Origin of the sequence: Kitasatospora sp. NPDC057940 (genome assembly GCF_042887425.1) — a bacterium.
Classification (GTDB): Bacteria; Actinomycetota; Actinomycetes; order Streptomycetales; family Streptomycetaceae; genus Kitasatospora.
The window spans coordinates 57,672-115,342 of sequence record NZ_JBHVPH010000027.1 but is presented as its reverse complement, the minus strand read 5'-3'; the positions used below and the strand labels follow the sequence as shown (position 1 = coordinate 115,342).

The following is a 57,671-nucleotide window of genomic DNA, read 5'->3' as shown; positions in this document are numbered from 1 at the left end:
CGGCGCCGTCGTCCTCGTCGACACCCGCCGCCTCGCCGACTGCTTCCCCGCCCTCGACTACTTCGAGAACAGCGGACTGCCCTTCGTCGTCGCCCTCAACGGCTTCGACGGACACCAGCCCCACACCGCCGACGAGGTCCGCGAAGCGCTCCAGCTCAGCGCCGAGACCCCGGTCGTCACGCTCGACGCGCGCCGCCGCGACAGCGCCAAGAGCGCCCTCATCACCCTCGTCGAGCACGCCCTCCTCGCCCGACTCCGATGACGGGCCGGACTTCCGGACTCCGGGGGCCGTCGGCGTGACGGCCCCCGGGGCGGAGCCGCTACCGGCCGATGTCCTCCAGGGGCATCGCGCAAGACCCGCTGTATAAGCAGCGGATAACAGTTCGGTAGGCATTTTGTGATCAACAGTGACTCTGCGTGGTGAACTAGCGTCACTCAGCGCCAGAAGACCACGGTTTTGCTCCGTCATGTCGGTGAATGTCCCTATTGCACCGACGCGGGGGCCATCCTGCGGCTGTTTGTCCCCCATCCCTGCACGTGCTGAAATTCCAGCTACCCCTGAAACCCTCGCGCCGGCCCACCGGTGACGGGCCAGGGCCCGGGGGTAGCGCTGGATTGATCCATGGCCGACAGTCGGCCGAGAGGTAGTTGTCGAGTGAGGCGTAAGCAGCAACCCGCCCCGCAGCGGCGCTCCGAGCCCCGCCGGAGCGAGCCGAACGGTACCGCAGCGGACCCGGCCGGATTCTCCGCTTTCACCCCCACCGAGGAGCGCTCGCAGGCCTCCCCGGCCCCGCAGCCCCCGGCCGCGTCCACGGAACCCCGCAGCGGCGGTCCGGACGGCGACGCCTCCAAGCGGTACGACTTCCTCCGCCCGCGCAACTGGCGCGTGCCGACCCGTCTGATCGCGATCCTGCTGATCCCCGTGATCATCAGTCTCGTCTTCGGCGGCCTCCGCGTGAACACCTCGGTCGACGGCTACATCAAGGCCTCCCGCGCCGAGAAGACCGCCGAACTCGCCAAGGCGGCCACCGAGCTCGCCGAAGCGCTGGAGATCGAGCGCGACACCACGCTGATACCCCTGCTCACCAAGCAGGACCCGGACGGCAAGGTCGCCAAGATCCGCGCCAGCACGGACGCCGCGCTGAAGGCGTACGAGGCGGCCTACGCGGCCTCCGACAAGTCCGGCGAACTGCCGCGCCGCCACGAGGCCTTCCAGGCCCTGGTGGTCGACCTGCCGCACCTGCGGTCCAGCGCGTACGGCGCCGAGCTGTTCGCCGGCGCCACCGTCAACGCCTACTCGGTGATGTTCGCCCCGCTGCTGTCCTACGACAACTCGGTCGGCATCGGCTCCAGCAACGCCGCCAGCAAGGGCCGCGCGATCTACGCGATGTCCCTCGCCAAGGCCTCCGCCTCGACCCAGCGCGCGCTCATGCTGCACCTGCTGGTCGGCATCTCCCAGAACGCCACCACCCGGTTCGAGAACGCCGACGTGATCCAGCAGATCCTGGTGGCGGAGCGGCTGGAGCAGGTCTCGCTGACCGAGTTCAACACCGGCAGCGCCCCCGAGGACGCCCGCAAGTACGCCAACGCGCAGGTCGCCCAGGCCGCCGCGCAGGAGCGCTCGGCCTACAAGATGCCGAACGGCACCGCGCCCTCCATGCAGACCCTGCTCTCCCTCGGCGCCGCCTACAGCCAGGCCGCCGCCGAGGGCCAGAGCAAGGGCAAGGCCGCCGCCGACCAGGCCTACAAGGAGGCCAAGGACTCCGGTCTCACCCCGGAGAACTGGAACCAGGCCGCCAACACCCACATCCAGGCCCTGCGTGACACCGAGGTCCAGCTGCTGGACGACGTCCTCACGGACTCCCGCGGCCTCAAGGACAACGCGCTCTACGACGCCATCCTCAACACGATCATCGTCGTCGCGGCGCTCATCCTGGCCGGTCTGCTCACCGGCTACGTCGCCCGCTCGATGATCCTCGGCATGCGCACCCTGCGCAGCGCCGCCCTGGAGATCGCCGACCACCGCCTGCCGGACCTGGTCGAGAAGCTCTCCAAGACCGACCCCGACCGGGTCGACACCTCCGTCACCCCGATCCCGTTGCACGGCAAGGACGAGATCGGCGAGGTCGCCCGGGCGTTCGACCAGGTCCACCAGCAGGCCGTGGCGCTCGCCGCCGAGCAGGCCCTGCTGCGAGGGAACGTCAACGCGATCTTCACCAACCTGTCGCGTCGCAGCCAGGGCCTGATCCAGCGCCAGCTGGCGCTGATCACCGACCTGGAGAACAACGAGGCCGACCCGGACCAGCTGGAGAACCTCTTCAAGCTGGACCACCTCGCGACCCGTATGCGCCGCAACGGTGAGAACCTGCTCGTCCTCGCGGGCGAGGAGGCCGGCCGCCGCTGGAACACCCCGGTCCCGCTGGTCGACGTGCTCCGCGCCGCCTCCTCCGAGGTGGAGCAGTACGAGCGCGTCGAGCTGTCCGGCATCCCGGAGGTCGAGGTCGTCGGCGCCGCCGTGACCGACCTCGTCCACCTGCTCGCCGAGCTGCTGGAGAACGCCACCTCGTTCTCCAGCCCGCAGACCCGGGTCCTGGTCAACGCGACCCGCCTGCCGGACGGCCGGGTGCTGGTCGAGATCCACGACAAGGGCATCGGCCTCACCGCCGACGACTTCGCCGAGATCAACGAGAAGCTGGCCGAGCCGCCCACCGTCGACGCCACCATCTCCCGCCGCATGGGCCTGTTCGTGGTCGGCCGGCTGTCCCAGCGGCACGACGTCCGCGTCCAGCTCCGCCCCTCCGGCGAGTCCGCGGGCACCACCTCGCTGGTCATGATCCCGCCGTTCATCACCCGGTCGGGCGCCGCGCCGGAGCCCGAGGAGCAGTTCACCGTCTCCCGGATCTTCGCCGAGCAGGAGCCGACCTCCCAGTGGGCGCCCAACGGCCAGCCGCGCAGCGCCGCCGAGCTGGGCTTCGACGACCACCTCACCGGCACCGGCAACGCCGGATCCAGCGGCTTCAGCCCGGCCCTGGAGTCCGTCCAGCGCTCGCAGCGCCTCGACCAGGTCCGCCGCGCGGCCCTGGAGAGCGGCCCGCACGACGGCGAGCCGCCGGTGCTGGACGCCGAGGTCGAGGAGGAGTACCAGCAGGGCTACGACCAGTACGCCCCCCAGGGCTACGAGCAGCAGTCCGGCTACGCCGACGACCAGTACGGCTACCAGCAGGACGGCTACCAGCAGGACGAGTACGGCCAGGACCAGTACGGCCAGTACCCGCAGCAGGGCTACGACCAGTCCGGCTACACCGACGACCAGTACGGCCGCCAGGACTACCAGGGCGACGGCTACCAGGGCTACCAGGACGGCTACGCCGACCAGTACGGCCAGCAGGCCGAGGAGGCCCCGGCCGGGCACCCGTACACCCCGGAGCCGCCCGCGCTGCCCGCCGCCGAGCCCACCCCCACCCTGCCGTCCGGGCTGCCGCAGCGCCGCCCCGGCCAGCAGCTGGCGGGTGGCGGCTTCGGCGCCCCGACCGCTCCGGCGGACGGCGGCTCCGGCGGCGAGACCCCGAACTGGTTCGCCGGCGCCAAGGACACCTCGGCGGTCGACGAGCCGCGCGGCCACGACGTGTCGGCGCTGGGCGGCTACGGCCCGACCGGCCCGACCAACTCGCCCTGGCAGTCGCCCAACGACGGCGCCTGGCAGCAGGCCGAGCAGACCCGCGAGCCCGCCTCCGGCGGCACCACCGGGGCAGGCCTGCCGCGGCGCGTGCCCAAGCAGAACCTGGTGGCCGGGAACGCCAAGCCCACTCCGCAGGAAGGGCCGCAGGTCTCCCGCAGCCCCGAGGAGGTCCGCGGCCGGCTCACCAACCTGCGCCGCGGCGTGGAGCAGGGCCGCAGTGCCGGTAACACCGGAAGCTTCCGGATCGACCCCGATCAGGTAGACCCGTCCGGCAACGGACAGAACCGAAGCACCGATCTCTTCGGCGGCTCGAACCACCAGGAGCGTTGAGTTGACTCAGATGAGCCAGGCCGCACAGAACCTGAACTGGCTGATCACCAATTTCGTGGACAACACCCCCGGGGTGTCCCACACCGTGGTGGTCTCCGCCGACGGCCTCCTGCTGTGCATGTCCGAGGGCTTCCCCCGCGACCGCGCCGACCAGCTCGCAGCCGTCGCCTCCGGCCTCACCTCCCTCACCTCCGGCGCCAGCCGGATCTTCGAAGGAGGCGAGGTCAACCAGACCGTCGTCGAGATGGAACGAGGCTTCCTCTTCCTCATGGCCATCAGCGACGGCTCCGCCCTCGCCGTACTCGCCTCCCCCGACTCCGACATCGGCCTCGTCGGCTACGAGATGGCCCTCCTCGTCGACCGCGCCGGCGCCGTCCTCACCCCCGCACTCCGCGCGGAACTCCAGGGCAGTCTCCTGCACTGACGGTCCGTCGGATACCGTCCAGGTATTCGAAGTACCTCCGCGTCCTTCCCGGGCCCGCTTCGGCGGGCTCGGGTTCGGACGTTGTACGGCCTTCGCACCACCGGCTCCGGACCTGCGCCGAAGCTCGCACCGCACCGCCGCACCCTGTGAGGAGAGGAACCGTGACACCGCCCGACGACCGCAGCGGCCAGTACGGCGTTCCGTACCCTGGCACAGGCCATGACGCCTTCGGAGCACCCGGCGTCGGCCACGGTCAGCAGTACGGCCAGCCTCAGCACGGCCAGCAGCACGGACAGCAGTACGGCCAGCACCAGTACGGGCAGCCCCAGCACCCGTACGGGCAGCCGCAGCAGGAGCAGTACGACCAGCAGGGCCGGCCCGGCCGGTACCGACAGCCGCAGCCCGCCTTCGACACGCCGCCGCCCGGATACCCGGCGCCCGCCCCCGACCACCGGCCGGCCCACGAGCCCGGGCACGTCGAGGAGTTCGAGGACGAGCCCGACTCCGGCCCGCTGATCCGGCCGTTCGCGATGACCGGTGGACGCACCCGGCCGCGCTACGAGCTCGCGCTGGAGGCCCTCGTCTCCGCCGACGTCGACCCGCAGCGCCTGGCCACCCTGCTTCCCGAGCACCAGCGGATCTGCACCCTGTGCAGGGAGGTCAAATCCGTCGCGGAGGTGTCGGCGCTGCTCTCCCTTCCCCTGGGAGTGGCCCGCATCCTCGTGGCCGACCTGGCCGAGGCCGGCCTCGTCGCCATCCACCAGCCCGCTTCCGGCGGCGAATCCGGAAACCAGCCCGACGTCACGCTGCTCGAAAGGGTCCTCAGTGGACTTCGCAAGCTCTAACGCGGCCGCCCCCACCCGCGCCACCACCTCCGCGAAGATCGTCGTCGCGGGCGGCTTCGGCGTCGGCAAGACCACGCTCGTCGGCGCCGTCTCCGAGATCAACCCCCTGCGCACCGAAGCCGTCATGACCTCGGCCTCCGCCGGCATCGACGACCTCAGCCACGTCTCCGGCAAGACCACCACCACCGTCGCCATGGACTTCGGCCGCATCACCCTCGACGAAGACCTCATCCTCTACCTCTTCGGCACCCCCGGACAGGACCGCTTCTGGTTCATGTGGGACGACCTCGTCCGCGGCGCCATCGGCGCCGTCGTCCTCGTCGACACCCGCCGCCTCGCCGACTGCTTCCCCGCCCTCGACTACTTCGAGAACAGCGGACTGCCCTTCGTCGTCGCCCTCAACGGCTTCGACGGACACCAGCCCCACACCGCCGACGAGGTCCGCGAAGCGCTCCAGCTCAGCGCCGAGACCCCCGTCATCACGCTCGACGCGCGCCGCCGCGACAGCGCCAAGAGCGCCCTCATCACCCTCGTCGAGCACGCCCTCCTCGCCCGACTCCGATGACGGACACGGCTGCGGCCGCGGCCCACGGACCTTCGTTCGGAGGTCCGCGGGCCGCGGCCGCGGCGGGTCGCCCGGCGGGCTGCCCGGTGAGTTGCTCGGCGGGCTACTCGGTGGGCTCCAGGCCGGCCCGGATCAGCCCGTAGGTGTAGGCGTCCTCCAGCGCCAGCCAGGAGGCGGCCACCACGTTGTCGGCCACCCCGACGGTCGACCAGGTGGACGTGCCGTCGGTGGACTCGATCAGCACCCGGGTCTTGGAGCCGGTGCCGTGCTGGCCCTCCAGGATGCGGACCTTGTAGTCCACCAGCTCGAACCGGGCCAGCGGCGGGTAGATCCCCTCCAGCGCGGTGCGCAGCGCCTGGTCCAGCGCGTTCACCGGGCCGTTGCCCTCGCCGGTGGCGATCCGGCGCTCCCCCTTCGCCCACAGCTTCACCGTCGCCTCGTTGCCGGTGAAGCCGTTCGGGCCCTGCTCGCTGATGGTCCGCCAGGACTCCAGGGTGTAGAAGCGCTCCCGGCCGCCGCGCACCTCGTCGCGCAGCAGCAGCTCGAAGGAGGCGTCGGCGGACTCGTAGGTGTAGCCGAGGTTCTCCTGCTCCTTCACCTTGGCCACCACCCGGCCGGCCAGGTCCCGGTCGGTGGACAGGTCGTAGCCGAGCTCCTTGCCCTTGAGCTCGACCGAGGCGCGGCCCGCCATGTCGGAGACCAGCATCCGCATGGTGTTGCCGACCCGCTCCGGGTCGATGTGCTGATACAGGTCCGGGTCGACCTTGATCGCGGAGGCGTGCAGGCCCGCCTTGTGCGCGAAGGCCGAGTAGCCGACGTACGGCTGGTGGGTGGAGGGGGTCAGGTTGACCACCTCGGCGATCGCGTGCGACAGCCTGGTCATCTCGGCGAGCCGGCCCTCGGGGAGCACCCGCCGGTCGTACTTGATCTCCAGCGCGCCGACCACCGGGAACAGGTTGGCGTTGCCGACCCGCTCGCCGTAGCCGTTGGCGGTGCACTGGACGTGGGTGGCGCCGGCGTCCACCGCGGCCAGCGTGTTGGCCACCGCGCAGCCGGTGTCGTCCTGGGCGTGGATGCCCAGCCGGGCGCCGGTGACGGCGAGGACGTCGGCGACGGTCTCCCGCACGCCGGCCGGCAGCATCCCGCCGTTGGTGTCGCACAGCACCACCACGTCCGCGCCCGCCTGGTGCGCGGTGCGGACCACGGCCAGCGCGTACTCGCGGTTCGCCCGGTAGCCGTCGAAGAAGTGCTCGCAGTCGATGAACACCCGCCGCCCCTGCGCGCGCAGGAACTCGACGCTGTCCCGGACCATCTCCAGGTTCTCGTCCAGGGTGGTGCGCAGCGCCAGCTCCACGTGCCGGTCGTGCGCCTTGGCGACGAGGGTGACGACCGGGGCGCCCGAGGCGACCAGCGCGGCCAGCTGCGGGTCCTCCGCGGCCTTGCCGCCGGCCCGGCGGGTGGCGCCGAAGGCGACCAGCCGGGCGTGCCGGAGGTCCAGTTCGGCGGCGGCCCGGGCGAAGAACTCGGTGTCGCGCGGGTTGGCCCCCGGCCAACCGCCCTCGATGAAGCCCACCCCGAACTCGTCCAGGTACCGCGCGATGGCCAGCTTGTCCGCCACCGTCAGGTTGATGCCCTCCCGCTGCGCGCCGTCGCGCAGGGTGGTGTCGAACACGTGGAAACTGTCGTCGGTACGGCTGACCTCGGTCATGACCCCTGGTTCTCCGTTCGGGGAGGTTCGTACTGCTCTGCCGGATTGTGAGTCCCGGCTCCACTGTCCAGCATCCCGCGCGCGGCTCCGGTGTCCCCGAGCCCCTTGTGGGGGCTCCCGGCCGGTCCGGAGGCTGTGTTGATCGGGGCGGTGCCCGAAAAACGAAAAAACCCCTCGCGGGTGCGAGAGGTCTGCGCGCGGGTCTGGACGCTGGTGGTCGCTCCGCATCGGGTCCTGCGGGAGCGGTCACTGCGGACCGGCGCGCCTGCTGTTAATAATCAGCGACAGCGAGGACACGTTCGCAGTCTGGCACACGTCCCGGCATCCGGCCCGCCCGTCTCGCGATGCGAAACGGAGCAGGCCGGAGCGGGTGCCGCCTCAGACGATCTTGTGCAGCCAGCCGTGGGTGTCGGGGGTCTGGCCGCCCTGGATGGCCAGCAGGGCCCGGCGCAGCTCCATGGTGGTCGGGCCGGGCTCGCCGGTGCCGACCGTCCAGTCGGCGGCGGCCGACTTGACCGAGCCGACCGGGGTGATGACGGCGGCGGTGCCGCAGGCGAACACCTCGGTGAGGGTGCCGTCCGCGTTGCCCTGCTGCCACTCGTCGGTGGAGATCTTCCGCTCCTCGACGGCGTAGCCGAGGTCGGTGGCGAGCTGGAGCAGCGAGTCGCGGGTGATGCCGGGCAGCAGGGCGCCGGACAGCTCGGGGGTGACGATCTTCGCGTCCTTGCCCTCGCCGAAGACGAAGTACAGGTTCATGCCGCCCATCTCCTCGATCCACCGGTGCTCGGCGGCGTCGAGCCAGACGACCTGGTCGCAGCCCTTCTCGGCGGCCTGGGCCTGGGCGATCAGCGAAGCGGCGTAGTTGCCGGCGCACTTGGCGGCGCCGGTGCCGCCGGGCGCGGCCCGGACGTACTCCTTGGACAGCCACACCGAGACCGGCTTGACGCCGCCCGGGAAGTAGGCGCCGGCCGGCGAGGCGATGATCATGAACAGGTAGGAGTTCGCCGGGCGGACACCCAGACCGACCTCGGTGGCGAACATGAACGGACGCAGGTACAGGCTCTGCTCGGGCTCGTTCGGCACCCACGCCTGGTCCTGCTGGACCAGCAGCTCGACGGCCTCGACGAAGGTCTCCACCGGCAGCTCCGGCATCGCCAGGCGGCGGGCCGAGGCCTGGAAGCGGGCCGCGTTGGCCTCCGGGCGGAAGGTCGCGATGGAGCCGTCGGCCTGGCGGTAGGCCTTGAGGCCCTCGAAGATCGACTGGCCGTAGTGCAGGGTCATGTTCGCCGGGTCGACCTCCAGCGGCGCGTATGGCGCCAGCTGGGCGTCGTGCCAGCCCACGCCCTCGGTCCAGCGGATGGTGACCATGTGGTCGGTGAAGACCCGGCCGAAGCCGGGGTTGATCAGCCGGGCCTCGCGCTCCGCGGTGGGCAGCGGGTGGGCGGAAGGCTTGAGGTCGAACGTGATGGGCGCCTGGGTGGGCGTGCTCATGGCTGTTTCCTTCACCGTGGGGTAGGTCCGGGCCGCCACCGCCGGGTGCCCGCCCCGGCCAACCATCACCGGAACGAACGCACAACGGCACGACCCACTGTCGATACTCGCATCCAGAGGGCCGTGCCGAACAGCTGCCCGCTCCTTGGGGAGCTGCAAGCTGCGGTTATGTGGTGCGGCCCGCCGGGCCGCGACCGTTGTCGGCCCCGGCCCGTGGGCCGGAGTCCGTCAAGCGGATCCGGCCCGTCAGCCGGCTACTCGGGTGACCAGCGCGTCGCCGACCTCGGAGGTGCTGCGGGTGCCGGCGCGCTCGGCCAGGTCCGCCGCGACGGCGGCCTCCACCCGGGCGGCCTCGGCGGCGAAGCCCAGGTGCTCCAGCAGCATGGCGACCGACAGCACGGTGGCCGTCGGGTCGGCCTTGCCCTGGCCCGCGATGTCCGGCGCCGAACCGTGCACCGGCTCGAACATCGACGGGAACTCGCCGCCCGGGTTGATGTTGCCGCTCGCGGCCAGGCCGATCCCGCCGGTGACGGCGGCGGCCAGGTCGGTCAGGATGTCGCCGAACAGGTTGTCGGTGACGATGACGTCGAAACGCTCCGGCTGGGTGACGAAGAAGATCGTCGCCGCGTCGACGTGCAGGTAGTCGGTGGTGACCTCCGGGAACTCCCGGCCGACCTCCGCGAAGATCCGCGACCACAGGTGCCCGGCGTGCACCAGCACGTTGTTCTTGTGCACCAGCGTCAGCTTCTTGCGCGGACGCGCCTGGGCCCGGCGGTAGGCGTCGCGCACCACGCGCTCGATGCCGAACGCGGTGTTCAGGCTGACCTCGGTGGCCACCTCCTGCGGCGTCCCGGTGCGCAGCGAGCCGCCGTTGCCGACGTACGGGCCCTCGGTGCCCTCGCGGACCACCACGAAGTCGATGGCCGGCTCACCGGCCAGCGGGGACTTCACCCCGGGGAACAGGCGGCCCGGACGCAGGTTGATGTGGTGGTCGAAGGCGAACCGCAGCTTCAGCAGCAGCCCCCGCTCCAGCACGCCCGACGGCACGCTCGGGTCGCCGATGGCGCCCAGGAGGATCGCGTCGTGCGACTTCAGCTCGGCCAGCACGCTGTCCGGCAGGGTCTCCCCGGTCCGGTGGTAGCGCCGGGCGCCGAGGTCGTACTCGGTGGTCTCCAGCTTCACGTCGGCGGGAAGCACGGCACCCAGGACCTTGAGACCTTCGGCCACCACTTCCTGGCCGATGCCGTCACCCGGGACAACTGCGAGACGAATCGTGCGAGACATGCTCGGACCCTACTCCGGTGTCCCAGGGGCTGACACCAGGCGTCCACCATCCGGACGGGTCAGGTCAGGTCGATCTCGACGGGGAACGGCCGATCGACCTTCAACTGCTTGTGGTAGATCCCGGCCAGTCCGTAGGACCTGGTCGCCGGGTCCAGCTCGTAGACGTGCACCACCGGGCGCCCCTCATCGCACTCGACGCGCCAGAAGTGACGGATGCCGGCGGTCGCGTACTTTCGCGGCTTGACCTCGCGGTCCCGCTCCGCCGATGCCTCCTCGACCACTTCCACGGCCAACAGAACGTCCCGGGCCAGCCAGAACGTCTGATCGGGTCCGGTGTCCGCTCGGGCGTCGACCACCATGACATCGGGCTCCGGCCGGTTACGGGTGTCGAGCTTCAACCCCATCCGGCAGCAGACCTCCCAACCGTCCGGCACCTGGTCGGCCAGTTGCTGATCCAGCCTGCTGGTCGTCCGGGCATGGAACGTTGTCTGCCGGGCGGAGAAGACCAGGCCACCGAAGAGCACCTCGGTGTGGGGCGGGAGATCCCGTAGCCGATCCAGGTCGTCCGCGGTGTAGCCGGTGGCCGGAGGGCGCAGCCACTCCGGCATCGCAAGGTCGAGTTCCCTTTCCACGGGGGCACCGTCGCAGGCCGATCCGCCGGGCTGCCACCTCATCACCCCTTCGAGGGAGCGCTGGGGGCCTGATCCGCGCGGGGGGCGCGCTTAGGGTGGCGGGGTCCGGCAGTTCCTCGCGGAAACGGGGTCGAGCAGCAATGGGCGTGCGGCGGCGGGAGGTGCTGGTCTGCGGGAGCGCGGCCGGGCTGGCGGTGGGCGGGTACGCGCTCGCGGTGGGGCTGCGCGGGGCGTGGCCGACGGGGGCGGGCGAGGCCGCCCTGCCGTACCACGCCCACCTGTGGGACCTGCTGCACGGGCGGGCGGCCGGGGACCTCCTGTTCAACTGGAACAGCGGCTACGGCGTCCCGTTCCTCGCCGACTTCTTCGCCTACCTGATGAACCCGTTCTCCTGGGCGACCGCCCTCCTCCCCCGCGACCAGGGCCGGCTCGCGCTCCTCCTGGTCACCCTCGCCACCATCGGCCTCGGCACCGCCCTGATGGCCCACCTGCTCGGCCGGCTGCACGCCGGCCCGCACCGGCTGCGGGCGCTCGCCGCCGTCGGGTACGGGCTCTGCGCCTGGGTGCTCGACGTCGGCGGGGCGGCGCCGATGTGGCTCTGGGGCCTGGTCTCGCTGCCGCTGCTCGGCCTGGCCGCCGACTGGTGCCTGCGCGAGCGGCGCTGGGTGGCCGGCTCGCTGTGCGTCACCCTCGCCTGGGCCGGCAACCTGTACACCGCCGCGCTGGCCACCCTGATGGCCGGGCTGCTGCTGGCCGTCCGCCTGTTCGCCACCCCCCGGCCGTTGCGCCACCGGGTCCGGGTCACCGGGCGGGCCTTCACGATGGCCACCACCGGCGTCCTGCTCGCCTCGCCCGTGCTGTTCGTCGCCGTCCGGGCCGCGCACGGCGCCCAGCCGGAGTCCCCGGTGCAGCCGCTCGGCCCGTCCGGGCTCGGCGGGCACCTCGCGCAGTTGCTGCCCGCCACCCACGGCGGGCGGCCGCTGCCGGACGTCGCGATCGGCCTGCTGGGGCTGCTGCTGGTGTGCGGGCTGCCGTTCAACCGGCGGGTGCGGGTCCGGGAGCGGGCGGTCTGGTGCGGGGCGCTGGTGCTGGTGGTGCTCAGCTTCGTCTGGACCCCGACCGTGCTGGTCTGGCACGGTCTGGCGATCCCGGCCGGCGGGCCGTACCGGGTCGCGTTCGTGCTCAGCGGCCTGCTGGTGCTGGCCGGCTGGGTGTCGCTGGCGCACCGGCCGGACCGGCTCACCCTGCTGGGCGGCGCCGCCGTGGTCGCCGTGATCGCCGCACTGGCGGCGGGCCGGCACTCGGTCCGTGCCTCCACCTGGGCACTGCTGGCCGTCGGCGGGGTCGTCCTGCTCGCCGCGCTCTGGGCCCTCGACCGCCGGCACACCGACCGCCGGGCCACCGCCCTGGCGACCTGGGTGCTGGCCGGCACGGTGCTCGGCAACGCCGTCTGGTCCGGGTACGCCGCGCTCGCCGCCGCCCCGGCCGGCACCGCCTCCGCCACCGCCGTCCGGGCCGGGTACGCGGCGGTGCGCGACGGCGCCACGTGGCCCCTCGGCCGCAGCGACCCCGGCCCGCACGCCTTCACCACCAACGATCCGCTGCTGCTCGACGGCCAGGGCGGCGGCTACTTCAGCGGCTACCTGCCGACCGTCGCCGCCCTGCTGCTGCACGACCTCGGCGCGGGCTGGACGGCGGGCGGGCGGCAGACCGCCAGCGTCACCGATCCGGTCGGGCAGGCCCTGTTCGCCGTCCGCGCCCACCTCGACGACGGGCCGCCCCCGGACGGCTTCACCCCCGGACGGGCCGCCGCACCGCCGCTGGTCACCGTGCTGCCGCCCGGCGCCCGGCCGGACACCTCCTCGGTCTGGTCCCGGCAGGAGTCACTGCTCGGCAGCCGGGTGTACGAGGCCCCGCTGCCCGTCCCGGCCGGCGGCCCGGCGCCCACCCTGCACGGCACCAGCGGCTGGTCGCTGCCCGGCGGCGCCGAGGGCACCGTCCTCACCGCGGCCTGCACCCCCGGCGGCACGGCCTACTTCCACGGCGTCTGGTACCGGGGCACGGTCAGCGGTCTCGGCACCACCTACCGCAGCGACGGCGAACAGCCCACCACCGCCGTCGCGATCCACCGGCTGGGGCCGGTCCCGGCCGACGGGACGGTCCGGGTGACCCTGCGCTCCGACACGGTCGGCCAGATCCCGGCCCGCCCGATCGGCTGCCTGCGGCCCGGCGCCCTGGACGACGCCGTCGCCCGTCTCACCGCCACCGGCGCGACCGGCGTGGCGGCCGGCGGGCACAGCCTCGCCGCGACCCTCCCGGCAGGCTCCACCGGCACCGCGCTGCTGTCCGTCCCGGCCGCCGAGGGCTGGACCTGCGCGGCGGGCGGCGGCCGGTACGTCCCGCCGACGCCCGTCCTGGGCATGATCGGCGTACCGCTCGGCGCCGGCGCCGACCGCATCGCCTGCTCCTTCCGGCCGCCCGGTCTCACCGAGGGCCTCACCGTCAGCTCCGCCACCGCCGCCGCCCTCGCCCTGGTCGCCGTCTTCACCCGCTTCTCCCGCCGCCCGGCCCGCGCGCCCCGCCGCACCCGCCGGCTCGCCGCCCAGGCCGCTCAGACCACTGACCGGGGCTGAGGCGGCCGGGCACGGCCGTCGGCACCGCGGCGAGGCGGGCCGCAACGCGCGAGGGGCGGCCCGCCAGGTCGGCGGGCCGCCCCTCGGGCAGGTGCGGTCAGGGAAGGGTGATCACCTGGCTCCGGCGGGCGGCGGGGTTGAGGTGGTGGAGCAGGAGCAGGCGGGAGGTGTCGCCGGGCGTGCGGTGGATGTCGAGGACGGTCCCGGGCCGGACCGGGGTGGCGAGGGCCGCGGGGCCGCCGAGGCCGGCCCGGATGTCGACGGCTGGGTGCAGGACGTCGAGGGCCAGGACGGGGCGGGTGCCGCGCAGACCGATGGCGGAGTAGGACTCGGCCGGGTCGGGTGTGCCGGGGGCGACGGTGCTGGTCCAGACGCCGTAGTGGACGGTGCTGTGGCCTTCCCGGACGCCCGGGAGGGCGCTCAGCCGGACGGGGAGGACGAGGGCGTCGCCGTCCAGCAGGGCGGTGTCGGTGTCGCCCCAGTGGCCGTTGAGCGGCTGGACGTCGAGTTCGGCGCCGGTTCGGGCGTCGAGGGCGCGGGAGACGAGGACGTCGCTGCCGCGCAGCCGGTCGGCTTCGAGGATGACGTCGGTGGTGCCGTCGCCGTCGGTGTCCAGGGAGACCCGGACGCCGTAGAGCCCGACCGGGGTGGCGGCCGGGGCCCAGAGCTGGGCTCCCACGTAGAGCAGGTCGGAGCTGGTGGCGGCACCGACGACCCGCAGGTTGGCGGCCCGGTCGCCGGGCTGCTGGACGCAGACGTCCTGCGGGGGGTCGGTCGGCTCGGTGCCGTCGTCGGGCCGGATGCCGGCCCCGGGCCCGACGGCGGCTTCGCTGTCCGGCGGGCAGTCGGCCCAGCGGGTGCCTTCGCCGCCGAGGGTGAGGGCGGTGACGAGTCCGGGCCGGTTGCCGGGGGCGGCGCTGCCGCCGAGCATCAGGACGGTGCCGTCCCGGGTGGTGCGGGCGGCGGCGGTGGCGGTGAGGTCGGTGGCCGGGCGCGGGGCGGCGAGGACGGGGACGCGCAGTTGGGGCAGGTCCGGGTCGGTGACGGGGGTGAGCAGGACGCGGCCGGAGAGTTCGGCGCGGTAGCTGCGGGCCTTGCCGTCCTGCACGGTGTCGATGGTGGGGTCGGGGGCGCGGCCCAGCTCCCCGGGGACGGCGAGGGTGACGTGCACCCGCGCGGTGCCGCCGGCCGGGACGTCGACCTGGTCCGGCGTCACCTCGAAGGTGGCGCCGGGCAGTTCGGTGGCGGCCGCGTAGCCGGTGCGGTAGCTCAGCGGCCGGTCCGCGTGGTTGCGCACCTCGATGTCGCGGCCGAGGGCGGTCGGCCCGGCGATCTCGACCGGCCCGTAGGAGACGCCGACGCTGCCTTCGGCCGCTCCGTCGCCGGCCGCGTAGGCGACGACGGGGGTGTGGACGGCCCGGTCGACCTGGGCGCGGCCGGCGCCGGTGCGCTCGGGGCCGTAGACCGGTCCGCCGTGGTCGTCGCCGAGCCAGGTGTCGACGGCGGTGTTCATGAGCGCGGCCTTGAGCTGTTCGACCGGCCAGTCGCGGTGGGCGGCGCGGACGAGGGCGGCGAGGCCGGTGATGTGCGGGGTGGCCATCGAGGTGCCGTCCTCGCGCTGGCCGCCGCTGCCGCTGCCGACGAGGGCGGACCAGACGGTCTCGCCGGGGGCGGCGAGGTCGGGCTTGACGATGCCGGGGACGCCGATGCCGCGGGAGGAGAAGTCGGTGAGGGTGTCGGTGCGGGCGGGCTGGTTCTGGGAGACGGAGCCGTGCAGCGGGTTGCCGGGGGCGGCGAGGCGGACCTCGACCGGCCCGGCCGCGGCGGCCTGCCGGAGCCGTTCGCCGTCGGCGTGGGCGAGCAGGGCGGCCGGGATGCGGTCGTTGCCGGAGATCTCGGCGAGGTGGTCGGTGTCGGCGGCGTAGAGGGCGCCGATCGCACCGGCGTCGGCGGCGTGGTCGGCGCGGGGGCCGGAGTTGCAGGCCCGTTCGGAGTCGCGGGTGCGCCAGGTGAGGACGGCGATCTTTCCGGCGAGCCGCTGCCGGTCGGCTTCGCTGTAGGCGGCGCAGCCGTCGGACTGGTCGGCGGGCAGCACGAGTCGGCCGCTGACGTCGGCGCTGGACCAGCCCTTGTAGCGCTCGCTCCAGTGGGCCGGGACGACGCCGGCCAGGTCGGCGGGGGCGAGCACGGTGAGGCCGTCGGTGTCGCTGTGCGGGTCGACGGAGGCGGCGACGGCGATGGCCCGGGCGGCGGTGCCGGGGCTGCCGCCGATGCCGTAGACGTCGCCGTCGTTGCCGGCGGCGGCGACCACGACGGTGCCGAGGGCGGCGAGCCGGTCGACGGCGAGGGCGTCGGTGTCGTCGGGGCTGCCGAAGCGGCTGCCGAGGGAGAGGTTGACGACGTCGAGGCGGTCGCCGAGGTCGCCGTCGCCGTTGGGGTCGGCGGCGAGGTCGAGGGCCTGGGCGAGCCGGTCGGTGGAGCCGTCGCAGCCGAAGACCCGGATCGCGTACAGCTGGGCGCCGGGGGCGGCGCCGGGGCCGACCTTGAACCCGGCGGGGTCGAGTCCGGGCCGGTAGGGGCCGGTGTACGGGTGGCCGTCGGCGGTGACGCCGTAGCCGGCGGCGGTGCCGGCGACGTGGGTGCCGTGCCCGTTGCGGTCGCAGTCGATCGGGTTGTCGCTGGGGTGCGGGACGGGCTGGTGGTGCGGGGAGGACGGGTCGGGGTTGTAGTCGTCGCCGACCAGGTCCTTGCCGCCGATCACCTTGGCGTTGGGGAACAGGTCGGGCGGGGCGGGCTTGCCGCGTTCGACGGAGCGGAAGGCGGCCTCGGTGCCGGGGCCGCCGAAGTCGGCGTGGGTGTAGTCGATGCCGCTGTCGATGATGCCGATCCGCACCCCCTGGCCGGTGTTGCCGTCGCCGGTGGCACCGGCCCAGACCTGCGGGGCGCCGAGCAGCGGGACGGAGTAGGCGTTGTCCCGCTGCTTGCGGACGATCGGGTGGACGGCCCGGACGCCGGGCAGCGCGCGCAGGGCGGGCAGCCGGTCGGCGGGCGCGTCGACGGCGAGGCCGGTGATCAGGGTGCGGGTGCGGTAGAGCTCGCCGGCGGTGGGCGCCGCCCGGTGGACGGCCGCGGCGAGCCGGTCGAGGGCTTCGCCGGCCCTGGCCCGCTGGGCGGCGCCGGCGTCGGCGGCCTCCCGGCGGGCGGCCTCCGGGGAGCGCTGGGCCCGCCGGGCCCCGTCGGCGGCGCGCCGCCAGGCGGGGCCGGCCGGCTCGGTGCCGAGTTCGAGCAGGACGGAGGCCGTTCGGCCGGCCCTCGACGGCTCCGCCGGGGGCCCGCCGGAGGCCGGGGTGGCGGCGAGCGCCGCGCTCCCGGCCAGCAGGGCCAGGGTGAGGCCGATCCGGGTGACGGGTCGGCGGACGGATGGCAGACGCACTGGGCCCTCTTCCCCCGGCAGGGGGACTGATCCGCACACCGTGTCGCTGACGCCCGCCCGCGCGAACGTCGATCACCCTTCCGGGGGCCCCAAATTAGGATGATCGCGCTGGGGAGCGCGAGCAACTTCCCTCGGACGGACGCCGGTTGCACTCGACCGGGTGACCTGGCGGCAGCCCGAGCGGCCTATTCGGCGGATGAACGGCCGGGCCGGCGAAGCCGCCGGGGGCGCCGCCCGACAGCACCTGACGGACGGTCCCGCCGGCGGTCCCCGTCAGAGGTGCCCGGTCGAGCCGCCGTTGTCGCGGCGGTCCAGCGCCCGCTGCAGGGCGGCGGCGGCGAAGGGGTTCCGCTCGGCGGCCCGGCGGCGGCGCGGGGCGCGGACGGGGGTGGCGGCGGGGGTGGGGGTGGCGTGGCGGTCGGCGGTGAGGGGCATACCGGGCTCCTTGGAAGCGGCGCCCCGAAGAGGGCGCGGGAAGGGGAGGGGTACGCGCGGGGGCAGGGATCGCCTGCCCGTGAAGGCGCACGCGGACACGGGCCGAACGCCCTGTCTACAGGGTCGGCACGCCGTATCGCCCTTCCACGGTACGACCGGGCCCGGGCCGTGTCTGCACGAATACTTGGATTTCCTAGTATCTGAGACGGGAGCCACCCGGGGGGCGTCGGGCTCAGGCGCCCAGGTCGACCGAGCGGGCGAAGCGGGCGCCGATCTCGGCGGCGATCGCCGACAGCACGTCCTGCGGGATCTGGCTGTCCACGGTGATGGAGGCGAGCGCGCCGCCGCCGTCGCGGGCGACCTGCATGCCGGCGATGTTGATGCCGGCGTCGCCGAGGTGGCGGCCGAGCACGCCGACCACGCCGGGGCGGTCCTCGTACTTGAAGAAGGCCATGTGGTCGGTGAGCGCGACGTCCACGTCGAAGGCGTCCACGCCGACGATCTTCTGGGTCTGCTTCGGGCCGGCCAGGGTGCCGGAGATGGCGATCTCCTCGCCGTTCGCGAGCGTGCCGCGGACGGTGATCACGTTGCGGTGCTCGACGCTCTCGCTGGAGGTGGTCAGGCGGACCTCGACGCCGCGCTCCTGGGCGAACAGCGGGGCGTTGACGTAGGACACCGTCTCCGCCACCACGTCCTCGAACACGCCCTTCAGCGCGGACAGTTCGAGCACCTTCACGTCGTGCTGGGTGATCTCGCCGCGGACCTCGACGTCGAGCCGGACGGCGACCTCGCCGGCCAGCGCGGTGAAGATCCGGCCGAGCTTCTCGGCCAGCGGCAGGCCCGGGCGCACGTCCTCGGCGATCACGCCGCCCTGGACGTTGACGGCGTCCGGCACCAGCTCGCCGGCCAGCGCCAGGCGCACCGACTTGGCGACGGCGATGCCGGCCTTCTCCTGCGCCTCGTCGGTGGAGGCGCCCAGGTGCGGGGTGGCGACCACGTTGTCGAAGCCGAACAGCGGGGAGTCGGTGCAGGGCTCCTTGGCGTACACGTCCAGGCCGGCGCCGGCCACCCGGCCGTCGCGCAGGGCGTTGGCGAGCGCCTCCTCGTCCACGATGCCGCCGCGGGCGGCGTTGACGATGCGCACGGTCGGCTTGACCTTGTGCAGCGCCTCGTCGCCGATCAGGCCGATGGTCTCGGGGGTCTTGGGGAGGTGGACGGTGATGAAGTCCGAGACCTCCAGCAGCTCCTCCAGGGTGACCAGCTTGACGCCCATCTGGGCGGCGCGGGCGGCCTGGATGTAGGGGTCGTACGCGACGATCTTCATGCCGAACGCGGACATCCGCTGGGCGACCAGGACGCCGATCCGGCCGAGGCCGACGACGCCGAGGGTCTTCTCGCTCAGCTCGACGCCGGTGTACTTGTTGCGCTTCCACTCGCCCTGCTTGAGTGCGGCGTTGGCCGGCGCGATGTTGCGGGCGACGGAGATCAGCAGGCCGCAGGCGAGTTCGGCGGCGGTGACGATGTTGGAGGTCGGCGCGTTCACGACCATCACGCCGGCCTTGGTGGCGGCGGCGACGTCCACGTTGTCCAGGCCGACCCCGGCCCGGGCCACCACCTTGAGCTTGCGGGCGACGGCCAGCGCCTCCGCGTCGACCTTGGTGGCGGAGCGGATCAGGATCGCGTCGACGTCGGCGATCGCGCCGAGCAGCTCGGTGCGGTCGGCGCCGTTGCAGTGGCGGATCTCGAAGTCGGGGCCGAGGGCGTCGACGGTGGCGGGCGACAGCTCTTCGGCGATCAGGACGACGGCGGTTTTGGATGTCACAGTGCTCACGACAGTGTGTCCTTAACTCTGCGGTTCCCCCCGGCACGTGGGTGGCGTGGACGGCGGGGGGAAGGTGGCATGCCGCGTAGGTAGACGCACGACGCTGTGGGCCTGACGCGCACTCGGAGTGTATCGACGGGCTGGGTACCAGGCTGCTCCCGTCCGGCGAAATCACCCGGACGGGAGCAGCCTACTTGTACAAGGAAGTTACAAAATCGGACAGAGCCCGAGGCCGGTTCAGGCCTTGTCGTCGACCCAGCTCATCAGCGAGCGCAGCTTCTTGCCGGTGGTCTCCAGCAGGTGGTCCTCGTCCGCCTTCTTGTACTCGTTGTACTTGGGCAGACCGGCCTTGTACTCGGCGATCCAGGTGTTGGCGAAGGTGCCGTCCTGGATCTCGGCGAGGACCTTGCGCATCTCGGCCTTGGTGGCGTCGGTGATGATCCGCGGGCCGGTGACGTAGTCGCCCCACTCGGCGGTCTCGGAGACCGACCAGCGCATCTTCTCCAGGCCGCCCTCGTACATCAGGTCGACGATGAGCTTCAGCTCGTGCAGGCACTCGAAGTAGGCGATCTCCGGCTGGTAGCCGGCCTCGACCAGGGTCTCGAAACCGGCCTTCACCAGGGCGGCGGTGCCACCGCAGAGGACGGCCTGCTCACCGAACAGGTCGGTCTCGGTCTCCTCGGTGAAGGTGGTCTTGATGACGCCGGCCTTGGTGGCGCCCAGGCCCTTGGCGTAGGACAGCGCCAGGTCGAAGGCCTTGCCGGAGGCGTCCTGCTCGACGGCGACGATCGCGGGGACGCCGCGGCCCTCCTCGTACTGGCGGCGGACCAGGTGGCCCGGGCCCTTCGGGGCGACCATGCAGACGTCGACGTCCGCCGGGGGCTTGATGAAGCCGAAGCGGATGTTCAGGCCGTGGCCGAAGAACAGGGCGTCGCCGGCCTTCAGGTGCGGGGCGATGTCGGCCTCGTACACGTCGGCCTGGATCGGGTCCGGCACCAGGATCATGATGACGTCGGCCTCGGCCGCGGCCTCGGCCGGGGTGACGACGCGCAGGCCGGCCTCCTCCGCCTTGGCACGGGACTTGGACTCCGGCTTCAGGCCGACCCGGACGTCGGCGCCGGAGTCGCGCAGGGACAGCGCGTGGGCGTGGCCCTGGCTGCCGTAGCCGATGACCGCGACCTTGCGGCCCTGGATGATGGACAGGTCGGCGTCGTCTTCGTAGAACAGCTCGGCCACGGGGGCACATCTCCTTGCGTGGTGGTTGCCGGGTACGCGCTCTCTACGGTAGGCGTACCGGCGGTGGGTGTGGGGCGGTGCTTCAGGGTGTGAGACGGCCGGCGTCTCGGGGGTGCTCAGGCGCTGCGGTCGAGGGCGCGCAACGAGCGGTCCGTGATCGAACGGGCGCCGCGCCCGATGGCGACCAGGCCGGACTGGACCAACTCCTTGATGCCGTAAGGCTCCAGCATCCGGAGCATGGCCTCCAGCTTGTCCGAGCTTCCGGTGGCCTCGATGGTCACCGCGTCCGGGGACACGTCGACCGTCTTGGCACGGAACAGCTGGACGATCTCGACGATCTGCGACCGGGTCTCGTTGTCGGCGCGGACCTTCACCAGGACCAGTTCCCGCTGGATCGCAGCGGACTGGTCGAGTTCGACGATCTTTATCACGTTCACGAGCTTGTTGAGCTGCTTGGTGACCTGTTCCAGCGGGAGGTCCTCGACGTTGACCACGATGGTCATCCGGGACACGTCCGGATGCTCGGTCGGGCCGACGGCGAGGGAGTCGATGTTGAAGCCCCGACGGGAGAACAGGGCGGCGATGCGGGCGAGCACGCCGGGCTTGTTCTCGACCAGGACGGAGAGGGTGTGCTTGGACATGGGGTTCCTCAGGCGCTCTGGAGTTGGAGGGGGGCGTTAGTCGAGGTCGTCGCCGAAGTCGGGGCGGACGCCCTTGGCGAACTGGATCTCGTCGTTGCTGGTGCCGGCCGCGACCATCGGCCAGACCATGGCGTCCTGGTGGACGATGAAGTCGATGACGACCGGGCGGTCGTTGATCTCCATCGCCTGCTTGATGACGGCGTCCAGGTCCTCGGGGCGCTCGCAGCGCAGGCCGACGCAGCCCATCGCCTCGGACAGCAGGACGAAGTCGGGGATCCGGGTGCCCTGGGCCGGCGGCGCGATGCCGTCGTGGTCGGGGCCCGCGTGCAGCACGGTGTTGGAGTAGCGCTGGTTGTAGAACAGCGTCTGCCACTGGCGGACCATGCCGAGCGAGCCGTTGTTGATGACCGCGACCTTGATCGGGATGTCGTTCAGGGCGCAGGTGGCGAGTTCCTGGTTGGTCATCTGGAAGCAGCCGTCGCCGTCGATGGCCCAGACCGCGGTGTCCGGCCGGCCGGCCTTGGCGCCCATCGCGGCCGGGACGGCGTAGCCCATGGTGCCCGCGCCGCCCGAGTTGAGCCAGGTGCCCGGCTTCTCGAAGCGGATGAACTGCGAGCTCCACATCTGGTGCTGGCCGACGCCCGCGGCGTAGATGGCTTCCGGGCCGACGAGCCGGCCGATGCGCTCGATGACCTGCTGCGGGGAGAGCCGGCCGGCCGGGGCCGGCTCGTAGCCCAGCGGGTAGGTCTTCTTCCACGCGTCGAGCTTCTCCCACCAGTCCGAGTAGTCGCCCTTGTGGCCGGCGTCGAACTCGGCCTGGACGGCCACGATCAGGTCGGCCAGCACCTCGCGGGCGTCCCCGACGATCGGCACGTCGGCCGGGCGGTTCTTGCCGATCTCGGCCGGGTCGATGTCCGCGTGGACGACCTTGGCGTACGGGGCGAAACCGTCCAGCTTGCCGGTGACGCGGTCGTCGAAGCGGGCGCCGAGGGTGAAGAGCAGGTCCGCCTTCTGCAGCGCGGTCACGGCCGGGACGGAGCCGTGCATGCCGGGCATGCCCAGGTGCTGCGGGTGGCTGTCGGGGAAGGCGCCGAGCGCCATCAGGGTGGTGACCACCGGGGCACCGGTCAGCTCGGCCAGGATCCGCAGCTCGGCGGTGGCCTGCGCCTTGATCACGCCGCCGCCGACGTACAGCACCGGGCGCTTGGCGCCCACCAGCATCTTCGCGGCCTCGCGGATCTGCTTGGCGTGCGGCTTGGTGACCGGACGGTAGCCGGGCAGCGAGAGCTCGACCGGCCACCGGAAGGTGGTGGTGGCCTGGAGGGCGTCCTTGGCGATGTCAACCAGGACGGGGCCGGGGCGGCCGGTGGCGGCGATGTGGAACGCCTCGGCGATCACCCGGGGGATCTCGTCGGGGTCGGTGACCAGGTAGTTGTGCTTGGTGATCGGCATCGTGATGCCGCAGATGTCCGCCTCCTGGAAGGCGTCGGTGCCGATCGCCTTGGAGGAGACCTGGCCGGTGATCGCGACGATCGGCACGGAGTCCATGTAGGCGTCGGCGATCGGGGTCACCAGGTTGGTCGCGCCCGGGCCGGAGGTGGCCATGCAGACCCCGACCCGGCCGGTGGCCTGGGCGTAGCCGGTGGCGGCGTGGCCTGCGCCCTGCTCGTGCCGGACCAGGATGTGGCGCACCTTGGCCGAGTCCATCAGCGGGTCGTACGCGGGAAGGATGGCCCCGCCCGGGATGCCGAAGACGGTGTCCGCGCCCACGGCCTCCAGCGAGCGGATGAGCGACTGGGCGCCGGTCATGGTTTCGACGACGTGCTGGGGAGCGGGAGCGTGGGCGGCCGTGGCGTCCCCGCGGCGGGGGGATGCGGCGTGCTCAGTCATCTGCCTGTCTCTTCTCGGAATGTGCCGGCCCGGTGGTTGCGGGCCCCGGTGGTGCGAGGGTGGGGTCCCGGTTTCGGGCCGATCGCCGGCTCTGCCCCAATCGTCCCGCTTCCTCCCCGGGAAACGGAGCGGATCGGGCGGTCGGAGCCAGGGGTCTTGCGGTGGTGGAACAGCGTCAGTGCAACAAAAAACCCCTCGTGCCAAGGGCATGCGAGGGGTGGCGCGTCGGTCTGTTACGAGCGGGGCGTGTGAGCCCGCTCAGCCGACGCGCCCGCCAAGTACGAGAATTCGGGTGCGCATGGCAACGACCCTCCTCCTGTCCGGGGGCGCGTGTCAAGCAGGTGGGATGACCGTCTCGCCATGCGGACCCTGCCCTGGACCGGTCACCGCGCGGCGTTCGGGCAGGTCGGGGGCACCGTGGTGATGCACGACACGTCCCCCGCCGCCCTCCCCGCGGCCACCCGTCCGGGCCTCCGCGGCCAGGTACGCGCGCCGGGCCGAGACCGAGCCGAGCGGCCTGGGCAGCGGGTAGCCCCGGCGCACCAGCGCCCGGCGCAGCCGGGTCTCGTCCAGCGGCGGCGCGAAGGCCGAACCCTGGCCCTGCCGGCAGCCCAGCTCCTGGAGCGCGGCGACCTGGCGGGGCAGGTCCACCCCCTCGGCGCCGGTGACCAGGCCGAGGTCGTGGCCGAGCCGCAGGGCGTGCCCGGCGAGCGTGCGGCTGAGCGCGGACTCCCCGAGGTCCTGCACCAGCGTGCGGTCCAGTTTGAGGCCGTCCAGGGGCAGCCGGGCCAGCTCGCCGAGCGAGCCGCTGCCGGCGCCGTAGCCGGCCAGCACGGTGGTCACCCCGAGCCGGCGCAAGGCCGCCAGCCGGCGGCCGAGTTCGTCGGCGAGCGAGTCCGGGCCCATCCGGGCCACCTCGATCACCAGTTCGCCGGCCGGCAGTCGGCTGTCGCGCAGCGCCGCGGCCACCGTCTCGTACAGGCCGGGCGAGCACAGCCGCTCGGTGGAGAGCCGGACCGCGACCGGGACGGGCGCGGGGCCGCTGCGGCTGCGGCCGGACTGGCCGCGCCGGTTGGCCGCGGCCATCACCGCCTCCTGGACCAGCCAGCGGGAGAACCGGGTGGCCGCGTCGCCGTGGTCGGCCGAGCGCAGGAACTCGGCCGGGGTGAGCAGCAGGCCGCCCGCCGAGCGCCAGCGGGCCTGCGCCTCGACGCCGGTCACCGCGCCGCTGGCGAGGTCCACCACGGGCTGGTGGAGCAGCGTGAAGCCGCCCTCGCGGACGGCGGCCCGCAGCCGCTCCTCCAGTTCGGTGCGGCGCTCCAGATCGGCCCGCATCGCGGGGTTGTAGAGCACCACCCGGCCCTTGCCCTCGGACTTGGCCCGGTACATCGCGAGGTCGGCGTTGCGCATCAGCTCGTCGGTGGCCGCCCTCGGGTCGGCGGCCGGGCCGCGTTCGGGGGTGCCGAAGGCGATGCCGATGCTGGCGGCGACACCGAGTTCGGCGCCGCCGATCCAGTACGGCTCGGAGAGCGCGACCCGCAGCCGCTCGGCGAGCTCCTGGACCTGGAGCCGGCCGAGCGGGCCGCAGACCAGCGCGGCGAACTCGTCGCCGCCGAACCGGGCGACGGTGTCCCCGCAGCGGACGGCCCCCTGGAGCCGGCGGGCCGCCTGCACCAGCAGTTCGTCGCCCACCTGGTGGCCGGCCGTGTCGTTGACCGCCTTGAAGCCGTCCAGGTCGAGGAAGAGCACCGCGACCCCGGCGCCGCCCTCGCCCTGCTGGCCGCGGGCGCCGAGGGCGGCCCGCAGCCGCTGGGCGAACAGCGCCCGGTTGGGCAGGTCGGTGAGCGGGTCGTGGAAGGCGTTGTGCTGCAACTGGGCCTGGAGTATCACGCGTTCGGTCACGTCCCGGCTGTTGAGGATCAGGCCGTCGCGGTGCCGGCTGACCGTCGACTCGACGTGCAGCCACTCGCCGCCGCCGGAGCTGATCCGGCACTCCACCCGGGCGGACGGCTCGGCGGTGCCCGGGGAGCGGTGGGCGGTGAGCCGGACCCTCGCCAGGTAGCGGCGGACCTCGGCGAGCACCCGGTCCACGTCCTCCGGGTGGACCAGGTCCAGCAGGTTGCCGCCGACCAGTTCCTCCGGGTCCCGCCCGTAGACGCCGAGCGCGGCCGGGGAGACGTAGGAGAGCACGCCGTTGGCACCGGCGATCATGATGACGTCGCTGGAGCCCTGCACCAGGGAGCGGAAGTGCGCCTCCTTGTGGGCGAGTTCCTGGGCGAGCGAGAGGTTGTCGAGCAGCATCACGCCCTGGCGCAGGATGAGCGCCAGGCCGACGGTGCAGGCCGCCGCGGCCACCACCCGGTCCAACTCCCGCCCGCCGAGGGCGTTGTAGAGGATCCCGGCGGTGCACACCGCGGCGGCCGCGTACGGGGTGAGCGCGCTGAAGGTGGTGGCCACCCGGCGGCGCGGCAGGCCTCCGGCCGAGGGGTGCTCGCGCAGCGGGCGGCGCCAGCGCGGCGACCACGGCGCCCAGGCCAGCAGCAGGCTGCCGGAGAACCAGCCGGCGTCCAGCAGTTCACCCGAGCGGTAGCTGCTGCGCAGTTCCGGGGAGGTGAACAGGGCGTCGCACAGGACGGTGACGGCCAGCGCCACCATCGCGGTGTGCACGGCCGCCCGGTTGCCGTCCCGGCCGCCGAAGCGCAGCCCGACGACCAGGCTGACCAGCAGGATGTCCAGGACCGGGTAGGCCAGGTTGAGGGCCAGCCGCAGCGGCGAGCCGGCCTCGCCGGCGGCGATCCGGCCGAGCGCCAGGCTCCAGCTGAGGGTGAACAGCGAGCCGGCGATCAGCCAGCCGTCGAGCAGCAGGCAGAGCCAGCCGGCGGCCGAGCGCGGGCGCTGGGCGAGCACCAGCACGCCGGTGATGGCGAGCGGGGAGAACAGCAGGAAGGCGTACTCGGCGAGCGAGTCCTGCGGCAGCGGGCTGCGGGCGACCAGTTCGTACCAGCCCCAGGTGCCGTTGCCGCAGGCCACCATGAGCGAGGAGAGGCCGAACAGCAGCCAGGCCGGGCGGGCGCGCCCGCCGGCCGTGCAGCCGTACACCAGGCAGGACAGCGCGGCCGCGAGCGCCGCCGCGGCCAGGCCGAAGTCGCCCATGAAGATGGAGAGTTGGTAGGAGCCCCAGCCGGTGGCGGCGCCCAGGGCGTAGGCCAGGCAGAGCGCGCCGAGGACGAGGCCGGGCAGCGTCCGGCTCTCCCGGAGCCGGCACAGCGGGCCGCGCCGACCGGGGGCGGACGCGCCGGCCGCGGCCGCGCCGGGCGTGGACGTGTCGGGCTCGGACGCGTCGGCGGGTGGCACGCCCGGCCGTCCGGCCCCGGGCAGCACCGTATCGGTGGAGCTCACTCGGCCTCTCCCCCTCCGGCCCGGGGCCTGGCGCCCCGGCCACGGGCCACCGGCCGCGCGCCTCTTGCCCGTACGCGGTGGCCTGGCGCCCCGTCAGGACGGAGGCCCAGGGGGTGGGCGGCCTTCCGGTCACCACACCGCACCGATGTTCCCGATCGGGACCCTACACCAAATCCGTCACTCAATGACACATGCACTCAACTTAGAGTAATGGCGAGGGAGTGGGGAAATACACCCGATTCCGGCGGATCGGCCCGGTTGGCGGCGGCGCGCGGCCGGGGGCTCACGCGGCGCGCACGGGAGCACGCAACGGCGCCCGGCCCCGGGCCACCCGGTCCGGAGACGGTCGGGGGCCCGGCGCCGGGCGCACGGGTCAGCGGGAGGCCCGGGCCGGACAGGGCCCGGGTCCGGTCCGGCCTACGCCGGATCGTCCGGGAACAGCCGCAACCGGTGCGCCAGCGCCGCCGCCTCACCCCGGCCGGCGACCGCGAGCTTGCCCAGGATGTTGGAAACGTGCACGCTCGCGGTCTTCGGAGAGATGTACAGCTCCTCCGCGATCTGCCGGTTGCTCCAGCCGCGCGCCAGCAACCGGAGCACGTCCCGCTCACGGGGGGTGAGGCCGAAGGACTCCCCGGCGGGCGGGATCGCGGCCGGCCCGGCGGCCGGGCGCGCGGCCGCCACCGGGGTCAGCGTCAGCCCGGCCCGGTCGGCCAGGCCCGCGACCTCCGCCAGCAGCGGACGGTCGCCCCGGACGGTGGCCAGTTCCCGGGCCTCGCGCAGCAGTTCGGCCCCGGCCTCGCGCCGCCCGGCCAGCACCTCGGCCTCGCCGGCCCGCAGCAGGGCGACCGCCAGCGGGTACGGCAGCCCGGTCGGGCGCAGCGCGGCGACCGCGGCCGCCCACTGCTCCGGGGTGTCGGCGGCCTCGGCGCGGGCCAGTTCGCCCTCCAGCAGCCGGGCCCAGCCGTGGTGCACCGGCGCCCGCGGCCGCAGCCGGGCCGCCCGCGCGGCGATCGCGGCCAGCGCCTCGGCCCGGCCCGCCGCGGCCTCCGGCAGGCCCCGGTTGTCGGCCTCCACCGTGGCGGCCTCGACCAGCAGCGGGTACACGTCGGACTCGTGGCCGAGCCGCCCCTCCTCCGCCAGCGCGGCGAGCAGTTCCTCCCGGGCCTCCAGCGGCCGCCCGGCGAGCGCGGCGATCCGCACCGCCAGCCGGCTGATCGGCACGCTGTGCTGGAGCTGGCCGACCCGGTTGGCCGACCGGGCCTGCGCCAGCATGGTCGCCGCGCCGGCCAGGTCCCCGCGCAGCAGCGCGAGGTCGCCGCGCATCCGGTCCAGGAACTCGGCGTGGGTGCCGGTCAGGCTGGTCAGCTCGCAGGCGTCGAGCACCTCGGCGGCCTCCCGGATCCGCCCCAGGTCGGTCAGCGCCTCGGCCAGGTTGCCGGTCAGGATGGTGCCGATGTTGCGCAGCAGGCCGTTGCCGTCCGCGTAGACCAGGCCCTCGCGGGCCAGCACCACCGCCTCCTCGGCCCGGCCCACCCCGCGCTGCATGCTGGCCAGGTTGTTGACGCCGCGCAGCAGCAGGTCGGGCACGCCCAGCCGGCGGGCCGCCTCGACCGCCCCGGCCAGTTCGGCCAGCCCGCCGTCGGCGTCGCCGTGCACGTCGTAGCGCAGGCCGCCGAGCGTCATCCGGGCGTGCACCTCGACGGAGTGCGCGCCGACCTCCTGGGCGATCCGGATCGCCCGTTCGGCCAGCTCGATGTGCTCGGGGCCGGGCTTCTTGAGCATCGCCACCCCGGCGCCGAGCGCGAACACCTCGGCCTGGACGGCGGACGGCGGCAGGTGGTCGACCAGCCGGTGCGCGTGCAGGATCTCCTCGTCGTCGCCGGAGCGGCGCAGATTGCCCAGCATCCGGGCCCGGTTGATCCGGAACCAGGCCGCGCGCACCGGGTGCACGGCCTCGTCGACCAGCCGCAGTCCCCGCCTGGCGAGGCTCAGGCCGCGCTCGCGGTCGCCGCAGCGCCGGGCCGCGACCACCGCCTCGGCCAGCACGTCGACCAACTGGATCCGGTCGCAGTCCCCGTCGGCGGTGCTGTGGTCGCAGGAGCCGGGCGGGTAGGTCTCGGCCCAGTCGTACGGGCGCAGGGTGTGCGCCAGCACCTCCTCGGAGACCATGTCCCACAGCTCCAGGGCCCGTTCCAGCATGCCCAGTTGCTCGGCGAAGGCGTTGCGGCGCCGGGCCGCCCGGGCGGCGTCCAGGGCGGTCGGCAGGGCGCGGGCCGGGTCGTGCGCGTGGTACCAGTAGTTGGCCAGCCGGGCGGGCAGGGCGTCGCAGGAGACCAGTTGCGGCTTCGCCTCCACGGCGAGCGCGAACTTGCGGTTGATCCGGTGCCGTTCACCGGGCAGCAGGTCGTCGGAGACCGCCTCGCGGACCAGCGCGTGCCGGAAGCGGTAGCCCTCGCCCTCGCCGTCCGGGCGCAGGATGTTGGCGCCGACGGCCGCCCGCAGCGCCTCGATCAGCGCCTCCTCGTCGTCGTGCAGGACGGCCGCCAGCAGGGCGTGCTCGACGTGCGAGCCGCCCTCGGCGGCGATCCGCACCACCCGCTGGGCCTCCTCGTCCAGGCTCTCCACCCGGACCAGCAGGATGTCGCGCAGCGAGTCGGTGAGCCCGGCGCCGCAGCCGTCCTCGAAGGCGGTGGCCAGCTCCTCGACGAAGAACGGGTTGCCCTCGGAGCGGCGGTGGATGCGGTCCACCAGCTTCCGGTCGGGGTCGGCGGTGCCGAGGATGCCGGCCAGCTGGGCGGCGACCTCGCCGCGGCCGAACCGCTCCAGCTCCAGCCGCTGGACGGTGCGCAGCCGTTCGAGCTCGGCCAGGAAGGGGCGCAGCGGGTGGCGGCGGTGCAGGTCGTCGGAGCGGTAGGTGGCGACCAGCAGCACCCGGGACCGGTGCAGGGTGCGGACCAGGAAGGCGAGCAGTTCGCGGGTGGAGCGGTCGGACCAGTGCAGGTCCTCGACGGCGAACACGAGGGTACGCTCCGCGCCGAGCCGTTCGAACAGCCTCGCGGTGTGCTCGAACAGCCGGGCCCGGCCGTACTCGTCGTTGGGTTCGCCGTCGGCCTCGCCGAACTCGGGCAGCAGCCGGGCCAGGTGCCCCTCGCTGCCGGCCGCCGCGGCCTCCAGCTCGGCGCCCAGCGAGCGGTGCAGCCGGCGCAGCGCCGCGGCCAGCGGGGCGTACGGCAGGCCCTCGGCGCCGATCTCCAGGCAGCCGCCGAGCGTGGTGACCGCCCCCCCGGCGGCGGCCCGCTGCAGGAACTCCTCCAGCAGCCGGGTCTTGCCGACGCCCGCCTCGCCGCCGATCAGTACGGCCTGCGGGCTGCCGGAGCCGGCCCGGCGCAGCGCGTCGGTCAGTTCGGTGATCTCGCTGCCGCGGCCGACGAAGACGGGACTCACCGATATCTGCTGCATGGAGGCGAGCATGCCATAGCCGGAGGTGGCGGGCCGAGGGGTTATCTCCCCTGGCGAACGCCCGGAGGGGGAGGCGCTCCCCTGCTGCGCCTCCCCCTCCGAAACTCCCTCGGCACCGTCGTGGTGCCGGTCCGTCAGCATTCGCGCTGGCGCGCGGGGCGCCGCTGGAAGCGGGCGGCCACCGGACGCTGCCGCAGGCGGCGTCCCTCCTTGGCCTCCCGGACCAGGCGCTCGTGCTCGGCGCGGACGGCCAGCTCGTGGGCGTGCTGCTGGATGAGCTCGTACTCGATCACTTTCGGTTCCCCCTGTGGGTTTCACTGCGTTTCGCTGTCGAGTAAGAGCTTCCTCTCCCAGCGGGGGGTGCCGCATCGGAAGCCCTACCGATCTTCCGGGCCCCGGATGCCTTAGATCGGGGCCCGGGGAACGACAAAGGCCCGGTCTTACCTCGTTTTAGAGGTGAGACCGGGCCTTAGGCCTTACTTAGAGGGCCTTAGGCGCCTTAGACGCCTTAGGACCTCAGGCAAAGATGCCCAGATTCCCTGGGTTGTGCTTACTGCCCCTCGACGGCGAGCCGCTCCAGGATCAGGTCCTTGACGCGGGCCGCGTCGGCCTGGCCGCGGGTGGCCTTCATGACCGCACCGACCAGCGCGCCGACCGCGGCGACCTTGCCGTCGCGGATCTTGGCGGCGATCGCCTCGTTCTCGGCGATGGCCTGGTCGACGGCCGCACCGAGCGCGGAGTCGTCCGAGACGACGGCCAGGCCGCGCTTCTCGACGACCTCGTCCGGCTCGCCCTCGCCGGCCAGCACGGCCTCGATGACCTGACGGGCCAGCTTGTCGTTCAGCTTGCCCTCGGCGACCAGCGCGGTGACCCGGGCGACCTGCGCCGGGGTGATCGGCTGCTCGCTCAGCTCGGTGCCGGTCTCGTTGGCCCGGCGGGCCAGCTCGCCCATCCACCACTTGCGGGCCTGGTCGGCCGGGGCACCGGCGGCGATGGTCTCCTGGATCGGCTCGACGGCGCCGGCGTTCAGCACCGACTGCATGTCCTTGTCGGACAGGCCCCACTCGGCCTGCAGCCGGGCCCGGCGCACCCGCGGCAGCTCGGGCAGGCCCGCGCGCAGCTCCTCGACCCAGGCGCGGGCGGGGGCGATCGGCACCAGGTCCGGCTCGGGGAAGTAGCGGTAGTCCTCGGCGTTGTCCTTGATCCGGCCCGAGGTGGTGCTGCCGTCCTCCTCGTGGAAGTGCCGGGTCTCCTGGATGATCGTGCCGCCGTCGGTCAGCACCGTGGCGTGCCGCTGGATCTCGAACCGGGCGGCCCGCTCCACGCTGCGCAGCGAGTTGACGTTCTTGGTCTCCGAACGGGTGCCGAAGGTCTCGGTGCCGTTGGGGCGCAGCGACAGGTTGACGTCGCAGCGCATCTGGCCCTTGTCCATCCGCGCCTCGGAGACGCCCAGCGCCTTGATCAGCTCGCGCAGCTCGGCGACGTACGCCTTGGCGACCTCGGGGGCGCGCTCGCCGGCCCCGACGATCGGCTTGGTGACGATCTCGATCAGCGGGATGCCGGCCCGGTTGTAGTCGAGCAGCGAGTGGGTGGCGCCGTGGATGCGGCCGGTGGCGCCACCGACGTGGCTGGACTTGCCGGTGTCCTCCTCCATGTGGGCGCGCTCGATCTCCACGCGGAAGGTCGAGCCGTCCTCCAGCTGCACGTCGAGGTAGCCGTTGAAGGCGATCGGCTCGTCGTACTGCGAGGTCTGGAAGTTCTTGGGCATGTCCGGGTAGAAGTAGTTCTTCCGCGCGAACCGGCACCACTCGGCGATCTCGCAGTTCAGCGCCAGGCCGATCTTGACGGCCGACTCCACGCCGATCGCGTTGACCACCGGCAGCGAGCCGGGCAGGCCCAGGCAGGTCGGGCAGGTCTGGCTGTTCGGCTCGGCGCCCAGCTCGGTCGAGCAACCGCAGAACATCTTGGTCTTGGTGCCCAGCTCGACGTGGACCTCAAGGCCCATCACCGGGTCGTACGACGCGAGAGCGTCCTCGTAGGAGACCAGGTTCATGACGCTCACAGCGTCCCCTTCACTAAAAGACTTGGGAGGTACGGGCCCGGCCGCCGCTCGCGCGGGGCCGGGCCGGGGCGCTCAGCTCAGCCCAGCAGGACGTCGTCGGAGCCGAGCTGGCGCAGCTCGCGCACCAGCAGGGCGGTACCGGTGATCAGCGCGGCGGCGCCGACCAGGGCGTTGACCAGCTTGAGGGTGTCGCTCTCCTCGCGGGCCTTCCGGACGTCCTTGACGACCGAGACCGCGCCGAAGGCGCTGGTGCCGATGGACAGCCACAGGCCCGGCTTGCTGTGCTTGAAGCCCTTCAGGGACGACGGTGCCTTGAGGGACGACGGGGCCTTGGCCTTCTCGATCTTGCTCACAGTGCCGGTGCCTCCTCCAGCAGGGTGTGCCCCCACTTGTCGTTGAGTGCGGCCTCGACGGCGCCGCCCACCCGGTACAGGCGGTCGTCCGCCATCGCGGGTGCGATGATCTGCAGGCCGACCGGGAGATTGTCCTCCGGGGCCAGACCGCAGGGCAGCGACATGGCCGCGTTGCCCGCGAGGTTCGACGGAATCGTGCAGAGGTCGGCCAGGTACATCGCCATCGGGTCGTCGGCGCGCTCGCCGATCGGGAAGGCGGTGGTCGGCGTGGTCGGCGAGACCAGCACGTCCACGCCGGCGAAGGCGGCGTCGAAGTCGCGCGAGATGAGCGTGCGGACCTTCTGGGCCGAGCCGTAGTAGGCGTCGTAGTAGCCCGAGGAGAGGGCGTAGGTGCCGAGGATGATGCGGCGCTTGACCTCGGGGCCGAAGCCGGCCTCGCGGGTCAGGGCGGTGACGTCCTCGGCCGAGCGGGAGCCGTCGTCGCCGACCCGCAGGCCGTAGCGCATCGCGTCGAAGCGGGCCAGGTTGGACGAGGCCTCGCTGGGCGCGATCAGGTAGTACGCGGGCAACGCCAGGGTGAAGGACGGGCAGGAGACCTCGACGACCTCGGCGCCCAGCTCGCGCAGCAGCTCCACCGACTCGTTGAAGCGCTCCATCACGCCGGCCTGGTAGCCCTCGCCGGCGAACTCCTTGACCACGCCGATCCGCATGCCGCGCACGTCGCGCAGCTTGGCGGCCTCGACCACGGCCGGGACGGGCGCGTCGATCGAGGTGGAGTCCAGCGGGTCGTGCCCGGCGATGGCCTCGTGCAGCAGCGCCGCGTCCAGCACGGTGCGGGCGCACGGGCCGCCCTGGTCCAGCGAGGACGAGAAGGCGACCAGGCCGTAGCGGGAGACCGAACCGTAGGTCGGCTTGACGCCGACGGTGCCGGTGACGGCGCCGGGCTGGCGGATCGAGCCGCCGGTGTCGGTGCCGATCGCCAGCGGGGCCTCGAAGGCGGCCAGCGCGGCGGCCGAACCGCCGCCGGAGCCGCCGGGGATGCGGGAGAGGTCCCACGGGTTGCCGGTGGTGCCGTAGGCGGAGTTCTCGGTGGAGGAGCCCATCGCGAACTCGTCCATGTTGGTCTTGCCGAGGATGACCACGCCGGCGTCCTTGAGACGGGTGGTCAGCGTGGCGTCGTACGGCGGGATCCAGCCTTCGAGGATCTTGGAGCCGCAGGTGGTCGGCACGCCCTTGGTGGTGAAGACGTCCTTCAGCGCGAGCGGGACGCCGGCCAGCGGGCCCAGCTCCTCGCCCTTGGCGCGCTTCTCGTCGACGGCCCTGGCGGCGTTCAGCGCGCCCTCGGTGTCGACGTGCAGGAAGGCGTTGACCTTCTTGTCGACGGCGCCGATGCGGTCCAGGTGCGCCTGCGCCACCTCGACGGCGGACACCTCGCCCTTGGCGATGGCGGAGGCCGTCTCAGCGGCGGTGTACTTGATCAACTCGGTCATCTCGGTCAGTCCTCCCCGAGGATCTGCGGCACACGGAAACGCTGCTCCTCGGCGGCGGGGGCGCCGGACAGCGCCTGCTCCGGGGTGAGCGACGGCCGCACCTCGTCCGCGCGCATCACGTTGGTCAGCGGGAGCGGGTGGGAGGTCGGCGGGACGTCCTGTCCGGCGACCTCGGAAACGCGGGCGACCGCGCCGATGATCACGTCGAGCTGCTCGGCGAAGTGGTCCAGCTCTTCGGGCTTCAGCTCAAGACGCGACAGCCGGGCGAGGTGGGCGACCTCCTCGCGCGTGATGCCAGGCATGCAGCGATCCTCAGGGTGAGTTCTGGTGAGGCCCGGCGCCGCGCGCAGGCGGTGCCGGGCCCGGGCAGGAGCAACCGGTCCGGTGCTCCGTCCTCGTGGTCTTTGGACCCATCCTATGGGGCCCGGCCCGGCCACCGGCCAACGAGTAAGCGTGCGCGCCCGTCACTGCGGCCTGGTACGGGCCCAACTCTGCGTGCCCGGCGCCTTGATCTCGATCTGCGCGGCCGACACGGGCTGGGGCGCGGGCACGGCCTGGACCGTCTGAACGGCCTGCACGGACTGCGGGAGGGTCGGAGGCAGCACGGAGGGCAGCACCGACGGGAGGGTCGGGGGCAGCACCGGCGCGATGGCCTGCTGGACCACCTGCTGAACCGCCGGTTGAACGGCCGGCTGGACGGCCGGCGGCAGCACCGGCTGGACCGGCAGGCCCTGGCCCCCCTGCACCGCGTGGAGGGCCGACGGCAGCCGGCCCGGCGGGGGGACCAGCCGCTCCGCCGGCGGGGCGCCGGTGCGGTGCACCCGCAGCCAGGCGGTGGCCTGCTCGGCCGGCAGCGCCGCCGACACCAGCCAGCCCTGGACGGCGTCCACGCCCATGCAGTGCAGCCGCTCCCAGGTCTCGTCGTCCTCGACGCCCTCGGCGACCACGGTCAGCCCCAGCGAGTGGGCGAGCTCCACCGAGCAGCGCACCACCGCCGCGTCGTGGTCGTCGGCGACCATCCGGGAGACGAAGGAGCGGTCGATCTTCAGCTCGCCGACCGGCAGGCTGCGCAGCCGCACCAGCGAGGAGTGGCCGGTGCCGAAGTCGTCCAGGGACATCCCGACGCCGTAGCCGCGCAGTTCGGCGAGGGTGTCGGCGGCCCGGCGGGAGTCGTCCAGCAGCAGCCGTTCGGTGATCTCCAGCTGGAGCGCGTGGGCCGGCACCTGGTGGCGGACGAGGTGGCCGGCGACGCGCTGGGCGAAACCGGGGTTGAGCACGTCGCGCGGGGAGACGTTGACCGCGACCTGCACCTGGAGGCCCTGTTCCCGCCAGGAGGCGAGCTGCCCGACGGCGGCCTCCAGCACGTAGTCGGTGAGCCGGGGCATCAGGCCGCTGGACTCGGCGAGCCCGACGAACTCGTCCGGCGAGACCCGGCCCTGGCCGGGGCGCTCCCAGCGCAGCAGCGCCTCCAGGCCGACCACCCGGCCGTCGAAGGCCACCTTGGGCTGGTAGTGCAGCTGCACCTCGCCGGTCTCCAGGGCCCGCCGCAGGTCGCCGAGCAGCCCTATCCGGTATGGCGTGTCGGCGTCCTGGGTCTCGTCGTACTGCGCGACGCCGCTGCAACCGCGCTGGGCGTGGCCCATCGCCACGTCAGCGCGGCGCAGCAGCGCCTCGGCGTCCTGGGCGTGCTGCGGGTAGACGCAGACGCCGGCGCTGGCCTCCAGCACGAGCAGCAGCCCGTCCAGCCGGATCGGCGCGGCGAGTTCGGCGATCAGCGCCTTGGCGACCCGCTCCAGGCTGTCCGGGCAGTTGATGCCGGGCAGCAGCACGGCGAACTCGTCGCCGCCCATCCGGGCCACCATCGGGCGGCCGCGCCGGTAGTTCCGGGGCAGGCCGGCGAAGACGTCGTCGATGGACTCCCGGGTGGCGCTGCCGGCCGGGCCTCCGGAGCGCAGCGCGCGGTGCAGCCGGCGGGCGATGTGCACGAGCAGCCGGTCGCCGGCGGTGTGACCGAGGGTGTCGTTGAGCGATCGGAAGCGATCGAGATCGAGCAGGATGAGACCGACGCTGTAACCTTCCGCGCGCTCCGCGATCGCCTCCTGGGCGGCCATCAACAGGGCCTGACGGTTGGGCAGATCCGTCAGCGGGTCGGTCAGCTGGTCACGGGCGCGGTCGCGGGCGATCCGCCAGGCGGCGACCAGCACCGCCAGCGGCACCGCGAACAGCGGCAGCAGTTCGGGCTCGTACCGGTAGACCAGGACGGCCAGCGGGATGAGCGGCGCGGCACCGGCCAGCAGCACGCCGAGCAGCAGGACCGCACCTGCCACCCCCTGCGGCGGGCGTGTGGGCGCACCGCCGGTCGTACGATCCATAAGCCCTGTCCTCCGTCGGGCCCGCCCCGTCAGGCCGCCTTACGGTGAGGCACCGTGCCGGTACCGACAGCTGCCGGGCATGGAGCGACCCCGCGGAGCACCGGCTCAGCCGGTGCCCCCACCCCTGCTGACACTCTGTTGCGCTCCAGGGTATGCCGGGGTCCACCCGGTGGGCAGACTTTCGGACAACCGGAAACGCGCCACCGCGCCCGGGTGTCGCACAGTGACACAATGCCCGCTTCCACGGCGCGACACCCGGTGACGTTGCATCAGGACGATAACAAGACGGGCTCGGTCACGCTCCGCTCGGGTCGGCCTCCGGAGCGGCCTCGACGGGAGCCTTCCCGACCTCGGGCAGGCCGAGGTGGGCACGGGCCGCGGCCGCTCCGTCGGCGAGCAGCACGGCGAAGCCGGCGTCGTCCAGGACCGGCAGTCCGAGCTGAACGGCCTTGTCGTACTTGGACCCGGGGTTGTCACCGGCCACGACAAAATCTGTCTTCTTCGATACCGAACCGGTCACCTTCGCACCGCGCGAGGTCAGCGCCTCCTTGGCCCCGTCCCGGGTGTGCCCGGCCAGGGTGCCGGTGACCACGACGGTCAGGCCCTCCAGCGGGCGCTCCGCCTCCTCCTCGTCGGCGGGCTCCTCGGTGAAGCGGACACCGGCCGCGCGCCACTTCTCCAGGATCTCCCGGTGCCACTCCTCCTGGTACCACTCGACGACGGAGCGGGCGATGATCGGCCCGACCCCCTCGACGGCGGCCAGCTCCTCCTCGGTGGCCGAGAAGATCCGGTCGAGGTCCCGGAACTCCCGCGCCAGCTCCTGCGCCGCGACCGGCCCGACGTGCCGGATCGAGAGGCCGTTGAGGAAGCGCCACAGCGGACGTTCCTTCACCCTCTCCAGATTCTCCAGCAGCACGCCCGCCGTCTTCTTGGGCTCGCCCTTCTGGTTCGCGAAGAAGGTGGCCTTCTTCTCCTTGCCGGTGCGGTCGTCCAGCTTGGGCATGCCCGTCTTCTGGTCGCGGACCAGCACCTCGATCGGCAGCAACTGCTCCATCGTCAGGCCGAAGATGTCGCCCTCGTCCCGCACCGGCGCCTCGGCCGGCTCCAGCGGCTGGGTCAGCGCGGTCGCCGCGACGTAGCCCAGGCCCTCGATGTCCAGCGAGGAACGGCCGCCCAGGAAGGCGATCCGCTCGCGGATCTGCGCCGGGCAGAACTGCGCGTTGGGGCAGCGCAGATCGATGTCCCCCTCGGACATCGGGCGCAGCTCGGCCCCGCACTCGTGGCAGTGCGAGGGCATCACGAACTCCTGCTCGGTGCCGTCCCGCAGGCTCTCCACCGGGCCGAGGATCTCCGGGATGACGTCACCGGCCTTGCGCAGCACGATGGTGTCGCCGAGCAGCACGCCCTTGGCCTTGACGACCTGCTGGTTGTGCAGCGTCGCGTACTGCACCATCGAGCCGGCCACCTTCACCGGCTCGGCCAGCACCGCGTACGGGGTGGCCCGGCCGGTGCGGCCGATGCCGACCTTGATCGCGGCCAGCCTGCCGGTGACCTCCTCCGGCGGGTACTTCCAGGCGATCGCCCAGCGCGGGGACTTGGAGGTGGAACCGAGCCGCCCCTGCAGGGCGATCTCGTCCACCTTGACCACGACGCCGTCGATCTCGTGCTCGACCGAGTGCCGCTGCTCGCCGAAGTGCCCGATGAACGCCCGCACCTCGTCGAGCGTCCCGACCACCTTGTTGTGCCGGGCCGTCGGCAGGCCCCACGCGCGCAGCAGGTCGTAGGCGTGCGACTGGCAGTCGATGTCGAAGCCGACCCGGGCGCCGATGCCGTGCACCACCATGTGCAGCGGACGGGACGCGGTGACCAGCGGGTCCTTCTGGCGCAGCGAACCGGCGGCGGCGTTGCGGGGGTTGGCGAACAGGTGGACCAGCGCCTGCGGACGCCTGCCCTCCTTGGCGCGCTCCTCGTTCTCCGCCCGGCGGCGCTCGTTCTCCGCCGCCAGCGAGGCGTTCAGCTCCTCGAAGGCCTCGGTCGGCAGGTAGACCTCGCCGCGGATCTCGACCAGCTCGGGCAGGTCGTCGCCGGTGAGCTGCTGCGGGATCTCCTTGATGGTGCGGACGTTGGCGGTGATGTCCTCGCCGACCCGGCCGGTGCCCCGGGTCGCGGCGAGGACCAACTGGCCGCGCTCGTAGGTGAGGTTGACGGCCAGGCCGTCCACCTTGAGCTCGCACAGGTAGTGGTAGTCGATGCCGTCCAGCTCGCGGGCGACCCGGTCCGCCCAGGCCGCCAGCTCCTCGTCGTCCATGGCGTTGTCGAGGCTGAGCAGCCGCTCGCGGTGCTCGACCTTGGTGAAGCCCTCCGCGACGTCGCCGCCGACCTCCTGCGTCGGCGAGTCCGGCGTCACCAGGGCCGGGTGCGCGGCCTCGATCGCCTCCAGCTCGCGCATCAGGACGTCGAACTCGGCGTCGCTGACGACCGGGGCGTCCTGCACGTAGTACCGGGCGCGGTGCTCGGTGATCTCCACGACCAGCTCGGCGTGCCGCCTGCGCACCTCCGCAGGGACGTCCTCCCAGCCCTCGACAGCCACCACCGCAAGCCCTCCTACGTTCTCATTCCGGGTTGTCCACCAGGCTCTGCGCCGCCCGCGCCGCAAGCGACAGCGCCTTGCGCGCGTACGCCGGGGACGCCCCGGCCAGCCCGCAGGTCGGCGTCACCAGCACGCGGCGGCCCAGCAGCTCCGGGGCGAACCCGAGCCTGCGCCACAAGGTCCTGACACCCTGGACACTACCGGCCGGGTCGGACACCTCCTGGTCAGTGGAGGGCACGACACCAGCGAGGATCGCCGTGCCCGCCTCGACCGCCTCGCCGAGGTCGTCGTCCTCCCGCTCGGTGAGGAGGGAGAAGTCGAGGGAGACCCCGGCCGCCCCGGCCCGGCGCAGCAGCGGCAGCGGGACCTGCGGGGCGCAGCAGTGCACCACGACCGGCACGTCCAGGCCGCGGATCGTCTCGCGCAGCACCTCCTCGGCGACCTGCCGGTCCACCGAGCGCAGCCGCTGGAAGCCGCTGGCGGTCTTCACCGAACCGGCCAGCACGGCGGGCAGCGAGGGCTCGTCGAGCTGGAGGACCAGCTGCGCGCCGGGCACCCGTCGGCGGACGTCCGCCAGGTGGCGGCGCAGTCCCTCGGTGAGCGAGCCGGCGATGTCCCGGCAGGCGCCGTGGTCGGAGAGCGCCTTCTCGCCGTGCCTGAGCTCGATGCTCGCCGCCAGCGTCCACGGGCCCACGGCCTGGAGCTTGAGCGCGCCCTGGTAGCCCTGGGTGAACTCCTCCAGCGCGTCCAGGTCCTCGCCCAGCCAGGAGTGCGCGCGCCGGGTGTCCCGGCCGGGGCGGTCGGCGAACCGCCAGCCGGACGGTTCGGTCTGTGCGAACAGCTCGACCAGCAGGCCGGCGCCGCGGCCGATCATGTCGGCGCCCGGCCCCCGGGCGGGGAGTTCGGGCAGGAACGGCAGCTGCTCCAGCGCGCCGGTGGAGGTCTTGGCGGCCTCCCGCGCGTCGGTGCCGGGCAGCGAACCGACGCCGGTGGCGGCGCCGCGCAGGTCGGGGAAGGTGTCTCCGGTGCTCACCCGCCCGAGCCTAGTGCGCCGCCGCCCCGGCGGGGTCAGCGCCCGGGGCGGACGGTGATGTCCGTGAGCTCCGCGTCGCGGGAGGCGTCGAGGGCGGCGAGGATCGCCTTCACCACCGACTCCGGGGCGATGAAGCGGTTCTCGTCGTAGGCCTTGCCCTCCTGCTGGTGCACCTTGGCCTGCATCGCGGTGGCGGTGCGGCCCGGGTAGACCGAGGTGACCCGGACGCCGTTCGCGTGCTCCTCCTGGCGCAGCGCGTCGGCGAGCGCCTTGAGGCCGTGCTTGCTCGCGGCGTAGGCCGACCACTCGGCGGAGGCGCTGAGGCCCGCACCGGAGTTGACGAACACCACGTGCCCCTTGACCAGGCGCAGCGAGGGCAGCAGCAGCCTGGTCAGCTCGGCGGGGGCGACCAGGTTGACGGCCAGGGTGCTCTGCCAGGCCTTGACCGGCAGCTCGCCGACCGCCCCCAGCTCCACCATGCCCGCGACGTGCAGGAGGGAGTCGAGCTCGACGGGCAGCGCCTGGTGGCCGAGGGCCCAGGAGAGCTTGGCCGGGTCGCCGAGGTCGCCGACCAGGGTCTTCGCCCCGGGGAAGCGCTCGCGCAGTTCGGCGGCGCGGCGGGCGTCGCGGGCGAACAGCCAGAGGTCGTCGCCGCGCTCGGCGAGACGCTCGGCCAGGACGGCGCCGATGCCGGAACCGGCGCCGGTGATCAGATGTGCAGCCATGGTGCTGATCTAATCAGGCCTTGAGCTGCTCAAACACCTGAGCCGGGGTGTCGGCGAAGCTGATCAGCTCGGCGAGCGGGCGCGGCAGGAAGCCCTCGGCGTCCATCCGCTCCATCTGCGTGCGCAGGCCCGCGTAGAAGCCCTCGGTGTCCAGGACGATCACCGGCTTGTCGAACATGCCGTGCTTCTTGAGCTCCAGCACCTCGGTCACCTCGTCGAGGGTGCCCAGCCCGCCGACCAGCACGACGATCGCGTCCGCCCGGGCGGCCAGCTCCGCCTTCCGCTCGGCGAGGTCCCCGGTCATCACCAGCTCGTCGGCGCCGACGTACGCCTTGTGCCTCAGCATCTCGACCAGCACCCCGACCAGCCTGCCGCCCGCCGCCTTCACCTCGTCGGCCAGCAGCCCCATCAGGCCGGCGTTCGAGCCGCCCCACACCAGGGTGTGCCCGCCCTCGCCGAGGAGCCGCGCGAACTCGGCGGCGGGAACGGAGTAGCGGTCGTCGAGCGAGTACGCGGAGCAGAAGACGCAGATATTCATAGTGCTACCTGGTCTATCACGCGGGCCGGGCCGCGCTCACCCCGGTTTCAGGCGCGGACGGCCGGGCGCTCGGTGCCGGCGATGGTGGCGGAGCCGACGACGCGGGTGCCGTCGTAGAGGACGACGGCCTGGCCGGGGGCGATGCCGCGGACGGGGGTGTCCAGCCGCACCCGCAGCTCGCCGTCCACGACCGACGCGCTCACCGGCACCTCCTCGCCGTGGGCGCGCAGTTGGGCGGTGTACCGGCCGTCGGCGAGCGGCTCGGTGCCGCACCAGCGCGGCCGGATCGCGGTGAGCCCGGTGACGTCCAGGCCCTCCAGCGGGCCGACCGTCACGGTGTTGTCGACCGGCGAGATGTCGAGGACGTAGCGGGGCTTGCCGTCCGCGGCGGGCCGGCCGATCCGCAGGCCCTTGCGCTGGCCGATGGTGAAGCCGTACGCGCCGTCGTGCTCGCCGAGCTTGGTGCCGTCGGCGTCGAGGATGTCGCCGGTGGCGGTGCCGAGGTGCTTGGCCAGGAAGCCCTGGGTGTCGCCGTCGGCGATGAAGCAGATGTCGTGGCTGTCCGGCTTCTTGGCGACGGCCAGGCCGCGGCGCTCGGCCTCCTCGCGGATGACGTCCTTGGTGGTGTCGCCGAGCGGGAAGAGGGAGTGGGCGAGCTGGTCCGCGTCCAGCACGCCGAGCACGTAGGACTGGTCCTTGGCGGCGTCGACGGCGCGGTGCAACTGGCGCTCCCCGGACGGCAGGTCGACGATCCGGGCGTAGTGGCCGGTGCAGACCGCGTCGAAGCCGAGCGCGATCGCCTTGTCGAGCAGCGCGGCGAACTTGATCTTCTCGTTGCAGCGCAGGCAGGGATTGGGGGTGCGGCCGGCCGCGTACTCGGCGACGAAGTCGTCGATGACGTCCTCGCGGAAGCGCTCGGCGAGGTCCCAGACGTAGAACGGGATGCCGATCACGTCGGCCGCCCGCCACGCGTCCCGGGAGTCCTCGATGGTGCAGCAGCCGCGGGCCCCGGTGCGGAAGGACTGCGGGTTGGCGGACAGCGCCAGGTGGACGCCCGTCACCTCGTGCCCCGCTTCGGCGGCGCGGGCGGCGGCGACGGCGGAGTCGACGCCGCCGGACATCGCCGCGAGCACGCGCAGACGGCCGGTGGACGGAGCGGTCGGGGCACCCGGGAAGTCAGTCATGGTGACTACAAGAGTACGGGGCCGCCGTACATGCCCGACCGCCCGGAGGAACTACCGCCGCACCGACGCCAGGCCCGCGTTGCGGGCCCGCTGGACGGCCGGGGCGATGGCCTCGACCAGCGCCGCCACGTCCTCGCGCACCGAGGTGTGCCCGAGCGAGAACCGCAGCGAGGCCCGGGCCAGCGCCGGGTCGACGCCCATCGCGAGCAGCACGTGGCTGGGCTGCGGCACCCCGGCCGAGCAGGCCGAGCCGGTGGAGCACTCGATGCCCTGGGCGTCGAGCAGCATCAGCAGCGCGTCGCCCTCGCAGCCGGGGAAGGAGAAGTGCGCGTTGGCGGGCAGCCGCCCCTCGGCGGCCGGGTCGCCGTTGAGCACCGCGGCAGGGACGGCGGCCAGCACGGCGGCGATCAGCTCGTCGCGCAGCCCGCCGAGCACGACCGCGTGCTCCGGCTGGCGCTCGACCGCGAGGGCCGCGGCGGCGGCGAAGCCGGCGGCGGCCGGCGCGTCCAGGGTGCCGGAGCGCACGTCGCGCTCCTGGCCGCCGCCGTGCAGCAGCGGGACGGGCGCGGCGCCGCGCGAGAGCAGCAGCGCGCCGATGCCGAACGGGCCGCCGATCTTGTGCCCGGTGACGGTGAGCGCGGTGAGCCCCGACCCGGCGAAGGAGACCGGGACCTGCCCGAGCGCCTGCACCGCGTCGGCGTGCATCGGGATGCCGTACTCGGCCGCGACGGCGGCGAGTTCGCGCACCGGCTGGACGGTGCCGACCTCGTTGTTGGCCCACATCACGGTGACCAGCGCGACCGAGGACGGGTCCCGCTCGATCGCCTCGCGCAGCGCCTGCGGGTGCACCCGGCCGAGCGGGTCGACCGGCAGGTACTCGACGTCGGCGCCCTCGTGCTCAAAGAGCCAGTGCACCGCGTCCAGCACCGCGTGGTGCTCGACCGGGCTGCACAGCACCCGGGTGCGGGCCGGGTCGGCGTCCCGGCGGGCCCAGTACAGGCCCTTGACGGCGAGGTTGTCGGACTCGGTGCCCCCGCCGGTGAGCACGATCTCGCTCGGGCGGGCGCCCAGCGAGTCGGCCAGCGACTCGCGGGCCTCCTCGACCACCCGGCGGGCCCGGCGGCCGGCCGCGTGCAGGGACGAGGCGTTGCCGACCACCCCCAGGTGCGCCGACATCGCGGCGATCGCCTCGGGCAGCATCGGCGTGGTCGCCGCATGGTCCAGGTATGGCATAACCATCCGATTGTAGAGGGCGCTCCCCGGGCCCCGTCCCGGTGTGCGCACCGATCCGGCCACCGGACGGCCACCGGACGACTCCCGGGCGTCACCCGGGCCGTTCCCGGACCGCGCGCCCACCGGACACCGGTGTCCGGCACCCGTTTGACCCGGCGCGCGGCCGAGCGGTTAGCCTGACGGACGCTTCCCGCGGACGGGCCCCGGCCCGGCCCGCGGGCACCTCCCGGGACCACGTCCCACCCTCACTTCCCATCGGCGCGGACAGGAGCGGTGCGCCATGTCGCAGTCGGTCGACCGCGCCCTGACCCTGCTCGGGTCGCTCGGCGACGGGCCGGTCACCCTGGAGCAGGCCGCGAGCAGCATCGGGGTGCACAAGTCCACCGCGCTGCGGCTGCTGCGCACCCTGGAGGAGCACGGCTTCGCGCAGCGCCAGCCCGACCTGCGCTACCGCCTCGGCGGCCGGGTGCTCTCCCTGGCCCACCGGGCGCTGGAGGAGATCGACGTCCGGCAGGTCGCCGCGCCGTACCTGGCGGCGCTCAACGCGCGCTGCGGCTACACCGTCCAGCTGGCCGTGCTCCAGGACGGCGAGGTGCTGTACCTGGACGAGGTGGCCGGGAGCTGGGCCGGGCCGGGCGCCGCCCGGGCCTCCCGGATCGGGCGGCGGGCGCCGGCCGGCGGGACGGCGATCGGCCGGGTGCTGCTGGCCGGGCTGCCCGAGGACGGCACCCCCGCCGAGGAGCTGCCGGCCGAACTGGCCGCGGTGCGGCTGCGGGGCTGGGCGGCCGAGTCGGCCGAGCACCGGGAGCCGGTGACGTGCGTGGCCGCGCCGGTGGCGGGCAGCGGCGGCCGGACGGTCGCGGCCTGCGCGCTGAGCGCCCCGGCGAGCCAGGTGCCGCCGGCCGAACTCGCCCGGATGGTGCCGGAACTGCTCTGCACGGCGGAGGCGATCTCGCTCGCGTACGGCGGCTCGCCTACTCCTCGCTGGTGCGAGAACCGTTGCGGTGCCAGGCCCGCGGGGCGCGCCAGCCGTACTTCAACGCGAGCATCCGCAGCCCGAAGGCGGTGAGCGCGGCGGCGGTGCCGGTGGCCCCGGTCAGCCGGTCGGTGCCGATCAGCACCGCCACCAGGGCGGCGCCGACCAGGGCCGGGACGGCGTAGATCTCCCGGTCCCAGCGCAGCAGCGAGGGGATCTCGCCGGCCAGCACGTCGCGGATCACCCCGCCGCCGGCCGCGGTGACCATGCCGAGGGCGACGGCCGACACCGCGCCGAGCCCGTAGTCGTGCGCCTTGGCGGTGCCGGTGACGCAGAACAGGCCGAGGCCGAGGGCGTCCAGGGTCTGCACCGCCCGGTTGATCCGCTCGACCTCGGGGTGCAGGAAGAACACCACCAGCGCGGCGACCAGCGGGGTGATGAAGTACCCGAGGTTGCTGAACGCCGCGACGGGCGTCGCCCCGATCACCAGGTCCCGGATCACGCCGCCCCCGAGCGCGGTGACCTCGGCCAGCACCGCGATGCCGAAGATGTCCATGTTCTTGCGGACGGCGAGCAGCCCTCCGGAGAGGGCGAAGACGAAGATGCCGACGAGGTCCAGCGACTGCTGCACGTCGGAGGGAAAGATCTGCGAGGTCACCGAACAACTATGACCCGTGCGGAACCCTCCCCCCCTCCGCGTACGGCCGCACTCCGCAGCCCGCCCCGGACGCGCGGGCCCGGGCGACGACCGCCGCCGGTCCGGACACTCTGCGCAGAGTTGACGTGAACACCAAATTTCGACATATTCGCGAAATACTGCGGGTCGTGCGGTATGGAGAATACAATTCGCATTTCCTTCCAGAATTCGATGCACCCTTTGCCCGGGTTGGCTGGTTTGGGAAATTGATCCCGGAATTAACTCATGGACGGGGCCGAATGGCGGTGGTAGTTTCATTTCCATCGAGAGAAGCACTGGGGCTTCGAACATGAACAACCGGAGAGGAGACTTCCGTGCGCTACAACGACTGAAATCCCTGATGCCGATTGCACCGGCATCCCCGATGTCCGAACGTCGACAGTCCGCGGCAATGGCCGGGACATTTAGCTCGGGTAGGTGAATTTCCATGCGTTACAACGACTAATTATATTGCCCGAACCGCGGCAGAGCCCGGTATCGTCGGCGAGAATTGGCGCCGGACCCGGATACGTCCGGGTCCGGCGCACGCTCTTGGCCCAGCGAGAACATGGGCCTCATAGGCCGTTCAAGAATCCTAGGAATTGTCCATGAAACTCCCGGTCCGCTATGACCCCCTCGACAGCTCGACCCTCGCCGACCCCTACGCGGTCTACGCGGAGCTGCGCGCGTCGGAGCCCGTGCACTGGCACGAGAAGATGCAGAGCTGGGTGCTGACCCGGTACCGCGACTGCCAGATGGTGCTGCAGGACCCCGCGGTGTTCGCGACGGACTGGCGGCGTGCCGGCGAGTCGGTCTCCGAGCCGTGGCTGAGCCTGCAGACCCTCGACCCGCCGGACCACGGCCCGCTCCGCAGCCTCTTCATGAACGCCCTGCGCGCCCAGGACCTGGAGGCCGTCGGCGAGCAGGGCGAGGCCCTGGTCGGGTCGCTGCTCGACGGGCTGGAGGGCAGGGCCGAGTTCGACCTCATGTCGGAGGTCGTCGAGCCGCTCGCCCTGGCGACCATCTCGGAGCTCATGGGCATCGAGCAGCCGGACGTCAGGACCTTCGCCGCGATATCGGACGCCATCGTGCGGAGCATGGACGCCGGATTGGCGCCCGAAACCGGCGGGGACGGAATCGAGACCGGTGCGGAACTCAGGAAACTCGGCATCGAGGCGCGCGGCCGACTGAGCGAAATGGTCGAGTCCTGGTTCACGGCCAATCCGCGCCCCGGACTGCTGGCCCACGTCGCCGGCAACCGCGCCGAGGTGAATGTCGCCGACTCCTTCGTCCGGAACACGGTGCGGGTCGTCTTCCAGTCCGGATACAGTTCGATCGTCGCCGGCGCCGGAAATGCCATGCTGGCGCTGCTGGAGAACCCCGAAAAATTCGAGGCGATGCGCGACCCGGCGCTGCTGTCGAGCGGTTTCGACGAACTCATGCGCTACGACGCGTCGGTCCAGGGGACCAGCCGCATCGTCACCGAGCCCGTCGTCATCGGATCCGTCCAGCTCAAGCGCGGAGACGTCGTCGTGGTGCTTTTCGGCGCGGCAAACCGCGATCCCGAAAAATTCACCCGCCCCGACGAAATCATTCTGGACCGGACACCGAATCAGCACATGGCATTCGGCCGGGGCCCTCACACCTGCGTCGGAAACCTGTTCACCCAGGTGACGCTGCAGGCGCTGATCAAGGCCATTCTGCGGCGCCCCACCCGCCTGCGGACGGCCGGGGAGCCACTGCGCCAGCGCACCGCGACCATGCGCTACCTGGCGACGCTGCCGGTCACCTTCCAGGCGGCTGCCGCCACGTGACGAAAACTGATACGACCGCTCCCCCGACCCGGGCGAGCGCTGCCCGGCTGGCCCTCGCCAGGGCGGTCCCGCCGGCCGGGCCGGTGCGCGGACTGACGCTGTCCACGTTCCTGACCACCCTCGGGGACGGGCTGTTCGCCACCGTCAGCGTGCTGTTCTTCACACGGGTGGTGGGTCTGCGGATGGTGGACGTGGGCATCGGGCTCACGGTCGCCAGCCTGGCCGGCCTGCTGGCGGCCCTGCCGATCGGACACCTCTCCGACCGCATCGGGCCGCGGCGGGTCCTGCTCGTCCTCACCGTCGCCGCGGGGCCGGCGGTGCTGTGCTACCTGGCCGTCGGTTCCTTCTGGGCTTTCGCCGTCACGGCGTGCGCGGTGGGCGTCGTGCAGCGGGGCTGCCGCACGGTCCTGCCCGCCCTGGTGTCCCTGATCGCCTCGCCCGAGGAGCGGGTGACCGCGCGTGCGCACCAGCAGGTCGTGAGCAACATCGGGATCTCGCTCGGCGCGGGAGCCGCCGGCCTGGCCCTGTACCTGGACACCCGGGCCGCGTACGAGGCGATGGTGGTCGTCGCGGCGCTGGCCTACGCGGGGTCGGCCCTCGTGCTGAACCGGATGCCCGTACGGCATCCGCCGCCCGCGCACAGCGAGAAGCAGCCGCTGGGGGCGGCGCTCAAGGACCTCCGGTACCTGCGGTTCACCGGGCTGAACGCCGTGCTGTCGCTGAACGGCGCCCTCATGGAGATCGCCCTTCCGCTGTGGCTGGTCACCCACACCAAGGCACCCGCCTGGCTGTTCAGCGCCCTGATCGTCCTGAACACGGTCCTGGTGGTGATCTTCCAGGTCCAGGTGAGCTCCAAGGGCAACGACACCACCCCGGGCCGGTGGGGGCGGATCTCCCGCCTCGGCGGGTTCTTCCTCGGCTGCGCCTGCCTGCTGTACGGCGCCGCCGGCTGGGGGAACACCCTGGTCGCGACCGGCATCCTCGCCCTGGGGATGATCGCCCACACGTGGGGGGAGATGTACCAGGTCTCCGGCGAATGGGGGCTCAGCTTCCAGCTCGCTCCCGAGCACGCCACCGGCCAGTATCAGGGCGTCCTGGCCATCGGCCGCGGAGCCGCCAACGTGGCCGCGCCGGTCGCCCTGGTCGCGGTCGTCGGGGCCGGTCAGTACGGGTGGGTGGCGCTGGCGGCCGTCTTCCTCGCGGCCGGGCTCACGATGCCCGCGGCGACCCGGCTGCCCGTCGGCAAGGGCCGGGCTCCTGACGCGTGATCAGCACAGCACCGTCCCGACCGGGTTGGGAGTCCCGGACACCACGATGCGCCGCACCGGAACGACCGGCTGATGAAGCCGGTGTTCCGGTGCGGCGCATCGTGCGTGCGGGCAGCGCCGGTCAGGCGTTCCCCTCGCCCGACTCGGGGAAGTGGCACGCCACCTCGTGCCCGGTCTTCAGCGCCGTCAGCGGCGGCTCCTGGCTCGCGCAGACGTCCTGGGCCTTCCAGCAGCGGGTGCGGAAGCGGCAGCCGCTGGGCGGGTTGATCGGCGAGGGGACGTCGCCCGTGAGCAGGATCCGCTCGCGGCCGGCCCGCTGGCGCCGGCGCGGGTCGGGCACCGGCACCGCGGACATCAGCGCGTTGGTGTACGGGTGCAGCGGGCTCGCGTAGAGGGAGTCGCGGTCGGCGATCTCGACGATCTTGCCGAGGTACATCACCGCGACCCGGTCCGAGACGTGCCGGACCACCGAGAGGTCGTGCGCGATGATCAGGTAGGTCAGGCCGAGTTCGCGCTGGAGGTCGTCCAGCAGGTTGACCACCTGGGCCTGGATGGAGACGTCCAGGGCGGAGACCGGCTCGTCCGCGATGATCATCTTCGGCCGGAGGGCGAGCGCCCGGGCGATGCCGATGCGCTGGCGCTGGCCGCCGGAGAACTCGTGCGGGTAGCGGTTGTAGTGCTCGGGGCTGAGCCCGCACAGTTCCAGCAGCTCCTGGACGGCCTTCTTGGTGCCGCCCTCGGGCTCCACCTTCTGCAGCCGGAACGGCGCGCCGACGATGGTGCCGACGGTGTGCCGCGGGTTGAGCGAGGAGTACGGGTCCTGGAAGATCATCTGGATGTCGCGGCGCAGCGGCCGCATCGCGCCGACGCCCAGGTGGGTGATGTCGGTGCCCTCGAACTCGACCTTCCCGCCGGTCGGTTCGTCGAGCCGGGTGACCAGTCGGCCCATCGTCGACTTGCCGCAGCCGGACTCGCCGACGACCCCGAGCGTCTCACCGGCGTTGACGGTGAAGTCGATGCCGTCGACGGCCCGCACCGCACCGGTCTGGCGGCGCAGCAGTCCGCCGCGGATCGGGAAGTGCCGGGTCAGGCCGGTCACCCGGAGCAGCGGCTCGCGGTCGGGGGCGGGCGCGGGCGCGGTGGCCGTTGCCGCCTGAGTGTCCGTCATCGGTTCTCTCCAGAAAGGTGGTACGAGGCCGGGCTCACAGCCGGGGCGCGATCTCTTCGGCGAAGATGCGGTGCCGTTCGGCGGCCGGGAGGTGGCAGGCCGCGTGGTGGCCGGGCGCGGCTTCGGCCAGCACCGGGAGCTCGCTCGTGGAGCGCCCGCCGGTCCGGTCGGCGTACGGGCAGCGCGGGTGGAAGGCGCAGCCGGACGGCACGTTGATCAGGCTGGGCGGGGTGCCCTTGACCGGGACGAGGCGGTCCTGGAGTTCGCGGTCCAGGCGCGGCATGGAGCCCAGCAGGCCCCAGGTGTAGGGGTGTTCGGGCGCGTCGAAGAGGGTCTCGGCGGGGCCGCGCTCGATGCACTTGCCGCCGTACATGACCAGGATGTCGTCGGCCAGTTCGGCGACCACCCCGAGGTCGTGGGTGATGATGATGACGGCCGAGCCGAACTCGTCCTGGAGGTCGCGGATGAGGTCCAGGATCTGCGCCTGGACGGTGACGTCCAGGGCGGTGGTGGGCTCGTCGGCGATCAGCAGCGAGGGGTCGTTGACCAGCGCCATGGCGATCATGGCGCGCTGGCGCATGCCGCCGGAGAACTGGTGCGGGTAGTCGTCCACCCGGCGGTCGGGCTGCGGGATGCCGACCCGGTCGAGCATCTCGACCGCGCGGGCCCGGGCCTGCTTCTTGGACGCCTGGGGGTGGTGCACCCGGTACGCCTCGACGATCTGCGCGCCGACGGTGTAGTAGGGGTGCATCGCGGTCAGCGGGTCCTGGAAGATCATCGCCATCTCGCGGCCGCGCAGTTGGCGCACCCGTTCGGGGCCGGCCGCGATCAGGTCCTCGCCGTCCAGCCGGATCTCGCCGGTGATCCGGGCCCGCTTGGTGCGGTGCAGGCCCATGATGCCGAGCGAGGTGACGGACTTGCCGGAGCCGGACTCGCCGACGATGCCGAGGGTGCGGCCCTTGTGCAGGTCGAAGCTGACCCCGTCCACCGAGCGGACCAGGCCGTCGTCGGTGTCGAAGTGGATCCGCAGGTCGCGGACGGAGAGGAAGGGGTCGCCGGACGGGGCCTGGGCGGCGACCGCCTCGGTCTTCTGGAGCTCGGTCACGAGAGCCTCACCCGGGGGTCGACGAGTGCGTACAGGAGGTCGACCACGAGGTTGCAGGCGACGATGAAGAAGGCGGCGAGCAGGGTGACGCCGAGGATCTTGGGCAGGTCGTTGTCGGCGATCGCCTGGACGGCGAAGGCGCCGACGCCCTGGAGCGAGAAGACCTGCTCGGTGATGAGGGCGCCGCCGAGGAGCAGACCGAGGTCCATGCCGAAGATGGTGATGACGGGAGTCAGCGCGGCGCGCAGTCCGTGCCGGGCGACGACCTTGCGCTCGACCAGGCCCTTGGCCCGGGCGGTGCGGATGTAGTCCTCGCTCATGGTCTCCAGCATTCCGGCGCGGGTGAGCCGGGCGTAGAGCGCCGAGTAGAGGAAGGCCAGCGAGATCCACGGGAGGATCAGGTTGCGGGCCCACATCAGCGGGTCGTCGGCGAAGTCGACGTACTGGAGGTTGTCCAGGATCGGCCACTCGTAGCTGAACAGGGTGAGCAGCACCGCGCCGGTGAAGAAGACCGGCAGCGAGACGCCGGCGAGGGAGATGCCCATGGCGATCCGGTCGAAGACCGAGCGCGGCTTGAGCGCGGAGACGACGCCGGTGGCGACGCCGGAGACCAGCCAGAGCACGGCCGCGCCGACGGCGAGCGAGAGGGTGATCGGGACGCGCTTGATCAGCTCGGGCCAGACCTCCAGGTGGTTCTTGAAGGAGTAGCCGAAGCACGGGACGTGGCAGGTGACCGGGTCCGGGCCGAACTTGTACTCGGCGCCGCTGACCAGGCCCTTGAGGAAGTTCCAGTACTGGGTGTACAGCGGCTGGTCGAACCCGAGGTTCTTCTTGACCGCGGCGATCGCCTCGGGGGAGGGGTTCTTCCCGACGTACTGCGTGGCCAGTTGGTCGGTGGTCTCGCCGGCGATGCGCGGGAGCAGGAAGAAGATCGCGAAGGTGACAGCGCTGACCACCAGCAGCAGTACGACGGCCGCGAAGATCCTGCGGATGATGTAGGCAAACACAGTTGGGCGGCTCCGGCGGCCCGCCGCCGTCCGGGGTCTTCCGGACGGCGGCGGGCGGCCGCTGCCTTCACCTGCCTTCAGGGATGTGGAGCCAGGCTCTTTACTTGGTGGTGCCGATGTTCAGGTAGTCGTACTCACCCGAGAAGCCCGAGGTGGACATCAGGTTGGTGGCGTTGTCCGGGCGGTACAGGAAGACCTTGAAGTAGGTCAGCGGGACGTAGACCGCCTGGTCCATGATCTTCTTGTCGATCTGGCCGTAGATCTTCTCGCGCGCCGACTGGTCGGTGTTGGTGATCGCGTCGTCGAGCAGCTTGTTGACCTCGGGGTCGTTCAGCTGGGCCAGGTTGCTGTTGCCGGAGGCCTTGATGGCGCGGCCGTCGGAGATCTGCTGCAGGAAGCCGTAGCCGGTCGGCCAGTCGGCGCTCCACTGCATCATCATCAGACCGATGTTGTGGTCCTGGGTGAACTGCGGGACACCGGCGGCGTCCGAGAAGTACTTGCCCTGCGCGTACTTCTGGATCTCGACGTTGATGTTGATCTTCTTCAGCGCCGCCTGGATCGCGGTCGCGGCCTGGACCTCCGGGTCGCGCTCGGTGCGGGCGGTGATCACCGTGCTGAAGCCGTCCGGCTTGCCGCAGGCCTTGAGGGCGTCCTTGGCCTTGGCCTCGTCACCCTTGTTGCCGTTGGTCGACCAGGTGTTGAAGTCCTGGTGGCCCGGGACGTCCGGCGGGATCACCGTGTTGGCGATCTGGCCGCGGATCGGGCCGCCGAGCGTGGTCTGCACGGAGACCTTGTCGATCGCGTACTGGACGGCCTTGCGGCACTCCAGGTTGTCGAACGGCGCGACCTTGCTGTTGATCGCGACGTACGCCAGGCGGCCGCCGTAGGCGTTGTCGGTGTTCGCCTTGAGCTTCTGGTTCTGCAGGATCTGCGCCTGGGTCTGCGGGTCGACGCCGCTGCCGACCAGGTCGACCTGGGCGTTGCCCGCGATCAGGTCCTTGTCGATGGTGGACTGCTCCATGCCCATCCGGACCACGATCTTGTCCGCGAGCTGCTTGCGGATCGGGTCGGTGCTCGGGTCCCAGTTGGTGTTCGGCACCAGGGTGAGCTGCTTGCCGTCCTCGTAGGACTCGAACTTGTAGGCACCCGAGGCGACCACGTGCTTCACGTAGCCGGCGCCGTCGTCCTTGGCCTGCGGGACCGGCACGGTCTGCGGGGAGCCGACCAGGTAGTCGAAGTCCGCGAACGGCTGCTTCAGGTGGAAGACGATGGTCTGGTCGTCCGGCGTCTCGATCGAGTTCAGGCCACCGGTCTTGTCCTTGTACGGGCCCTGGTACGGGGTCTCGTTGTCGACCAGCAGGTCGTGGAAGTAGGTGGGGCCGTTGGAGTTCACGTCCGGCGCGAAGTTGGAGCGCTCGACGGCGTACTTGACGTCCTTCGAGCTGATCGGGGTGCCGTCGTCGAACTTCAGGCCCGCGCGCAGCTTGTACGTCCAGGTCAGGCCGTCCGCGCTGACCTTGCCCAGGCTCTCGGCGAGGTCCGGGACCAGCTTGTTGCCGTTCGAGCCGGCGCCCGGGGCGAAGGTGGTCAGCGGACGCCCGTACAGGCGCGAGAAGTTGTAGATGTAGGCGTAGTACGTGTTGCCCGGGTCGAAGGAGTCCGGGGCGCCCTTCATCTCGTAGGTGACCGTCCCGCCCTTCTTGTCCGAGGCGTTGACGATGCCCTTGGTGGCGGCGTCGGCACCGCCGCCACCGGCGCTGCTGCCGCTGGCGGAGGAGGACGAGCCGGAGCCCTTGCTGCCGGAGGTGCAGCCGGTCACGATCAGGACCGCGGCGGCTGCCGCCGCGGTCAGGGCGACGGTACGGGACCTGCGCATGGGTGAGATCAACCCCTTGAGGATGGGAAGGAGGGAGGGCCTGACGTTGCGTCAGTTGCTCTTGGGATCGAGGGCGTCACGCAGCCCGTCGCCGAGCAGGTTGAAGGCGAGCACGGTGAGGAAGATCGCCAGACCGGGGACCACCATGTACTGGGGGTCCACCTGGTAGTACTTGATCGCGTCCTGGAGGATCCCGCCCCAGGAGGCCTGCGGCGGCTGGATGCCGACGCCGAGGAAGCTGAGGCCGGCCTCGAAGAGGATGTTGGTCGGGATCAGCAGGGTCGAGTAGACCAGGATCGGACCGACCAGGTTCGGCAGCAGTTCCTTGAACAGGATGAACGGGCCTCGGGCGCCCAGGCTGCGGGCCGCGTGGACGAACTCCCGTTCGCGCAGCGACAGCGTCTGTCCGCGCACGATCCGGCCCATGTAGGGCCAGTTGAAGAAGCCGATCACGAAGATCAGCACCATGATGTGCAGCGGGAGGCCGTGCAGGCCGAACGCGCCGCCCTGCAGCGAGGTCGAGATCGCGATGGCGAAGAGCAGCAGCGGGAAGGCGAGGAAGACGTCCATGATGCGGCTGATCACGGTGTCCACCCAGCCGCCGTAGTAGCCGGCCATGACACCGAGCACGGTGCCGATCGTGTTCGACAGCAGGGTCGCGCCGAAGGCGACCAGCAGGGAGACCCAGGAGCCCTCGATCACGCGGGAGAGCAGGTCACGGCCCTGGAGGGGGTCGACGCCGAGCGGGTGGTCCCAGCTCATCCCGCCCCAGTCACCGAGCGGGATGCCGCCCAGGTTGGCGTCGAGCAGGTCCTGGTTCAGGGCGTCGGGGTCGAGGCCGAACAGGGCCTCGATGGGCTTGGCCAGTACGGCCAGCAGGATCAGCAGGATCACCACGACGCCGCCGGCGACGGCGAGTTTGTCGCGCTTGAAGCGGGTCCAGGCGATCTGGCCGAGGGAGCGGCCCTCGATCTTCTTGGCCGGGCTCGCGGGGGCGGGTGCCTCCGGTTCGTTCCCGGTGGTTGCGATGGGTGCGGTCATGGTCAGTTGGTCCCCTCGCCGACGGTGGCCGGCCCACGGGCGCCGGTCACCGGTTCGGCGGTACGGCTGCGGACGTGCGGAGGTGCTTGGAACGGGTGTTCGCGGCAGTACGTCGTGCACGGGTACTGCCCCAACGCGGGATGGGCTTCGCGTGGTTCTGGCGGTCGGCGTGCGCGTTCACCTTCGTGGGGTTCCCAGTACGCGCGGTGCGTTGCGCAGAACTCTCTGCCATCCGAACTGGCTTGCGCCAGCCCTGACAACCGACAGATGCCCAACTGTGATCTGTGCGCATGCACCTCCTACGTCTTCGGCATATCCCTCTTCACACGGGTGCAACTGGCGTGTCAAGGTGATCGACGGTAACGGCCGGAAGTTCGCCCGGAAAGCATCGAAGCCGACCTGATGCAAGATCAAGTCGGCTTCTGGAGAAAGGTTTTGGTTGTCAGCGCCCCGGGTATCCGGGCCACGGCTGCTGCGGCTGTCCGGTCCAGCCGGGCTGCTGCGTGCCGTAGCCGTAGCCCGGCCCCTGCTGCGCGGGGTACGGCGGAGGCGGCACCGGCGGGTACGGGCCGGTCGGCGGCCGCCCCGCCTCCCGGTCGAAGAACGGGCGCGCATGGGCCCGCATCCACAGCGCCACCGGGTCGTACTCGTCCGCCATCGCCACCGTGGACACCGCCAGCCCCTCCGGGGCCACCGCGATCGCCCGCTGCATCAGCGCCCGCACGGCCTCCACCGCCGGCGGTGAACTCTCGTACAGCTCCAGGCCGATCGCCAGGTACGGCTCCCCCACGGCCGGCTGCACCCAGGCCCGGCGCAGCGCCCGCACCGCGCGCACCTCACCGGCCTGCCGCTCCAGCAGCGCGAAGAACGGCTGGGCGTTCAGCTGCGGCTCGCTCAGCTTCAACGGCCCGGCCGGCAGCCGGTCCAGGCCCGCGGCGATCCGCCGCAGGTCCGCCCAGGGCACCCCGACCCCGCCGCCGGGCGCGTGCGGGTTGAGCCACAGGCCCCAGCGGGTCCGGTACAGCGAAGCGGCGATCTCCCGCCCGGAGATGACCTCGTGGGCCCGCGCCCAGCCGGACGACGCCAGCTGCTCGGACGAGGTGACGGCCGGCGCGTAGCCGTGGCCGCTGATCTCCATGTTCCCGTACTGGGCGTCGGCGCTGCCCGGCGTGCCGTGCCACAGCAGCATCCAGACCTGGCCGTCGGCCAGTGCGTGCAGCAGTTGCTCGTACGCCTCGTAGCGCTCCGGCGCGACCTCGCGCAGGGCGCGCTCCAGCGCGCCCGGATCCGCTCCGGGGCGCCCGGCGGGTGCCTGGCCCCAGGGCCCCGGTGCACCGCCCGCTACCGCTCCCGCACTCATGCGCCCACCTCGCCGCGCCTCTTTCCTCAAGCCTGCCGGTCCGTCGGCCGTCTGCACGCACCCTATGGCGCGGCACCGGCCACCGCCACGGCGACGTGCCTCCGATACGAACCCCGCTCAACCCCGCGCGTAGAAAGGGAGTACCCGGGTGAGCAGCCACTCGACCACCGGGTCATCGGCGAGATCGAGCAGTACGAGGTGGACGCCCCCCGGCAGCGGCGCGGTTCCCAGCGCTCGGCCGAGCGCCTCGTTCACCGCACCCGGGTCGGCCGGGGCCGTCTGGTCCAGCTGGACGCCCACGAACATCACGGTCGGCTCGCCCTCGATGCTGGCGAGCGCCCGGCGTGCGGTCAGCACTCCGGGCAGGGCGGACAGTTCGGCCCGGCAGGCGGCCAGGAAGTGCTCCGGGTCCTCCCCCGGCACCGGCTCGCGCAGCGCCACCCGGCCACCGGTCGGCGCCTCCGGGCCCTGCCCCTGGTCCTGGTTCGGACCCTGGTTCCGGCCCTGCTCCTGGTCGGCCAGGCGCTCCTCGCGCGGGCCGCGCCGCAGCTCCGCCACACCCTGCGGCGGCACCGGGATGCCCACCGCCGCCTCCGGGTTGACCGCGATGCCCACGCCCAGCGGCAGCCCGCGGGCGAACTCCCAGACCGGCGCCACCGCGAAGGCCATCCCCGGCGCCTGCCGCAGGAACACCTCCTGCGAGGAGAACACCGGCACGTACGGCTCGCCGGCCAGTTCGATGGTCGGCAGGTCCAGCGCGGGCCCCTGCGGGTCGCCGCCGGCCGGCAGCGGGATCCACACCTGGCTGCGGGCCAGCACCTCGATCACCCGCGGCGTCGCACCCGGGTCGCCCAGCGCGGCGGTCAGCACCTGCTCCAGCTCGTTGGCCGGCCACCCGCCGCCCGGCAGCGCCGACTCCGGCCCGCCCCACCCCTGCTGCTGCTCCACCGGGTACCCCATGCGCGCCTGATCCGCCCTCTGCCGGTCGGCCGCCCTCTGCTGCGCCGACGCGCAGCAGTCTAGGGCTGCGTCCGTGGTGGCGGGGTGTGACCGGGTCCCCTCTCCCGCCGTCGGCGCGGACGTGCCATGATGTGCGCGTTCGACGGCGCGGCGCGCCGGCGGACCGACAACTCCATACCGGCCGCTCGAACCCGCGCGGGAGAGCCCGGAGTGCCCCGTCAGGCGGCACAGCCGGCGCCGAAGGAGCAACTCCTCCCCGGAATCTCTCAGGCCCCCTTACCGCACGGGTTAGGCACATCTGGAAAGTGGCGCACGGCCCTGTCGCGCGCCCACCCACGGTGCAAGCCACCATGCTGTCCTGGATGCTGGAAACAGCTGCGGGCGCGTGGGCGGTGAAGCTCTCAGGTTCGACGACAGATGGGGAGACCCACGCCGCCGCATGCCCGCGCGCAGGGTCGGTCCCCGAGCGGGTCCGGTTCCGGCGCGTGCACCCATGAGTGCCCCGACCGAGGAGTTCCAGGCCATGTCGTCCCTCCGCCTCACCGCGCTCGACGCGCTGCACCGCGCCCTCGGCGCGACCATGACCGACTTCGCCGGCTGGGACATGCCGCTGCGCTACGGCAGCGAGCGCGAGGAGCACCTCGCCGTCCGCACCCGGGCCGGGCTGTTCGACCTCTCCCACATGGGCGAGATCACCGTCACCGGCCCGCAGGCCGGCGAGATGCTGGACCACGCGCTGGTCGGCTTCGTCTCCGCCCTGGGCGTGCTGCGCGCCCGCTACACCATGATCTGCGCCGAGGACGGCGGCATCCTGGACGACCTGATCGTCTACCGCCTGCGCGAGGACGCCTTCCTGGTCGTCGCCAACGCCTCCAACGCCCAGCTGGTGCTGGACGAGCTGATCGCCCGTGCCAAGGGCTTCGACGCCGTCGTC

At 72.7% G+C, this 57,671-nt stretch carries 42 protein-coding genes and 1 riboswitch (2 of these 43 cut by a window edge); of the genes, 10 read left to right on the top strand and 32 right to left on the bottom strand.

What is annotated here, in order from left to right:
- From ACFVTF_RS30980 to ACFVTF_RS30960, 5 genes are all read left to right on the top strand, one after another.
- Positions 1-262 carry the final stretch of an ATP/GTP-binding protein gene (locus ACFVTF_RS30980; RefSeq protein ID WP_371517050.1) on the top strand. It extends 323 nt beyond the left edge of the window, so 262 of the gene's 585 nt are visible here — the last part of the coding sequence; the start codon falls outside the window, past its left edge; the stop codon is at positions 260-262.
- Positions 263-655: 393 nt separating this feature from the next.
- A complete protein-coding gene (locus ACFVTF_RS30975; RefSeq protein WP_387817576.1) occupies positions 656-4,009 on the top strand; it encodes a nitrate- and nitrite sensing domain-containing protein in 3,354 nt (1,117 codons plus the stop codon).
- 10 nt (positions 4,010-4,019) lie between these two features.
- The gene (locus ACFVTF_RS30970) at positions 4,020-4,433 is read left to right on the top strand and encodes a roadblock/LC7 domain-containing protein (RefSeq protein ID WP_097236138.1); all 414 of its coding nucleotides are present in this window, start codon (positions 4,020-4,022) and stop codon (positions 4,431-4,433) included.
- 161 nt (positions 4,434-4,594) lie between these two features.
- Positions 4,595-5,278 carry a DUF742 domain-containing protein gene (locus ACFVTF_RS30965; protein WP_387817575.1) on the top strand — a complete coding sequence of 228 codons (684 nt, stop codon included), beginning with the start codon at positions 4,595-4,597 and terminating at the stop codon, positions 5,276-5,278.
- Positions 5,259-5,843, top strand: coding sequence for an ATP/GTP-binding protein (locus ACFVTF_RS30960; protein WP_371517053.1), 585 nt, complete (start codon positions 5,259-5,261; stop codon positions 5,841-5,843). The genes ACFVTF_RS30965 and ACFVTF_RS30960 overlap by 20 nt, the downstream gene beginning before the upstream one ends.
- A 103-nt stretch (positions 5,844-5,946) precedes the next feature.
- On the opposite strand, the gene cimA is transcribed toward ACFVTF_RS30960, so the two are convergent.
- The 4 genes from cimA to ACFVTF_RS30940 all read right to left on the bottom strand — a co-directional run bounded on the left by cimA (position 5,947) and on the right by ACFVTF_RS30940 (position 10,934).
- The gene (cimA, locus tag ACFVTF_RS30955; protein ID WP_371517054.1) at positions 5,947-7,551 is read right to left on the bottom strand and encodes a citramalate synthase; all 1,605 of its coding nucleotides are present in this window, start codon (positions 7,549-7,551) and stop codon (positions 5,947-5,949) included.
- Positions 7,552-7,929: 378 nt separating this feature from the next.
- The gene (locus tag ACFVTF_RS30950) at positions 7,930-9,042 is read right to left on the bottom strand and encodes a branched-chain amino acid aminotransferase (RefSeq protein WP_387817574.1); all 1,113 of its coding nucleotides are present in this window, start codon (positions 9,040-9,042) and stop codon (positions 7,930-7,932) included.
- 246 nt (positions 9,043-9,288) lie between these two features.
- Entirely contained in the window at positions 9,289-10,326 is a 1,038-nt protein-coding gene (locus ACFVTF_RS30945) for a 3-isopropylmalate dehydrogenase (protein ID WP_387817573.1), read from the bottom strand.
- A 59-nt stretch (positions 10,327-10,385) separates the two neighbouring features.
- On the bottom strand, positions 10,386-10,934 hold the full coding sequence (locus ACFVTF_RS30940) for a Uma2 family endonuclease (protein ID WP_387817572.1): 549 nt from the start codon (positions 10,932-10,934) through the stop codon (positions 10,386-10,388).
- A 164-nt stretch (positions 10,935-11,098) separates the two neighbouring features.
- Between ACFVTF_RS30940 and ACFVTF_RS30935 the strand changes: the two genes are divergently transcribed.
- On the top strand, positions 11,099-13,591 hold the full coding sequence (locus ACFVTF_RS30935; RefSeq protein ID WP_387817571.1) for a YfhO family protein: 2,493 nt from the start codon (positions 11,099-11,101) through the stop codon (positions 13,589-13,591).
- 97 nt (positions 13,592-13,688) lie between these two features.
- Here ACFVTF_RS30935 and ACFVTF_RS30930 read toward each other — a convergent pair whose 3' ends face one another.
- The 20 genes from ACFVTF_RS30930 to ACFVTF_RS30835 all read right to left on the bottom strand — a co-directional run bounded on the left by ACFVTF_RS30930 (position 13,689) and on the right by ACFVTF_RS30835 (position 43,486).
- On the bottom strand, positions 13,689-17,024 hold the full coding sequence (locus tag ACFVTF_RS30930; RefSeq protein ID WP_387817570.1) for a S8 family serine peptidase: 3,336 nt from the start codon (positions 17,022-17,024) through the stop codon (positions 13,689-13,691).
- Positions 17,025-17,297: 273 nt separating this feature from the next.
- Positions 17,298-17,459 carry a hypothetical protein gene (locus ACFVTF_RS30925; protein WP_350887612.1) on the bottom strand — a complete coding sequence of 54 codons (162 nt, stop codon included), beginning with the start codon at positions 17,457-17,459 and terminating at the stop codon, positions 17,298-17,300.
- Between the two features lie 232 nt (positions 17,460-17,691).
- Positions 17,692-19,281 (bottom strand): phosphoglycerate dehydrogenase, encoded by a 1,590-nt coding sequence (serA, locus tag ACFVTF_RS30920; protein ID WP_387817581.1) that lies wholly within the window; start codon positions 19,279-19,281, stop codon positions 17,692-17,694.
- 237 nt (positions 19,282-19,518) lie between these two features.
- Positions 19,519-20,517, bottom strand: a complete 999-nt coding sequence (gene ilvC / locus ACFVTF_RS30915; RefSeq protein ID WP_063347727.1) for a ketol-acid reductoisomerase — start codon at positions 20,515-20,517, stop codon at positions 19,519-19,521.
- Between the two features lie 116 nt (positions 20,518-20,633).
- Complete coding sequence (gene ilvN, locus ACFVTF_RS30910) at positions 20,634-21,158, bottom strand: acetolactate synthase small subunit (RefSeq protein ID WP_030302941.1); 525 nt, start codon at positions 21,156-21,158, stop codon at positions 20,634-20,636.
- A gap of 36 nt (positions 21,159-21,194) precedes the next feature.
- Complete coding sequence (locus ACFVTF_RS30905) at positions 21,195-23,048, bottom strand: acetolactate synthase large subunit (protein ID WP_387817569.1); 1,854 nt, start codon at positions 23,046-23,048, stop codon at positions 21,195-21,197.
- 333 nt (positions 23,049-23,381) lie between these two features.
- Positions 23,382-26,315: a putative bifunctional diguanylate cyclase/phosphodiesterase gene (locus tag ACFVTF_RS30900; RefSeq protein WP_371522670.1), complete on the bottom strand. Its 2,934-nt coding sequence runs from the start codon at positions 26,313-26,315 to the stop codon at positions 23,382-23,384.
- 549 nt (positions 26,316-26,864) lie between these two features.
- Positions 26,865-29,906 carry an AAA family ATPase gene (locus tag ACFVTF_RS30895; RefSeq protein ID WP_387817568.1) on the bottom strand — a complete coding sequence of 1,014 codons (3,042 nt, stop codon included), beginning with the start codon at positions 29,904-29,906 and terminating at the stop codon, positions 26,865-26,867.
- Positions 29,907-30,040: 134 nt separating this feature from the next.
- On the bottom strand, positions 30,041-30,199 hold the full coding sequence (locus tag ACFVTF_RS30890; RefSeq protein ID WP_159398431.1) for a hypothetical protein: 159 nt from the start codon (positions 30,197-30,199) through the stop codon (positions 30,041-30,043).
- 257 nt (positions 30,200-30,456) lie between these two features.
- The gene (gatB, locus tag ACFVTF_RS30885; protein ID WP_063347730.1) at positions 30,457-31,968 is read right to left on the bottom strand and encodes an Asp-tRNA(Asn)/Glu-tRNA(Gln) amidotransferase subunit GatB; all 1,512 of its coding nucleotides are present in this window, start codon (positions 31,966-31,968) and stop codon (positions 30,457-30,459) included.
- Positions 31,969-32,045: 77 nt separating this feature from the next.
- A complete protein-coding gene (locus ACFVTF_RS30880; protein WP_350884604.1) occupies positions 32,046-32,321 on the bottom strand; it encodes a hypothetical protein in 276 nt (91 codons plus the stop codon).
- Entirely contained in the window at positions 32,318-33,811 is a 1,494-nt protein-coding gene (gene gatA, locus ACFVTF_RS30875; protein WP_363582136.1) for an Asp-tRNA(Asn)/Glu-tRNA(Gln) amidotransferase subunit GatA, read from the bottom strand. Before gatA ends, ACFVTF_RS30880 begins: the two co-directional genes overlap by 4 nt.
- A gap of 5 nt (positions 33,812-33,816) precedes the next feature.
- The gene (gene gatC / locus ACFVTF_RS30870; RefSeq protein WP_030057414.1) at positions 33,817-34,113 is read right to left on the bottom strand and encodes an Asp-tRNA(Asn)/Glu-tRNA(Gln) amidotransferase subunit GatC; all 297 of its coding nucleotides are present in this window, start codon (positions 34,111-34,113) and stop codon (positions 33,817-33,819) included.
- A gap of 162 nt (positions 34,114-34,275) precedes the next feature.
- Positions 34,276-36,183 (bottom strand): putative bifunctional diguanylate cyclase/phosphodiesterase, encoded by a 1,908-nt coding sequence (locus ACFVTF_RS30865; RefSeq protein ID WP_387817567.1) that lies wholly within the window; start codon positions 36,181-36,183, stop codon positions 34,276-34,278.
- A gap of 295 nt (positions 36,184-36,478) precedes the next feature.
- The gene (ligA, locus tag ACFVTF_RS30860) at positions 36,479-38,773 is read right to left on the bottom strand and encodes an NAD-dependent DNA ligase LigA (RefSeq protein WP_387817578.1); all 2,295 of its coding nucleotides are present in this window, start codon (positions 38,771-38,773) and stop codon (positions 36,479-36,481) included.
- A gap of 22 nt (positions 38,774-38,795) precedes the next feature.
- Entirely contained in the window at positions 38,796-39,806 is a 1,011-nt protein-coding gene (locus ACFVTF_RS30855; RefSeq protein WP_371517064.1) for a methionine synthase, read from the bottom strand.
- Between the two features lie 35 nt (positions 39,807-39,841).
- On the bottom strand, positions 39,842-40,531 hold the full coding sequence (locus ACFVTF_RS30850) for an SDR family oxidoreductase (RefSeq protein WP_371517065.1): 690 nt from the start codon (positions 40,529-40,531) through the stop codon (positions 39,842-39,844).
- Between the two features lie 13 nt (positions 40,532-40,544).
- Complete coding sequence (locus ACFVTF_RS30845) at positions 40,545-41,069, bottom strand: TIGR00730 family Rossman fold protein (RefSeq protein ID WP_371517066.1); 525 nt, start codon at positions 41,067-41,069, stop codon at positions 40,545-40,547.
- Between the two features lie 47 nt (positions 41,070-41,116).
- On the bottom strand, positions 41,117-42,253 hold the full coding sequence (gene mnmA, locus ACFVTF_RS30840; protein ID WP_371517067.1) for a tRNA 2-thiouridine(34) synthase MnmA: 1,137 nt from the start codon (positions 42,251-42,253) through the stop codon (positions 41,117-41,119).
- 51 nt (positions 42,254-42,304) lie between these two features.
- Positions 42,305-43,486 carry a cysteine desulfurase family protein gene (locus ACFVTF_RS30835; RefSeq protein WP_387817566.1) on the bottom strand — a complete coding sequence of 394 codons (1,182 nt, stop codon included), beginning with the start codon at positions 43,484-43,486 and terminating at the stop codon, positions 42,305-42,307.
- Between the two features lie 280 nt (positions 43,487-43,766).
- Between ACFVTF_RS30835 and ACFVTF_RS30830 the strand changes: the two genes are divergently transcribed.
- On the top strand, positions 43,767-44,555 hold the full coding sequence (locus tag ACFVTF_RS30830; protein ID WP_371517069.1) for an IclR family transcriptional regulator: 789 nt from the start codon (positions 43,767-43,769) through the stop codon (positions 44,553-44,555).
- On the opposite strand, the gene ACFVTF_RS30825 is transcribed toward ACFVTF_RS30830, so the two are convergent.
- Positions 44,461-45,120, bottom strand: a complete 660-nt coding sequence (locus ACFVTF_RS30825) for a trimeric intracellular cation channel family protein (protein ID WP_371517070.1) — start codon at positions 45,118-45,120, stop codon at positions 44,461-44,463. The two genes, ACFVTF_RS30830 and ACFVTF_RS30825, sit on opposite strands and share 95 nt — an antisense overlap.
- 626 nt (positions 45,121-45,746) lie before the next feature.
- Here ACFVTF_RS30825 and ACFVTF_RS30820 point away from each other — a divergent pair.
- Complete coding sequence (locus ACFVTF_RS30820; protein WP_387817565.1) at positions 45,747-46,952, top strand: cytochrome P450; 1,206 nt, start codon at positions 45,747-45,749, stop codon at positions 46,950-46,952.
- Positions 46,949-48,220 carry an MFS transporter gene (locus ACFVTF_RS30815; RefSeq protein ID WP_387817564.1) on the top strand — a complete coding sequence of 424 codons (1,272 nt, stop codon included), beginning with the start codon at positions 46,949-46,951 and terminating at the stop codon, positions 48,218-48,220. The genes ACFVTF_RS30820 and ACFVTF_RS30815 overlap by 4 nt, the downstream gene beginning before the upstream one ends.
- 121 nt (positions 48,221-48,341) lie before the next feature.
- Here the strand turns inward: ACFVTF_RS30815 and ACFVTF_RS30810 are convergent, their stop codons facing one another.
- The 7 genes from ACFVTF_RS30810 to ACFVTF_RS30780 form a co-directional block, all read right to left on the bottom strand.
- Positions 48,342-49,388 carry an ABC transporter ATP-binding protein gene (locus tag ACFVTF_RS30810; RefSeq protein WP_371517073.1) on the bottom strand — a complete coding sequence of 349 codons (1,047 nt, stop codon included), beginning with the start codon at positions 49,386-49,388 and terminating at the stop codon, positions 48,342-48,344.
- A 34-nt stretch (positions 49,389-49,422) separates the two neighbouring features.
- Positions 49,423-50,493 (bottom strand): ABC transporter ATP-binding protein, encoded by a 1,071-nt coding sequence (locus ACFVTF_RS30805; protein WP_371517074.1) that lies wholly within the window; start codon positions 50,491-50,493, stop codon positions 49,423-49,425.
- A complete protein-coding gene (locus tag ACFVTF_RS30800; protein WP_350884652.1) occupies positions 50,490-51,500 on the bottom strand; it encodes an ABC transporter permease in 1,011 nt (336 codons plus the stop codon). The genes ACFVTF_RS30805 and ACFVTF_RS30800 overlap by 4 nt, the downstream gene beginning before the upstream one ends.
- Positions 51,501-51,600: 100 nt before the next feature.
- Positions 51,601-53,376 carry an ABC transporter substrate-binding protein gene (locus ACFVTF_RS30795; protein ID WP_387817563.1) on the bottom strand — a complete coding sequence of 592 codons (1,776 nt, stop codon included), beginning with the start codon at positions 53,374-53,376 and terminating at the stop codon, positions 51,601-51,603.
- Between the two features lie 51 nt (positions 53,377-53,427).
- Positions 53,428-54,417, bottom strand: a complete 990-nt coding sequence (locus tag ACFVTF_RS30790; RefSeq protein WP_350884655.1) for an ABC transporter permease — start codon at positions 54,415-54,417, stop codon at positions 53,428-53,430.
- Positions 54,418-54,859: 442 nt separating this feature from the next.
- On the bottom strand, positions 54,860-55,777 hold the full coding sequence (locus ACFVTF_RS30785; protein WP_387817562.1) for an enhanced serine sensitivity protein SseB C-terminal domain-containing protein: 918 nt from the start codon (positions 55,775-55,777) through the stop codon (positions 54,860-54,862).
- 117 nt (positions 55,778-55,894) lie between these two features.
- On the bottom strand, positions 55,895-56,737 hold the full coding sequence (locus ACFVTF_RS30780; protein WP_387817561.1) for an enhanced serine sensitivity protein SseB C-terminal domain-containing protein: 843 nt from the start codon (positions 56,735-56,737) through the stop codon (positions 55,895-55,897).
- Between the two features lie 186 nt (positions 56,738-56,923).
- Positions 56,924-57,029: riboswitch (glycine riboswitch) on the top strand.
- A 231-nt stretch (positions 57,030-57,260) separates the two neighbouring features.
- Between ACFVTF_RS30780 and gcvT the strand changes: the two genes are divergently transcribed.
- Positions 57,261-57,671, top strand: partial view of a glycine cleavage system aminomethyltransferase GcvT gene (gcvT, locus tag ACFVTF_RS30775; protein WP_371517078.1) — the 5' portion only. The gene runs 711 nt beyond the window's last position; the window shows 411 of its 1,122 coding nt (coding positions 1-411); its start codon is at positions 57,261-57,263; its stop codon lies beyond the right edge, outside the window.

Bases quoted from the DNA above. Each gene is read 5' to 3' on its own strand.
- ACFVTF_RS30970 (WP_097236138.1), top strand. From the start codon at position 4,020: ATGAGCCAGGCCGCACAGAACCTGAACTGGCTGATCACCAATTTCGTG.
- cimA (WP_371517054.1), bottom strand. From the start codon at position 7,551: ATGACCGAGGTCAGCCGTACCGACGACAGTTTCCACGTGTTCGACACC.
- ACFVTF_RS30950 (WP_387817574.1), bottom strand. From the start codon at position 9,042: ATGAGCACGCCCACCCAGGCGCCCATCACGTTCGACCTCAAGCCTTCC.
- ACFVTF_RS30945 (WP_387817573.1), bottom strand. From the start codon at position 10,326: ATGTCTCGCACGATTCGTCTCGCAGTTGTCCCGGGTGACGGCATCGGC.
- ACFVTF_RS30940 (WP_387817572.1), bottom strand. From the start codon at position 10,934: ATGCCGGAGTGGCTGCGCCCTCCGGCCACCGGCTACACCGCGGACGAC.
- ACFVTF_RS30935 (WP_387817571.1), top strand. From the start codon at position 11,099: ATGGGCGTGCGGCGGCGGGAGGTGCTGGTCTGCGGGAGCGCGGCCGGG.
- ACFVTF_RS30925 (WP_350887612.1), bottom strand. From the start codon at position 17,459: ATGCCCCTCACCGCCGACCGCCACGCCACCCCCACCCCCGCCGCCACC.
- ilvN (WP_030302941.1), bottom strand. From the start codon at position 21,158: ATGTCCAAGCACACCCTCTCCGTCCTGGTCGAGAACAAGCCCGGCGTG.
- ACFVTF_RS30905 (WP_387817569.1), bottom strand. From the start codon at position 23,048: ATGACTGAGCACGCCGCATCCCCCCGCCGCGGGGACGCCACGGCCGCC.
- ACFVTF_RS30895 (WP_387817568.1), bottom strand. From the start codon at position 29,906: ATGCAGCAGATATCGGTGAGTCCCGTCTTCGTCGGCCGCGGCAGCGAG.
- gatA (WP_363582136.1), bottom strand. From the start codon at position 33,811: ATGACCGAGTTGATCAAGTACACCGCCGCTGAGACGGCCTCCGCCATC.
- gatC (WP_030057414.1), bottom strand. From the start codon at position 34,113: ATGCCTGGCATCACGCGCGAGGAGGTCGCCCACCTCGCCCGGCTGTCG.
- ACFVTF_RS30865 (WP_387817567.1), bottom strand. From the start codon at position 36,183: ATGGATCGTACGACCGGCGGTGCGCCCACACGCCCGCCGCAGGGGGTG.
- ACFVTF_RS30850 (WP_371517065.1), bottom strand. From the start codon at position 40,531: ATGGCTGCACATCTGATCACCGGCGCCGGTTCCGGCATCGGCGCCGTC.
- ACFVTF_RS30845 (WP_371517066.1), bottom strand. From the start codon at position 41,069: ATGAATATCTGCGTCTTCTGCTCCGCGTACTCGCTCGACGACCGCTAC.
- mnmA (WP_371517067.1), bottom strand. From the start codon at position 42,253: ATGACTGACTTCCCGGGTGCCCCGACCGCTCCGTCCACCGGCCGTCTG.
- ACFVTF_RS30835 (WP_387817566.1), bottom strand. From the start codon at position 43,486: ATGCCATACCTGGACCATGCGGCGACCACGCCGATGCTGCCCGAGGCG.
- ACFVTF_RS30830 (WP_371517069.1), top strand. From the start codon at position 43,767: ATGTCGCAGTCGGTCGACCGCGCCCTGACCCTGCTCGGGTCGCTCGGC.
- ACFVTF_RS30820 (WP_387817565.1), top strand. From the start codon at position 45,747: ATGAAACTCCCGGTCCGCTATGACCCCCTCGACAGCTCGACCCTCGCC.
- ACFVTF_RS30810 (WP_371517073.1), bottom strand. From the start codon at position 49,388: ATGACGGACACTCAGGCGGCAACGGCCACCGCGCCCGCGCCCGCCCCC.
- ACFVTF_RS30795 (WP_387817563.1), bottom strand. From the start codon at position 53,376: ATGCGCAGGTCCCGTACCGTCGCCCTGACCGCGGCGGCAGCCGCCGCG.
- ACFVTF_RS30790 (WP_350884655.1), bottom strand. From the start codon at position 54,417: ATGACCGCACCCATCGCAACCACCGGGAACGAACCGGAGGCACCCGCC.
- ACFVTF_RS30785 (WP_387817562.1), bottom strand. From the start codon at position 55,777: ATGAGTGCGGGAGCGGTAGCGGGCGGTGCACCGGGGCCCTGGGGCCAG.
- ACFVTF_RS30780 (WP_387817561.1), bottom strand. From the start codon at position 56,737: ATGGGGTACCCGGTGGAGCAGCAGCAGGGGTGGGGCGGGCCGGAGTCG.